The following is a 57,671-nucleotide window of genomic DNA, read 5'->3' on the forward strand; positions in this document are numbered from 1 at the left end:
TTCCGGTTTTCCGGTTTTCCGGTTTTCCGGTTTTCCGGTGAAAAATGCGGCGCCACCTACAAGCGTCAAGACCTTCCTTTGCCTCGTCAGAATGATCCGTAAATCACACCTCGGTCAGAACACCGTTCTCCAGACGCACGACACGATCCATCTTGGCAGCCAGTTCATGGTTATGGGTTGCGATCAATGCGGCCATCCCCGTATCACGCGTGATTTCCATCAGCGTTTCAAACATCCGATCAGCCGTTTCCGGATCAAGGTTTCCCGTCGGTTCATCCGCCAACAGCAACTGCGGCGCATTCGCCATCGCCCGACAGAACGCAACACGCTGCTGTTGCCCACCCGACAACTCGGCAGGACGATGATGCATGCGATCATCAATGCCCACACGTTTCAAAAGCGTCTCTGCCGCTGATTTTGCCTCGCGTTCAGAAATACCATTCACCAGCTGCGGCAACACCACATTCTCAAGCGCGGTAAACTCCGGCAACAAATGATGGAACTGATAGACAAACCCGATCTGCGCCCGGCGTGCAACTGTTCGCTTCCCATCAGATGCTGTACTCAGGGCTTCCCCTTCCAGAAAAACCTCACCACTGGTGGCCTGATCTAGCAATCCCGCCACATGCAAAAGTGTCGATTTTCCCGCCCCGGAAGGCGCGATCAATGCAACCACTTCCCCGCGTTTCAACGTTAGGTCCGCGCCTTTCAGCACCTCTGCTTCATTCACTTTACCCGGGTTATAGGTTTTGCGCACATTGCGCAGTTCAAGCACGTGATCAGTCATTGTGCAAAGCCTCCACTGGGTTCATGCGCGCAGCACGACGGGCCGGAAAAATTGTAATCCCAAAGGACAACGTCAGCGACAAAAGCACGGCTGATAACACGTCCTGCCATTCAAGTTCAGCGGGTAAACGATAGATGCCACGCACCGACGCATCCCAGGCCTGGCCACCAGATGCACCGTTAATAAAGGCCAAAATCGTATCGAAATAGACCGCGAACAGACATCCCAGAACCACCCCCAGCGCCGTTCCAATCAGTCCCACCAAAGATCCACAGATGAAGAACACCCGCATGACCGATCCTTCAGACAAGCCCATCGTGCGCAGGATACCAATGTCGCGTGTCTTGTTTTTGACCAGCATCACCAGACCAGAAATGATATTCAGCGAAGCAATCAGAACCAATACACTCATCAGAACAAACATCACCGTGTCTTCGATCTCCAGCGCATTCAGGAACCCTGAAGAACTGTCCCGCCAAGTCCAGAGCAATGTGCCCTCGCCCCCGGCCGCCATCAATGGTAACATCAAGGCGTCAATGGCTTCCGGATCATCCACGAAAACCTCGATCTCATCCGCAACACCTTCACTGTTAAAAAAGCTCTGCGCCTCGGTGAACGGCATGTAAATCCTTGTTTTATCAATCAGGTAGCGTCCAGATTGAAAGATATGCACAACCTCATAGGTATTGATACGCGGAGAAGTGCCACCAAACGGGCTTTTGATACCGTTTGGCGAAATCAGCTTAATGCGATCTCCAACCAAAAGGTTCAGTTCGCGGGCAACTTGAACGCCAATGGACACGCCTTCATCAAAGCGGGCCAGATCCCCACGCGAGGTTTCCGCATTGGCGATGCGCGGGATCGTCTGAAGATCAACGCCGCGAATGCCATAGACTTCGACGCCCGCGTTATTATCGTTGTTATTCGCCATCACCTGGTTGCGTATAAGAGGTGCCGCGCGGACAACTCCCGGCACCTGACTGATGGCAGCTGCACGTTCATCAAAATCAGGTAACGCGTTGGTCAGAATGCCATTTTCGTTAACTTCGCTTTGCTTATAGACCGTCACATGGGCATTCGCGCCAAGGATCGTATCGACAAATTCGTTGCGGAACCCGGTGCGTACAGCCAGCGTGATAATCAGCGCAGCCACCGCCAACATGATGCCAATCAGCGAAATCCAAGTCATCGTACTGACCCCACCTTCGGCCTTACGTGCTCTCAGGTAACGCCATGCGATAAGCCATTCAAAACGTGAAAACGGGCGGGTTGATCCGGCCATGACTGCTCCTGTCAATGTTAGGGGCAGGCCCCAGATTATCAGGCACATCCGGTGAATTCATCCGATGCCTGACTGGAAACAGGGATGGCGCAAATCATGCCGTTTTACAAGTCCCCGGGTCACCACTCCGGCGGAAACCCACCATTAAAAGCAACACAAGGTAACACCATTCAATTGTGGTGTATTTTTGATCTGGATGGTCGCTCTATCGTAAAGCGGGGAAAGTCTGCATTCTCAGGCTATCCAACCACCAAGTCTTCAACGACCTTCCGGATAGCCAGGAGATGGCTTTGAAGAATATACCACGCCACTCAGCGTACTGCGGCGGGAAGGCGTTGCCCCTTTTTCCTCAGCCGCCAGTTGGTCAAAGATCGCTTGGGCCCGGGGGTTAATTACAGGTTGCAACGGGGCAGCAGGCATATCTTCGTGATGGTTTATCACGGCTTCCGGATGAACAGCTTCCCCGGACACGGAAGGATCAGCCAGTACGGCACCGCTGATCATCATCAAAAAAGCGCCAAAAATAGGGGCGATATGGTATCTGGGAAATTTCATTTGCAAACCTTTTATACACATGCCGGCATCCGCTATCCCAACCTGGGACACTTTTCATTCTGTGCCTTATCTGGATATTTCTCATGGGAAATTCCACCCTGCGCAAATGCACATTTGCGTGTGCCCCCGTGACATGCATATCTGGCATGCACTCAGCACAACACCCGCGCATGAATGCAGGCGAAGAATGCACTTGTATTCTGTCCATTCTTTGTCAAATTCTGAGATATGAAACAGGATATTCTGATTATTGGCGGCGGAGTAGCCGGCCTGTCCGCTGCGGCCCACCTTGCCCCCCATGCAACAATCACTTTGCTGGAGGCCGAAAGCGCAACTGGCTATCATACCTCTGGCCGATCTGCTGCCTTATTCGAGGAACACTATGGTCAAGTCAGCACCATCGCGCTGAACCGCGCCAGCCGCAGTTTTCTTGAAACCCAGGACGGCGGTTTTCTATCGCCACGGGGTTTTATGCTGGTGGGGATGGAAGGCCAGGACAAAGCCTTTGACGATGACATGGCCGTCATGAACCTGGATGAAATTACCGCCGATCAGGCCTGTTCGATCATCCCCGTACTGAACCACGATGTCATCACCCGTTACGGTCACGCCACTGGCGCGCAGGACATCGACACCGACCGACTGATGCAGAGCTATACAAAGATCATGCGCAGCCACGGAGGGCAGATCATCACCAATGCCCGTGTCGAAAGCATGTCGCGTACCGATGATCGCTGGCAGGTCATCGCAGGGGGAAACAGTTACACAGCTGATGTGGTGATCAACGCCGCAGGTGCTTGGGCCAGTCAGATCGCACGCATGGCAGGGGCTCAGGATATCTGCATTCAACCCTACCGCCGGTCCGTGGCTCGCATTCCTGCCCCTCTCGGTCTTGATGTTTCGGGTTGGCCCATTCTGTTTGGCCCCGGTGAAACTTGGTATGCCAAACCCGATGCTGGCGCTTTGATCATCTCGCCTGCCGACGAAGATCCGGTCGAACCTCATGACGCCTGGGCCGAAGATATAACCCTGGCCGAAGGTATCGCCAGTTACCAAGAAGTCGTCACCGAAGACGTCACCCGAGTAACGTCAAACTGGGCAGGCCTGCGCAGTTTTGCACCAGATCGTAATCTGGTGTTGGGGTTTGACAGCCTAGCCCCAGGATTCTTTTGGTGCGCGGGCCAAGGCGGATATGGAATGCAAAGCTCGCCCGCTACGGGACAACTGGTTGCCGACCTGATTATCGGACACCCCCCGGAAATCGATGCGGAAATCATCAGCAGGATTTCCCCTGCTCGCTTCGACTGAAGTGCCTTTAAGCAACATTCTGCAGGCTGACGTGCGGTTCAATCCCCAACGCACGGCAGGTATCACGTGTTAAATTTGGCGTGTTCAACGTATAGAAATGCAGATCGTTCACACCACCATCCAACAAATCTGAACACAGTTCGCTACATTGGGCTAGTGCCAGAAGTTCGTGACAATCATCCCGCGCCGCATTGTCAAAGGCATGGGCAATATCCGCAGGAATAATCGTGCCACAGCCCTGGGCAAATTTACGCGCGCCCTGCCAGTTCTCAATCGGCAAAATGCCGGGGATAATGCGATCGCCATCAATTCCCGCGGCCTGACAGGCATCACGGAACCGGAAAAATGTATCCGCCTCAAAAAAGAACTGGGTGATGGCGCTGGTGGCACCGGCTTCAAACTTGCGTTTCAGCCACGAAATATTCTGTGCCATGTCAACACTTTCAGGATGCGTTTCGGGATAAGCCCCCACCCGGATATTGAATTCCCCTGCGCCAGATAACCCTTCGATCAGCTCAACCGAACTGGCAAAACCATCATCCCGCGCCTCAAAAGCACCGCCCCCCGGCATATCGCCACGCAAAGCAACCAGATCACGTACACCGGCTTTCGCATATGTCCGGGCGATGGCCAGAGTTTCCGCCCGGCTGGCCTCTACACAGGTTAGGTGGGCCGCCACGTCCAGCCCCGTTGTTTTGCCAATGGTCGTCACCGCTTCATGTGTCAGTTTACGGGTTGTGCCCCCCGCACCATAAGTCACAGACACAAAACCGGGATCAAAAGGTGCCAATGCCTGCACGGTATCCCAAAGCCGGAAAGACGCTGCGAGAGATTTCGGCGGGAAGAATTCAAATGAAATATTCGGGCGGGTCATCGTCACGGCATCCTTACGCAGCTTGTTTTCGGTTGGGTCCTGAATTACAGACTTGCTATAATGAAACAATTTCATAATTCTAAAGATCAATATGAGGATCATTTGAATTGCACATCGAACTACGCCATCTGCGCACCATAAAAGCCATTCATGAATCCGGCGGCCTGGCCAGGGCGGCGGGGGTGATGAACATCACCCAAAGCGCGCTTTCCCACCAGATAAAAGGGTTGGAAGATCAGGTGGGAGTTGAACTTTTTGTCAGGCGATCCAAACCTTTACGCCTGTCTTCGGCTGGTTTTCGTCTGCTGCGTCTTGCAGAAAAGATCCTGCCAGAAATTGCCGCTATGGAAGAAGAATTTATGGGGCTGCACACCGGCCGTCACGGGCGTCTGCACATCGCCATTGAATGCCATGCTTGTTTCGAATGGTTGCTTCCGGTTTTGGAAGAATTTCGCAAAGCCTGGCCAGATGTGGACGTTGATATTCGCCCAGGCTTGGCTTTTGACGCCCTCCCTGCCCTGACGCGCGAAGAGGTGGATCTGGTCATTTCGTCCGATCCAGAAAAGATTTCCGGCGTCGAATTTAAGCCTTTGTTTGACTATGAGCCGCTCCTAGTAGCCTCAGCCAATCATCCGCTGGGCGAAAAGCCCTGGGTCGAAGCCACCGATTTGCGCGATGAAACCCTTCTGACCTACCCTGTGGACCGCACCCGCCTGGACATATTCACCGAACTGCTGACCCCGGCCCGGGTCGAACCCAAAGCAACGCGTAAAGTGGAACTGACCGCAGTGATGTTATTGCTGGTTGCGTCCGGGCGCGGCGTCGCTGTGTTGCCGGATTGGGTGTTGCGCGAAATACGTTATGACAGCGATTACATCACCCGTTCCCTGACCGAAACCGGCCTGACCAAACGTCTGTATGCCGCCGTCAGATCCGATGACGCAGCCCAACCTTTTATGGCACATCTGATCCGGTTGGCCCGCACGGAACCCGTAAAATTACAACGCGGCATGGAAGAATAAGCGCCCCGGACACACCGATAGGCCACATCATCCGCGGCTAAAGCGTTCCCGGATTTTGTGGCTGAAATTGGACGCTGCGCAGATAGTATCCGCGGCCAATGGCCCAAAAACACTGCCGTTCCAACACAGATCAAAGGGCGCAAATAATTCATGCCGTTTGCCATTTTCGGCAATGGCCTCTGCAACAACGCGCCCAATGGCTGGCCCCGTATTTAGCCCATGCCCGCCCAGCCCAGTGGCTGCCCAGATATTCGGCTTCACCTGCTGCACATACGGCATTTTATGGCGCGCATAGCCCATCAACCCGGTCCAGGCGACCTCTACGTCAACATCTTCCAGCTGTGGAAAGACCTCCAGCACTCGGTTCTTCATCAGCGCCGCAAGATCTGGCGGCGATTTCGCAAGACCAGACATGCCACCGCCCCACAGCAATTCGCCTGTCGGTGTCACACGAAAATAGTCACAGGACAGGCGCGTGTCCGCCACCGCAGCGGATGTATTCATCAATCCATCCAGACGCCCCCCAAGGTTTTTCGTGCTGATCACATAGGTCGCGATTGGCAATAGGCTGTTGTAAAGCCGACCAAATTCTTTCCCACTGTAACCACTCCCGCACATCACAACATGTTTGGATTTCACGCTGCCTTCGGTGGTTCGGGTAATCTTTTCGGCGCCGTCATGATCCATGAAAATCATCTCAGACATTTCAAACAGCTGCCCACCGTTTTTCACGATATGCTGCGCAAGTCCCTTACAATAGTTCAACGGATGAATATGGTAGCTTTCCGGATCAAAGTAGCCATCAAAAAATCGATCGGAATTCACCAGTTTCCGCAACTCCGCTGTTGGCAGGTATTCCTTTTCATGCCCAAACTGCATGCGCGCCGATCTGACCGTTTCCTGCATCCCTTTCGCATCCGGGTATCGTGACGCAGACACACGCCCAGGCACAGGATCCACCCCGGCAAGCGCCAGGTCACGGGTGTTGTCGATAACGGTTTTCACGCCTTCACGGGACAAATCATAAAGCGCACGCCCGGCGGCCTCTCCGCCGCGAAACAACGTGCTGTCTGGTCCCGCCCAGCCTGCTGACAGAATGCCGCCATTGCGTCCACTTGCGCCCCAAGCAATGCGACTCTTTTCCAGCAGGGCCACGCTAAGTCCGCGCTGCGTCAGCTCCCAGGCGGTGCTGATCCCGGCAATCCCTCCGCCAATAATGCAGACATCTGCCTCGACTTCTCCCTTTAGGGGCGCATAGCCGGATGTGTCTTTCAGACTGCGGGTATAATAACTGTCGATATATCCAGATGTTGTCATGATTTCCCCCCGAATTTCGGGAAGCTTGGCATGAATGACCATGAACTGCATCTGAAATCAGCTCATGAATAGATGCAATTTTCGCCGACAGACCTGCGGTTTTCTCAGGCGACAGCATCTGCATCAAAAGGCCTGCGAAAAATCTTCCCGCAGGCCTTAAGTTTTAGGACGCCGCGTCGCGACTTTCGGCAAGTTTTGTCAGCCAATCCGGGTCCATTTCCGGCACGGATGACAACAGCAGTTCGGTGTATTCAGGATAAGGCGCGGTCATGATTTCGTCCTTTGGCCCTTGTTCCACCACTTCGCCCATATACATCACGACGATCTCGTCCGAGATTGCCTCAACCGTGGCAATGTCATGGGTGATGAACAGATAAGTGATGCCGTGCTTTTCCTGCAGCTTCATCAGCAGTTTCAGGATGCCTTCCTGCACGATTTGGTCCAAGGCTGATGTCACCTCATCGCAGATAATCACTTCTGGTTCGGCGGCCAGTGCGCGCGCAATACAGATGCGTTGTTTCTGGCCCCCGGACATTTCAGACGGCAGACGATCGTAAAAGCTTTCATCAAGCTCGATCATCTCAAGCAATTCCAAAACGCGTGCTTCTTTTTCACGGCCAGACAACCCGTGATAGAACTCTAACGGGCGTCCGATGATTTCACCCACGGTCTGACGCGGGTTCATCGCCGTATCAGCCATCTGATAAATCATCTGAATCTTGCGCAGCTGGTCTTTGGAACGGCCTTTCAATTCAGGCGGCAAAGCTTCGCCGTTGAACATCACCTGCCCAGTCATAGGCGGCAGAAGGCCCGTGATCACACGCGCGGTTGTGGATTTACCGGACCCGGATTCCCCCACAATCGACACCGTCCGCCCACGTGGGACTTTGATGTTCACATCATGCAGAACCTTCAGGCCACGCCCGTAAGCCGCATCAACCCCATCAATGGAAAGCACAATATCATCAGAAGGTTGCGCTTCTTTATGCAAGGCACGCACCGACCAAAGAGACTTGGTGTAATCCTCTTTCGGGGCAGTCAGCATTTCGCGCGCCGGAGATTCTTCTACCTCTTTGCCGTAACGCAGTACTTTGATCGTATCCGCCATCTGCGCCACAACGGCGAGGTCATGGGTGATATAAATCGCAGCTGTGTTGAACTCTTCCACGATCTTGCGCATGGACAGAAGAACTTCGACCTGGGTCGTCACGTCAAGCGCGGTGGTCGGTTCGTCAAAGACGATCAGATCCGGGCGCGGTGACATGGCCATGGCGGTCATCACACGTTGCAGCTGCCCACCGGACACCTGGTGCGGATATCGTTCCCCAATGGTTTCAGGGAAAGGCAGCGTCAGCGCAGAATACAATTCGCGCGCATCATCTTTCGCTGCCGCATCAGCTTGTAAACCATGGGTCACAGTCGCTTCGACCGTCTGATCAATCAGGCGGTGTGCCGGGTTGAAAGACGCCGCCGCAGATTGCGCGACATAGGCCACTCGAGATCCCCAAAGGGCGCGTTTTTCCGTGTCTGACGCCTTCACAAGGTCGATCCCATCAAACATGATGGAACCGCTGGTGATCCGGCAGCCCGGCTGGGTGAACCCCATACCCGACAAGCCAAGTGTTGACTTGCCCGCACCGGATTCCCCAATCAGGCCAAGAACTTCACCCCGGCGAAGGGTCAGATCAACGCCTTTGATGATCGGATTCCATTTTTCGTCTGACCAGCCTTCAATGCGAATGTCACGCATTTCAAGAAGGACATCACCGGCCTTACCGGCGTTTTGCTTGTTATCGTTGCTCATGTTTTGTCCTTCCTCAGTCTTTCAGACCACTGGTCAAATGCAGGAACCAGTCCACGACATAGTTCACAGCCACGGTCAGCAGGGCAATCGCGCCCGCCGGCAGCAGCGGCGTCAGACCAGCTTTCAGATCGAAAGCCACATATTGCATCAAGCCCGCAGAGTCGCGCACCATTGAACCCCAGTCAGCGGTCGGGGGCTGAAGGCCCACACCCAGGAATGACAGGGATGCGATTGTCAGGAAAACAAAGCAGAACCGCAGACCAAATTCCGCAACCAGCGGCGGCATGATATTTGGCAGAACTTCGCGGCGCATCACCCAACCAAGGCCTTCGCCACGCAGACGCGCGGCTTCGACGTAATCCATCACAACCACGTTCACAGCAACGGAACGGGTGATGCGGAACACGCGGGTGCTGTCCAAGATCGCGATGATGATGATCAGGCTCCAGGCGGTCGACCCAAAGACAGACAGCAACATCAGGGCGAAAATCAGGCTTGGGATCGCCATCAGGACATCGACAAAACGCGACAGACCCTGATCAATCCAACCTCGGTCAATTGACGCAACCAGTCCCAGACCGCCACCAATCACAAAGGATAAGATAGTAGTCGCAAAGGCAATGCCCATGGTGTTCTGCGCGCCGTAAATCAGGCGTGAAAAGATATCACGGCCAATCTGATCGGTGCCAAAAACATGGCCATCGCCCCAGGGAAGATACGCCCCGAAAGAACTGTCTGCCTCGCCATAAGGCGCAAGCCACTGGGCGAAAACGGCGACAAAAACGTAAGCCGTAATCACCACCATGCCAAACCATGCGGTTAGGGGCGCTTTTTTCAGGACAATCTTCGTGCGTTCCCAGCGGGTACGACGGGTGATCGTTGTGGCAACCTCTGCGGCCGCCGAATATGTGTTCGTATCGGTCATAGGATGCCTCTTATTTCGGGTGCAGCAGACGGGGATTGGTCACAATGCCAATGATGTCCGCAGTCAGGTTCAACAGGATGTAGGTTGCCGCGAAGATCAACGCACAGCCCTGCACAACAGGAATGTCACGGGAAGACACCGCATCCACCATCAGCTGACCAACGCCGGGATATACAAAGACAACCTCGACAACCACAACACCCACAACCAGATAGGCCAGGTTAAACGCGATCACAGTGGCAATCGGTGCCCAGGCATTCGGCAGTGCATGGCGCAGAATCACACGAATACGGCTTTGACCTTTCAGGCGCGCCATCTCGATATATGGGCTGGCCAGAAGGTTAATAATTGCCGCCCGTGTCATCCGCATCATATGCGCAACAATCACAAGGGTCAGTGTCAGAGATGGCAGCAGCGATTTATACACCTTTTCCCAAAACGGCATGTCCTCGGTGATATTGGCCAGTGTCGGCAGGCCGAACCACAGGGCTGAAAACAAAATCAGGATATAGGCGACAAAGAATTCTGGAAAAGAAATCGATGTCAGCGTCATTGCATTCACCACACGGTCATAGATCGAGTTGCGCCACAAAGCGGCGGTGATCCCAAGAAACAGTGCCAGTGGAACAGCAACCAAAGCAGTGATGCTGGCCAGGAACAATGTATTTTCCAGACGAGGAGCGATGAGTTCAAGCACAGGGCGGGAACGGTCCACGCCGGATGATGCCCGGCCAGAGAAGGATGTGCCAAAATCGCCTGTTGCGACGGCGCCAACCCAATCAAGGTAACGACGCCACGCAGGTTGATCCAAGCCTAACTCACGCCGGAATGCCGCAACGGTTTCTTCCGTTGCCGCCTGTCCCAGCACCGCTTCACCAAAGTCACCCGGCAAAAACTGGATTGCGCTGAAAATCACCAGCGACACGAAAAACAAGGTCACCACCCCAAGCGCCAAGCGCTTTAGAATGGTTTGCAGAATTAGATTCACGATTTCCCCCCTGGCGCGGGACAGCCTTTACCTGATTGGCAGGCCGTTCTCTCGCGCTCATCTGTTTGAGACATGCTATGCAGTGCAAAGGTGATCTGTAAAGGCGCTTTGGGCAGTGACATGTCGTTTTTCTCCCTCAGACACCCCAAGAAATACATTGCACACAAACAAATGCCACACAGCAATGTCGCATTTGAGACAAAAACATCCGAAAATTACACACCCATATTTCGCATTAAAAACACAAAGCGTCGCTTATGAAGTTCAAACTGGTAAAACGGCATTTTGATCCCTGGAAACGCACTATTTTATTTGGAGCACAGGCCCCACGCGTGTAGCCTGCCGACGAGGAATAAACACCACAGGGAGAAAACAAATGCGTTCTCGCAAAGACCTCTATATCCAACAACAGAAACAAAAACTGACGGCTGGCACGATTTCCCGCCGCGGCTTTATGCAATCCATGGTTGCTGCCGGCGTTGTGATTCCGACAGCTCTGGGCTGGGCCAATCAGGCAATGGCTGCAACACCGAAAAAAGGTGGCAAGTTCATTCAGGGTATCGCGGCGGGTTCCACCACCGACGTGCTTGACCCATCCACCTATGAAAACAACTTTATTGGTTCCATCGGGTATCTGTTCGGCAACACGCTGACCGAAGTAAACAACCGCAATGAACTGGTTGGTGAACTGGCAGAAACCTTCGAATCCGAAGATGCTCAGACATGGCGCTTTAACATCCGTCAGGGTGTCGAATTCCACAACGGCAAAACTCTGACCACGGATGATGTGATCGCGTCCATCAACATGCACCGCGGCGAAGATTCGACTTCTGCTGCAAAAGGCATCGTTTCACCGATCAAAGACATCACAGCAGACGGCAACACCGTTGTCTTCACCCTTGATGCACCAAACGCCGACTTCCCCTACATGATGAGTGATTATCACCTGCAGATCCTGCCGCTTTCCGCAGATGGCAGCCTTGATCCGCATTCAGGTATCGGCACCGGCACCTATAAAATCGACGCTTATGATCCCGGTGTACGTGCAACTGCCACACGTTTTGGCAACGCATGGAAAGAAGGCGCAGGCCATTTCGACGAAGTAGAAATCCTGGCTCTGCTTGATCCCACTGCACGTCAAAACGCTTTGCTGTCCGGCGACGTTCACGCGATTGACCGTGTAGATCCAAAAACCGTTGCCTTGCTGGGCCGCGCACCAAACATCAACATCGAAGAAGTCACAGGCACCCTGCACTATGTCTTCCCGATGCGTGGCGATGCGGCACCGTTTGACAACAACGATCTGCGTCTGGCGCTGAAATATTCCATCAAACGTCAAGAACTTGTCGACAAGATCCTGCACGGCCATGGCGCACTGGGCAACGACCACCCGATTTCCACAGCAAACCGCTTCCACGCATCCGACCTGCCACAGCGCGAGTTTGACGCAGACAAAGCGCGTTACCACTATGAGAAATCCGGTCACTCTGGCACCATCGAACTGTCTGCATCTGACGCAGCTTTCGCAGGCGCTGTAGACGCGGCCCAGTTGATCGCAGCATCCGCACAGGAAGTTGGCATTGATGTGCAGGTTGTGCGTGAGCCTTCCGATGGTTACTGGTCCAACGTCTGGAACAAGAAACCTTGGTGTGCATCTTACTGGTCTGGTCGCCCGACCGAAGACTGGATGTTCACATCTGGCTACGTTCAGGAATCAGAATGGAACGACACAGCCTTCCGCGACACGCCAAGTGCAGATCGCTTCAACGCGATCGTCACCGAAGCGCGTTCCGAGCTGGACCAAGACAAACGTCGCGGCATGTATGCTGAGGCACAGCAGCTTCTGGCAGACGACAGTGGTACGACCGTTCCAATGTTTGCAAACTACATCATGGGTGTTTCTAAAGAAATCGCACATGACGAAAACATCGCATCCAACTGGACACTGGACGGCACCAAAGCCGCTGAACGCTGGTGGTTCGCATAAGCTGACCTTCCCATCGGGAAACTCAGTAAAAAACAAAAACGCAGCGGTGGTTTCATCGCTGCGTTTTTTGTTTCGAAAACGACACCATAGGTCGCACACCGCCACAAAATGCATAAAAACGACATAGCTGTTTATTTTGCGACCCCTCTCGCTTAAGGTGGCACCGGAAGGGGCATCAAAAGCCCTGCCAAATACACCAAGGGAGAGACCGAATGCTTTCACGCAAAAATGCTTTTATTGCGTCGCAGAAACAGAAACTGACCAACCAACAAATTTCACGCCGTAGCTTTATGCAGTCCATGGTTGCTGCCGGCGTTGTCGTGCCAACCGCCCTGAGCTGGGCGAACCAAGCGATGGCCGCAACACCGAAATCTGGTGGTAAGTTCATCATGGGCATGGCGCATGGCTCGACCACTGACAGCATCAGCCCTCTTACCTATGAAAACGGTTTTCAGACGGTCATGGGCTTTCTCTGGGGCAACTGTTTGACCGAAGTTGCAGCAAACGGTGATCTTGTTGGCGACATCGCCGAAAGCTTCGAATCTGAGGATGCACAGACCTGGCGTTTTAAAATCCGCGCGGGTGTTGAGTTCCACAATGGCAAATCCGTGACCCCAGAAGATGTCGTTGCATCTATCAACCTGCACCGGGGTGAAGATTCCACTTCTGCAGCAAAAGGCGTTGTCGCCCCGATCCAGGACATGGCGATTGATGGCGATACAGTGGTGTTCACCCTTGCAACACCAAATGCTGACTTTCCATATCTGATGAGCGACTATCACCTCATCATCATGCCATCTGAGAATGGCGATGTAGATGTGACCTCGGGCATTGGCACCGGTGCCTATAAGGTCGATGGTTTTGAACCCGGCGTGCGTCTCAATACCTCCCGGAACGCCAACTACTATAAGCCTGCCTATTTTGACGAAGTCGAAGTTCTGGCCCTGCTCGATCCAACTGCGCGTCAGAATGCTCTGTTATCCGGCGACGTGCATGCCATTGACCGCATCGATCCAAAAACAGTCAATCTCTTGGGCCGTGCGCCGAATGTCGACATTCTTGAGAAAACCGGCACGCTGCATTACACCTTCCCAATGCGTGTAGATGCCGCGCCCTTCGACAATTACGATCTGCGCATGGCGCTGAAACTGTCGATCCCACGTCAAGAACTTGTCGACAAAATCCTGCTGGGTCATGGTGCGCTTGGCAATGATCACCCGATCTCTACAGCCAACCCTTACCATGCATCTGATTTACCACAGCGTGAAGTCGACATCGACAAAGCCCGCCACCACTATGAAAAATCCGGTCATTCCGGTGCCATTCAACTGTCGGCTTCTGATGCAGCCTTTGCCGGTGCCGTAGATGCAGCCCAGCTGATCGCAGCTTCTGCGGCCAAAGCAGGCATCGACATCGAAGTGGTACGTGAACCTTCTGATGGTTACTGGTCCAACGTTTGGAACAAGAAACCTTGGTGTGCGTGCTACTGGGGTGGTCGTCCGACTGAAGACTGGATGTTTGCATCTGCTTATGTCGCTGACACGGAATGGAACGACACGGCTTGGCGCACGACCGATTCTGCTGTGCGCTTCAACGAAGTCGTTCTTGAAGCCCGTGCAGAACTGGATCAGGACAAACGTCGTATGCAATATGCCGAAGCTCAGACCCTTATCCATGATGATGGTGGTGCGATTGTTCCGATGTTTGCAAATTACATCATGGGTCTGTCCAAAGATGTGGCGCATTCTGATGACGTGGCTGCGAACTGGACCATGGATGGTTCCAAAGCGGGCGAACGCTGGTGGTTTGCATAAGCTATTGACTTAGAAACGACAACAACGGCGGGGCGTTCCCCGCCGTTGTTATTTTGATTGCGCCAACAATTTGCGGGCCCTATTTAACGCCACTATGAAGATGATTATTGATACCGATCCGGGCGTAGATGATGCGATCGCCATTGCCCTGGCTCATGCGTTACCAGAAATTAACCTGATCGGCCTGACCACAGTGTTTGGCAACACCCGTGTGGATCAGTCCAGCCGCAATGCGCGTTTCCTGTTGGATATGCTTGGTTCAGATGCCCCCGTGGCCGAAGGCGCGGCAAAGCCTTGGAATGATTATCCGTTTGAACCCTCGGCGTGGGTACATGGTCCGGAAGGTCTCGGAGATCTGGCCGAAGTGCCGCAAATCGGCAAAAATCATCCCCTTCCCGCCGCTGAGTTCCTAGTCGAAATGGCCCGGCAACACAAAGGCGAACTGGTCATCTGCGCGATTGCGCCCCTGACCAACATCGCAGACGCCCTAGCCCTTGATCCCGAATTTGCCGACAATCTGGGCAAGCTTGTGATCATGGGCGGCAATCTGCATTGCCCCGGCAACATCACCGAATATGCCGAAGCCAATATCTATCACGATCCCAATGCGGCAGACGCTGTTTTCGCCAGCAACCTGAAGACGGTGATGGTGGGTCTTGATGTGACCCTGCAAACCTTGCTTGTGCCCGAAGATTTTGCGGCTCTTGCCGCAAGTGCCCCGACAACAGGTGGCTTTATCAATCGGATTTCGGAATTCTACCTGAAGTTCTACAAAGAGGTTGCAAACTTGGACGGCTGTCCGATGCATGATGCGGCTGCCATTCTTGCCTGTTCGGATCCCGATTGGTTCGGGCACGAGACCACTGGCTTAAAGGTCAGCTCAGATGGTGACAATATCGGCGCGACCCTTGCGGACACCAGCCGACCCAATGTGCAAGTGGCAACAAAAATTGACGCAAAGGCCGCATTAAGTAAGCTTAAATCCGCCCTATCCCACTTACACTGACACCAGCCTTCCAGCGCGAAAGGATCCCCAATGGCCGGCATATACGCTGTGATGTATCTAATCGCGTACGTTCTTCCTGTGATTGGGACGCTTTGCATTGCTTGGCTGCTGTGGCGCTTCTGGCTGAAACGATATTCCTTTGTTGGGGGGCTTGTCGCACTCATGGTCAGCTTTGCTGCATCCTGTGTGGTGCCCGCATTTGACCAAGTGAAGCTTCGGCAGAGCATCGCCACATTTGCCCAGGATGAAGTCCTACCGGATCAGTTAAGCCTACCTCCTGGGCGCTTACTGGTGATCGAAGATTCAAGTGGGGCGGGTGTTCAATGCGGCTACCCCTGCCCGATTAAAGACCTGCCATTTGCAACCGAGCTACGTCAGGTATTCGGTACCAATGCCTTGGGGGCACTTGGTGATCGTCCGGTTGGCCGCCATGATTTATGGCATATCATTGACACGCCTGATCGTACGGCGCCCTTCCCTTTTGACTACGCTTGGGTTTCTTTATCTGCGTATAACTTCCACGCCATTCCAGATGATGGCAGCTATAAAATGCCCCATTGGCCCGACACGGCCAAAGGCGTTCACATGCTCTTGCCTATTCCTGACAACGGGATGCTCGATTTTGCCACAGCAGAGGTTCTGTATCGTCGCTTTAATGTTCAGGATGACATTGGGCGTTTCTTCCTATGGGGCCTCACACAAAAAACGGTGCAATCGCCAACCCTTAATGAGATCGTGCAAGACCTGCAGGACAGAATATCCAAATAGGCGCACCAGAACGGCTAATGCCAGTGAGGGAAATTCGGCCAGCCACTCTCATCGAAACTTTGCTCGAAAGAGACCGGAACAAAACCGTGACAAGTCCAGTAAACCAGCAGATCCTGTCTATTCCTCTTATGAAATCAAGCGCGATACAGCATCCTGCCAGCGGGCGTAATCAACATCTGCGCCCCCTGCATCCTGTTGCGCTTCAAACCGACAATCAAGCGCCCAGGCTTTGCTGAACTCTTCAGGCCCCGGACACACACCCGCCTGCATGCCCGCAAGCCATGCCACGCCCAAAGCCGTTGTTTCCGTCACAGTCGGGCGGTCCACTGGTGCCTGAAGCTGATCGGCCAGGGCCTGCATCGTCCAGTCACTGTCGGCCATACCGCCATCCACACGCAACACCGTATCCGCAGCCCCCCCCGGCCAGTCAGCCTCGATCGCACGAACCAGGTCACGGGTCTGAAACGCCACGCTCTGCAAAGCCGCCTGGGCAATCTCGGCGGGGCCAGATCCCCGTGTCAGGCCAAAAATAGCACCCCGACATTGCGCATTCCAATAAGGTGCACCCAGCCCCGTGAAAGCGGGAACAAAAGTCAGGACAGCTTCGGGATCCGCGGACGCGGCAAGCATCTGTGTTTCACCCGCGTCTTTAATCATTTGCAACCCATCACGCAGCCATTGCACCACAGCGCCCGCAATAAAGATTGAGCCCTCCAACGCATAACTGGGTTTACCGTCCAGCTGACAAGCAATGGTTGTCAGCAACCGGTTCTGGGAAAAGACCGGCGTATCGCCCGTGTTCATCAGGGCAAAACAGCCTGTGCCATAGGTGGATTTCATCATGCCGGGGGCAAAACATGCCTGGCCTACAGCGGCGGCTTGCTGGTCCCCCGCAACACCGCGTATGGGCACCGCAGCACCATCAAACACATGGGGTGCAGTTGCGCCAAACTCGGCCGCGCAATCCATGACCTCAGGCATCATGTTGGCGGGAATTTCGAACAGTTGCAACAAATCCTGATCCCAGCAACCTTCCTGGATATTATACAACATCGTGCGCGCCGCATTTGTGGCATCAGTCACATGGGAAATGCCACCGGTCAGGCGCCAGATCAGGAAGGTATCCACCGTACCAAACAACAGATTTCCAGCTTCGGCCCCGGCGCGTGCGCCTTCCACATTCTCCAGAATCCAGCGCAATTTCGTCGCACTGAAATAGGGGTCAGCCAGCAGACCGGTTTTACTTCTGATTTCCAGTTCATGCCCGGCATCGCGCAACCCATCGCAATAATCAGCGGTCCGACGATCCTGCCAGACAATTGCATTATAGACAGGCAGCCCGCTGATTTTGTCCCAGACAATTGTCGTTTCACGCTGGTTGGTGATGCCAATCCCTGCCAGGTCATCCGCCGTAATCCCGGCTTTGGAAAGGGCCTCGTGGCATGTGCGCACAGTCGTTTCCCAAAGATCTTCAGGGTTATGTTCAACCCAGCCTGACGCAGGAAAATACTGTTCGAATTCTTCCTGCGCAGTGGCCATAGGCACGGGCAACCCCTGCGCATCTGTCTGAAAAACAATGGCCCGTGTTGATGTCGTGCCCTGGTCAATCGCGAGAATGAAACCATTCATGTTCTGCTCAGTCCTTTGCTTCTGCAAACGCATCTCTGCGCCCCTGTTGTGTGGGTTGTCACATATGTGACATGCAAGAGCATCAGGATCAAATACCCTTTAGGTAAGATGCAGGTAAATCCGGGGTTGCACCCCGGCGCTATCCATTGCCAATGATACCCGTCAGAATCGGGCAATCAGGACGGTCATCACCGGCACAAGCATCCACCAGATGGGACAAAGTTTCCCGCATGGCCTGCAAATCATTGATCTTGTTATCAATTGCAGACAGATGCTTACGGGTGATTGATTTCACCTCTGCACTGGTGCGCGTGTCATCTTGATACAGGCCCAACAGAATGCGACAGTCTTCGATTGAAAACCCAAGCCTACGTGCCCGGGCCAGAAATGTTAGGTTGTGCAGATCCCGTTCACCAAAAAACCGGTATCCATTGGCGGCACGTGCCGGGCGGATCAAATCGATTTCCTCATAATAGCGAATGGTTTTCACCGGCAGATCCGTATGGTCAGATGCATCTTTGATATTCATGACGTAGCCTTGCCAGCACAACATGCCGCGCCTTTGGTGGGCTTTGTATCAGCCATGACAATTTCCACAGACGTAGGTGATTTTGTATTTGGACCAACGCGCCGCAGACGCAACGCATTGCTGACTACCAGAACACTGGACATTGCCATTGCCCCCGCCCCAAGTGCCGGCGACAATAGCTGTCCCGTAAACGGATAAATCGCGCCCATAGCAATCGGGATCAGCAGGATATTATAGCCAAAGGCCCAAATCAGGTTCTGACGAATATTGCGCATCGTGGCACGTGACAGATCCCGTGCCAGAACAACTGCGGCTGGCCCTCCTGTCAGAACAACATCCCCCGCTTCGGTCGCAATATCGCTGCCTTCCCCCATTGCAATGCCGACGTCCGCCTGTGTCAGCGCAGGCGCGTCGTTAATCCCATCACCAACAAAAGCAACGGGTCCGTTTTCCTGCAGTGCTTTCACCACATCGGCCTTATCGCCTGGCAGGGTTTGCGCATGAACATCTTCAATCCCAAGAAGCCGTGCGATCGCCTCGGCCGCCGGACGGGCATCTCCGGTGATCATCGCAACCCGTAACCCCGCTTTTTTCAATGTCTGAACCGCATCATAACTTTCCGGGCGAAGCTGATCTGCGATCGCCCCAACCGCTGCCGCTTTGCTATCCACCGCGACATACAACACGGATTGCGCTTCGGATGTGAAGCCCCGCGCAGATGCATACAGAGCTGACAGGTCAACGTCTTCAGATGTCATCAGGGCTTCGTTCCCAATCAACACCCGCCGCCCGTCGACAAGGGCGCGAACCCCGGCCCCAGGCAACGCCTGCATATCAAGCATAAGGCCAGCCTCGATCCCACGTTCTTCTGCAGCCCGCAGAACCGCACCCGCCAACGGATGTTCCGAACTGCTTTCGGCCCCGGCCATCAAACGCAACACCGCATCCCGTTCAAACCCCGCAGCAATCGACAGACCGGCCAGTTCTGGACGCCCCATTGTCAGGGTTCCAGTCTTGTCAAAACAAACCGTCTGTACGTTCTCTAGACGCTGAAGTGCATCCCCTTCACGCAGCAAAATCCCAAGTTCCGCCCCCCGGCCACTGGCCACCATGATCGATACAGGCACCGCCAATCCCATCGCACAGGGACAAGCAATAATCAGAACCGATACAGAGACAACCAACGCATGGGACAATGCCGGATCTGGCCCGAAAAACAGCCATGCCAACCCTGCAAGGAATGCAAGGCCCAGCACCACAGGAACGAAAATCCTTGTGATCCGATCAACCAGATTTTCAATTGGCAATTTCGTGCCTTGGGCTTCTTCCACAAGGGTGATGATACGTGCCAACGCTGTGTCACGCCCGACCCGGGTCGCCTGCATCACCAGGGCGGATGTCCCGTTTAACGTGCCGGCGCTTACCGTGTCACCTTCGGTTTTTTCCACTGGCAGGGCTTCGCCTGTCAGCATGCTTTCATCTGCAAACCCACTGCCCTGTGTAACAATCCCGTCCACAGCAAACCGTTCACCCGGTCGCATATGGATCAAATCATCAGGAAGGATTGCATTGACCGGAACCTCCGTTACCTGACCGTCTGTTTCCACACGCGCGGTCTGAGGTTGCAAACGGATCAAGCGTCCAATTGCTTCGCCCGCCTGCCCTTTTGCACGCGCCTCAAGCCAACGCCCCAAAAGGATCAGAACAACAATCACCGCAGCAGATTCAAAATAGACATTTGCGGTGCCCGTGGGCAGCCAGTTCGGGACAAAAGTAGACACGGAGGAATACAAAAACGCCGCGGATGTCCCAAGCGCCACCAGTGAATTCATCTCGGGCATGCCCCGCAGCAGGGCAGGAAATCCCTTGCGAAAGAAATCACGACCCGGCCCAGCCAGAACAGCAAGTGTCAGAAAAAACTGAATGATACGACTGGTGTCATGGCCAAGGGTTCCCCCCAGGAAATGGTGGAATTGCGGAAAGATATGGCCACCCATTTCTAACACGAACACCGGCAGGGTCAGGATGGCGGCAAGGATAAATCGCGCACGCAACGGCGCGGCTTCATCGGGCATTTGCGCCTTCTCAGAACCATCCCGGCGCAGCGTTGCGGGATAACCCGCCCGGGTGATCAGATCAGCGACAGCATCAGCATTCGCCCCCACAGCCAAATTGACCACCGCAGTGTGCGTGGCCAGGCTGACGCGGCCGGATGCAATCAGGTCAGATCCATCCATTGCGCGCTGAACACGCCCCGCGCAGCTGGCGCAGGACAGACCAGACACGTCCAAAATGGCAATGGAGGGTGTCTCGTGTTTTGCTTCGCTAAAATCACTCATCCTGCACCTTTGGATCTGGGGTTTGTTGGGCATATAGGCCTTCCAGTAACAGGAAGGTCAAGCGGAAAACCGCCCGACACCCATAAGTTGAACCAAAGAAAAAGGCACCCGAACCGGGTGCCCTCGATGACAAGATAAAGCTGTCGCTGTTCTTAGTCGCTTTCGTTCATGTCCACGCCAAGCGCCTTCGCCACGGTGAAGATATCCTTATCGCCACGGCCACACATGTTCATGACAATGATGTGGTCTTTTGGCAGGGTCGGCGCCATTTTCATCACATGCGCAAGGGCATGGGAGGGTTCGAGCGCGGGAATGATACCTTCCTGGGTACAGCAGAACTGGAAAGCTTCCAGCGCTTCGGTATCTGTGATGGATACATATTGCGCGCGCCCAATGTCATGCAGCCAAGAATGTTCTGGCCCGATCCCAGGATAATCCAGACCCGCTGAGATCGAGAAGCCTTCAAGGATCTGCCCGTCGTCATCTTGCAACAGGTATGTCCGGTTGCCATGCAAAACACCAGGACGGCCACCTGTCAGGGACGCACAGTGTTCCATCTTTTCATTCACGCCTTTACCGCCGGCCTCAACACCAACGATGTTCACGCTATCATCATCCAGGAACGGGAAGAACAAGCCCATCGCATTGGACCCGCCGCCAATTGCCGCAATGATCGTATCAGGCAAACGGCCTTCGCCTTCATGTTCGGGCAGCTGTTCGCGCACTTCTTTACCAATGATCGCTTGGAAATCACGCACCATCGCAGGGTATGGGTGCGGGCCAGCCACGGTGCCGATGCAGTAGAACGTGTCGCGCACATTGGTCACCCAATCACGCAATGCATCGTTCATCGCATCTTTCAGCGTGCCACGACCAGACGTCACGGGTACAACTTTTGCACCCAGCAGTTTCATGCGGAAGACGTTGGGTGCCTGACGTTCAACGTCATGGGCGCCCATGTAAACGATGCATTCCAGACCAAAACGCGCACAGACGGTCGCGGTTGCAACACCGTGTTGCCCAGCACCGGTTTCCGCGATGATCCGGGTCTTGCCCATGCGACGTGCCAGCAAGATCTGCCCCAGCACATTGTTGATCTTATGCGCGCCGGTGTGGTTCAGCTCGTCACGTTTCAGGTAAATCTTTGCCCCGCCCAGATGCTTCGTCAGCCCTTCGGCAAAATACAGCGGGCTTGGACGGCCGACGTAATGCTTCCACAGGTCATCCATTTCCGCATGGAATTCCGGGTCAACCTTGGCTTTTTCGTATTCGTCCTGCAGATCCAGGATCAGCGGCATCAGGGTTTCTGACACAAACCGCCCACCAAAATCGCCAAAGCGACCGTTTTCATCCGGTCCGTTCATAAAGCTGTTGAACAGATCATCCATAGTTATTCCCCTCAGAAACGTGGCACGGGATTTGTCGCCGCAGTGACGAAATCCGCTATCTTAACTGCATTCTTTACGCCGGGCGCGCTCTCAACACCAGAGGAAACGTCAACCTGTGTCGCCCCCGTCAGATGAATGGCCTCGGCGACATTATCCGGGGTCAGTCCCCCGGCCAGCATCCACGGCGTGGCCCAGCGACGTCCGGCCAACAACCGCCAATCAAAAGCAAGACCGTTGCCCCCAGGCAGGTCCGCATTCTTCGGGGGTTTGGCATCAATCAGCAACTGATCCGCAACACGTGTATAGGTGCTGATCTGGATCAGATCATCCGCATCTGCAATCCCGATGGCTTTCATCACCGGCAAGCCATATCGCGCGCGGATTTCTTGCACCCGTTCCGGGCTTTCCCCACCATGAAGTTGTATCATATCCAACGGAACATCCGCGACAATCGCATCTAACGTGGCATCATCTGCATTCACAGTTAGCGCAACTTTCGCCACCCCTTCCGGGATGGCAAGGGCCAGAACACGCGCTTGTTCAATCTCAAGATGTCGGGGTGACTTCGCAAAAAAGACGAGGCCCGCATAACGGGCCCCGGCAGCGGCAACTGTGGCCGCATCTTCTACGGTTTTGAGACCGCAAATTTTAACGCTGATGGTCATGGGGTGTCCTGCCTTTTGGCAGCAACTTAAGCTTTGCTTTCCAGAAGTGCCAGCACATCATCTGCCTGGCCCCCTTTTTCTGCCGGTGTCGCTGCCCGCAGTTGATCCACTTCCTTTTGCAGTTTGGCAGCTTTGCTGGCCGTACCACGGAATTTCATTTCCCGCAGCCATTCCCAAATAAAGCCGATCACAAGCCCGGCAACGATACCGCCAACCACAATTACAAACAAAGGCAATTGCAGAGGTTCTGTTGACAGGCCAAGAACTTCAGACAGTTCCTGTGGCAAAAGGTGAAGTGAAACCAAAGCACGATTTGCCAGTGCTACTGTGATCAGCAACACGGCCAGAACGGCGAGGAACACATACTTAATATACCGCATAATTTACTTTCTGATCAGCCGGCCTTGCCGTTCAACCGGTCTCGTAGCAGCTTACCTGTTTTAAAGAAGGGCACATATTTGGCCGCGACTTCCACAGATTCACCCGTACGTGGGTTGCGCCCAATTCGGGCTTCGCGTTTCTTCACTGAGAATGCTCCAAAACCACGCAACTCGACCCGGTCGCCACGGGACATTGCATTGGTGATTTCTTCAAAAACAGTGTTTACGATGCGTTCAACATCGCGTTGATAAAGGTGTGGATTTTCATCGGCAATCGCCTGAACTAGCTCCGAACGGATCATTCCTATTATTCCCCTGGCTGGATGTGGCGCCTGTTTATGCGCTCTCTTTTGGAAGTCGTCTCGTGACACTCACATATTCGCGCCTGAAACTGAAAATCGCAACGATAAACCTTGCTAAACTCTGCAGTTCATACCTTTGATTGATGAAAAAAGTGACATTTACGTCAAAAAATTCATCTTTTTCAGGATTTCTGAAGCTGTGGTGTCTTAATATTTCTTTTGATCATGCGAATCGCAAAACAAAACGGCCCCGTCGAATGACAGGGCCGTTTCTATTGTTTCCGTTGCGTGATCAGTCGTCAGACTTCAGAGCTGCGCCCAGGATATCACCCAAAGATGCGCCAGAGTCAGAAGAACCATACTGTTCTACTGCTTCTTTCTCTTCCGCGATCTCACGTGCTTTGATGGACAGACCCAGACGACGTGTTTTCGCGTCTACGTTGGTCACACGAACGTCCAGTTTGTCACCAACCTGGAAACGCTCTGGGCGTTGCTCGGCACGGTCACGGGACAGGTCAGAACGACGGATGAAGGATTTCATGCCTTCATAGTCAACTTCAACGCCACCTTCTTCGATCGCAGTCACTTCAACTGTGATGATAGAACCGCGCTTCACGCCGTCAGCAACTTCAGCGAACGGATCGCCGCCCAGTGCTTTCACGGAGAGAGAGATGCGCTCTTTCTCGATGTCCACTTCGGTGACAACGGCCTGAACCATTTCGCCTTTGTGGTAATCGCCGATCACGTCTTCGCCACGGCCTTCCCATGTCAGATCTGACAGGTGAACCATGCCGTCGATTTCGTTGTCGAGACCGATGAACAGACCGAATTCAGTGATGTTCTTCACTTCACCTTCAACTTCGGTGCCAACTGGGTTGTTCTCAGCGAACACTTCCCATGGGTTGCGCATGGTCTGTTTCAGACCAAGGGATACGCGACGCTTGGAACCATCGATTTCCAGAACCATGACTTCGACTTCTTGAGACGTAGACACGATTTTGCCTGGGTGTACGTTCTTCTTAGTCCAGGACATTTCAGAAACATGTACGAGGCCTTCAACACCAGCTTCGAGTTCAACAAATGCACCGTAATCAGTGATGTTGGTGACGCGACCCTTGTGGACAGAATCCAGTGGGTATTTCGCAGCAACAGCATCCCATGGATCGTCCTGCAGCTGTTTCATGCCGAGGGAGATACGGTGGGTCTCTTTGTTGATCTTGATCACCTGAACCTTGATGGTCTCACCGATTGTGAGGATCTCGGATGGGTGGTTCACACGACGCCAAGCCATGTCGGTAACGTGCAGCAAGCCGTCAACGCCACCGAGGTCAACGAATGCACCGTATTCAGTGATGTTCTTAACAACACCGTCAACAGCCTGACCTTCAGTAAGGTTGCCGATAACTTCAGCGCGCTGTTCCGCACGTGATTCTTCAAGGATAGCACGACGAGAAACAACGATGTTGCCACGACGACGGTCCATTTTCAGAATTTGGAACGGCTGCTTCAGACCCATCAATGGGCCCGCGTCACGCACTGGACGTACGTCAACTTGGGAACCTGGCAGGAACGCAACAGCGCCGCCGAGGTCAACAGTGAAGCCGCCTTTAACGCGACCAAAGATAGCACCGTCAACGCGCTCTTCGTCAGCATATGCTTTCTCGAGGCGATCCCATGCTTCTTCACGACGCGCCATTTCACGGGAAATAACAGCTTCGCCACGGGCGTTTTCAGCTGCGCGCAGGAATACTTCTACAGTGTCGCCAACAGCGATTTCAGCTTCTTCACCTGGGTTTGCGAATTCTTTAAGGTCAACGCGGCCTTCCATTTTGTAGCCTACGTCGATGATGGCCTGGCCCGCTTCGATTGCGATAACCTTGCCTTTGACAACAGAACCTTCTTCAGGTGTGTCAATTTCGAAGCTTTCCTGCAGGAGTGCTTCGAATTCTTCCATTGAGATGTTTTGAGCCATGTGGTCTCAGAGTCCTTTTCAATCGTTTTTCTGGCCGTGCGGTTGTCTCCGCCGGTCTTGGTTTCAGTTGGTCAACAGGCAGCCTGAAACAAACAGACCAAACACAAACAAAGAGGGCCGGTATGCGCCGACCCTGCCCGTCATTTTTGTTTTTATGGCTTAAACGCCTTATTGACCCGCGCTCTATAGCCTTAATTTCTGGCAAACACAAGCCTCCATCGCCCACGAAACAAGGCCTTCCTCTTGCCATTCAGGACCAACAACGGGCTAATCACGTCATAGCCCGGAAGGTCACAAAATGATTCGCACAATCAGCATCGATTTGGCCCTGCCTCTGCGCCAGACCGTTCTCTGGCAGGGGCATCCACCTTCACATGCGATGGTACCCGGAGATGACACGGCCCAACATTTTGGACTGTTTCACGACAACACCCTCGTCTCCGTCGCGTCGTTGTTTCCAGATGACCATTCCGGCATTCAGCTGCGTAAATTCGCCACCCTGCCCCACATGCAAAGCAAAGGGTTTGGTCGCCGAATGCTAGATCACCTTCGGATACAGGCGCAAAACGCCGGCGCAACATGCTTGTGGTGTGATGCACGGCTGTCCGCCCGCGGGTTCTATGCCAAATCCGGATTTCAGGAAAAAGGCGAAATCTTTGAACGAAAAGGCCGCCCCTATATCGTCATGTCCCATACACTGAACAAAGCAACGCGCGCACCATCTGACAGTTCTTAACCATCCTGCGCGATAAGTTCTCCGTTGTGCAACACCGGGATCCCCCGGACCCAATGTCGGATGAGAGGCTCTGGCGAAAGCAGAAAGGGCGGATCATAGCTTACCTGTCAGGATGTAACGATCCCTGGCACTCAGACCCTATCCGCAAGGGCGGCGCCGCCATCTTTTCTGGTCACACACTCTGATGACTCTGACCAACCCGTGATGACGTGCTTACCTAAACAGAAATTCAGAAACCGCCGGCCCCCGCCGCGCGGATCAAAAGCATGCGTTGAAACATTCAGCCCGCGTTCCGGGCGGCGTTCACCGCTGCCACACATTGCGCGACCGCATCTTCAATCGACAACTCAGACGTATCCAAAAGCAAGGCATCATTCGCAGCCTTCAAAGGGGCAGTCGCACGTTCCCGATCACGCTTGTCCCGTGCTTTCAGATCATCCAACACCCCTTCAGGGGTTACATCCTGGCCCTTGGCAGACAATTCCAGATATCGTCGTTCCGCACGCACCTCATCTGAAGCCGTGATATACAATTTCACCTCAGCCTCAGGGCAGATCACTGTACCAATGTCGCGTCCATCCAGAACTGCGCCCCCGGCCCGACGGGCAAAGGCACGTTGAAAATCAAGCAGGGCTTGCCGTACTTCCGGAATTGCTGCCACTTTGGATGCGGCCTGGGCCACTGCTGAATTGCGCAACGCATCTGCATCGATGTCTTCTGCCCGCAAAGCTTTTGCTGCCTCCAGCGGGTCCGCCCCCTGCAACAACTGCGCGCCAACGGCACGATACAAAAGCCCTGTATCCAAATGCGCAAAAGAAAAATGCGCGGCAAGCGCTTTGGAAATTGTTCCTTTGCCCGATGCTGCCGGACCATCAACTGCAACTGTAAGTGTCATTCGCGCCTCCATACTCAGGAGGTATCCTCAGGCAGTCAGACTGTCAAACATACTAAGAAGAAAGCAGCCGCCTGACAATTCAACGCACGTCTTCCGGCCTTGTTTCACCCCTAGTTCTGGGCCCTACTCAACAACATCCGCCAATTCATCCGTCAGGTTGATTTTTCGTTGTGCCAAGTGTTTCAAATAAGCCACCCCCGCAAGACCACATAACAATACCAGTGCCGACCCTGACGATACTGTTTTGATCACGGTCCACTGGTTGGCCTGATCCACCAACACGCCAGATGGCGGCAGGGGCGCTATCAGTAAGCGTGCGATTGCCATATTCTCAAAATAGTCCGCGATCGCCCCCATCAAAGCAAGCCCTGCACCAAAAAATGCCCCAGGTCCCGCCTGCAACCTGTTAAAAATCAGGCATAATGTCAGGGCCATCGCCCCAGGAAAAATACGATCCAAAAACTGCTGTGGGCCAAGGTAAATATCACGTCCCTCTGGGCTCAAGGCTGATAAAAATGCATGCGCTTCAGTATAAGAATATCCAAACAACCGCAGATCAAACGGCGTCATCCCATCCGCCGCCGCAGTAATCGCAGGCAGGGTCCACAAAGCCATCGCGCCGTAAATCAACGCAGTCACAGAAAACAAGCTGAAAAACAGCATGGTAAAACGCATTGGTTCCTCCTGCCGGTAGTTTGGCAAAAAACCTTTCATCGAAGGTTAACACGGCAGAAAAATCACCACAAATACGGGACAACCGACAAATCTTGCGCAGCAAGATATCAATCTTGCGAATCTGCGCCCGCGCCCTTTGCAACCCCTTCCCCCAGCGCCATATCGGACATCAGAAAGGAATTGCTATGACAATCTGGTTTTATGCGGGCATCGCCCTGACACTATGGGTGCTTTACGATCTTCTGATGGGATACACATATCTGTGGGAACCCATCGTACGGGCTGAAAACCCTTGGGGATACTGGGGCACGCTTTCAATCTGGAGCATCGCTGCCATCAGCTGTTTTATGGTGGCTTAAACGGCCCATATGGGCCGTCCCTGGTATTGTTCGGGAAATCCTGCGAGGGTCCGGTTGCCCGGCCCTCGGCCGAATAATCACCCGTTGTTGCGCTTAATCTGTGCGCCAAGATCTTTCATCAGGTCTTCGAACACTGGAAAGGATGTGGCGATTGGTGTGCCATCATCCACAGACACAGGGTTTTGCGCCGCCATGCCCAATACCATAAATGACATAGCAATCCGGTGATCAAGGAAGCTTTCGCAGGTCGCACCGCCCGGCACACCGCCCGGCCCCATACCGTGTACGATCATCGTGTCATCATCTTCCTCAACCGTGACGCCACAGGCCCGCAGTCCCCGTGCCATAGCATCAATGCGATCACATTCCTTCACGCGCAGCTCTTTCACGCCGCGCATCACGGTTTTGCCCGAGGACAGCGCCGCCACAACGGACAGCACAGGATATTCATCAATCATAGAAGCGGCCCGCGCAGGTGGCACTTCAATGCCATGGGTTTCTGCGTAGCGCACACGCAGGTCAGCAACCGGTTCACCGCCTTCAAGACGTTCATTTTCAAAGGTGATATCCGCGCCCATTTCCGTCAGCGTCGTGTAGATCCCGTTGCGGGTCAGGTTTTGGGACACGCCAGGCACGAAGACTTCGGATCCTGGCACGATGGTTGCCGCACAGGTTGGAAAGGCCGCCGAACTTGGATCACGGGGCACAGAAATCACCTGAGGTTTCAGTTCAGGCTGGCCGGTCAACGTAATGCGACGCCCCGCATCCGTATCTTCAACTGTGATCTCGGCACCAAAGCCTTCTAGCATACGTTCAGTATGATCCCGCGTTGCTTCTTTCTCGATCACCACAGTCTGGCCCGGTGCATTCAGCCCCGCCAAAAGCACCGCAGATTTCACCTGCGCGGAGGGCATCGGCACGGTGTATTCCACCGGCACAGGTTCCGTCGCGCCAACAATTGTCATCGGCAGACGACCACCGGAACGACCATAAGATTGCGCGCCAAACAACGCCACAGGATCGGTCACCCGGCCCATCGGCCGTTTGTTCAGGCTGGCATCCCCGGTGAATGTCGCATTGATCCCCTGGGTCGCCATGACCCCCATGATCAGACGCACGCCGGTACCGGAATTGCCGCAGTCAATTACATTATCAGGTTCGGAAAAACCGCCCACGCCCACACCATTTACAGACCATTCACCTGGCCCGTGTTGTGTCACAGTCGCCCCAAAGGCGCGCATGGCTTTGGCCGTGTCCAGAACATCTTCGCCTTCCAGCAGCCCTGTGACTTTGGTCTCACCGACCGCCAATGCGCCAAAAATCAGCGCACGGTGCGAAATGGATTTATCCCCTGGAACAGCAGCTTCGCCTTGCAGCGGGCCGCATTTATGAGAGGTCATTGGGATCGGGGTGCCATGGCCGGACATTTGCGCTTCCTTCAGTCAGTGTTACGAACTGATAGCGCAAGCACAAAGGGGCGTAAATCCATCACGTGATCCACGCCCCCCTGTTTCGCATTTAATCAGGCCTCGACAAAGCGTTTCCCACGGAAAATGCGATGGGCATTGCCACGTTCCAACTGGTGATGCAGCAGATTGGCATCTTTTGCATGTATCGCCTGTCGTTGATCTGCCTGCAGGGCTTTCAGTGTTGCAAGCCGTTCAATTGCCAACGCCTTGTTGCGATGTTGGGAACGCCCATCGCGCACCACCACCGACAAACCGCTTTGCTGACAGGTTGCCCGCACAGCACTGTCTGTCGTGTTCTGATGCTGCCCCCCAGGCCCACCAGCACGAAAGGTCTCAAACCGAATGCCTTCCGTGCCCTGCACCTTTGCAGACAAGTCCGGAAGGCGTATCACCCCCGCGAACCAGTTCTGGCGTTTATAGCCCTTGCGCAGATCACTTTTGCAAATCCAGCGGATCGAGCCACACCAGGCCAACGCGAACCGATCTGCAAGCGGGCCATGCACCACAACCACGGCAGATTTCATACCGTGATCCGACGGCGTGCCACTGATATCAAGATCCGCCCCCATTTCATCAGCTTCGGCCTGCATGCGCTGCAAAATATGGGCAACGGCCTGACAGCATTCTTCCGGCCCATTGCCGCTTGTCACCAGCAATGTCATTTGCTCACTCATGACCGGTCTCCTTTCAGATCCGCATTTTTAAATGTCAGCACCGGCATGACTTTGGCCACCACATGCGTGACATTAAAATCCGTCAGATCCTGTGCGACCTGGCCGGCAGATTTATAGGCCTGAGGCGCCTCTTCGATCAGCATGGATTTGTCATCACAAATCACCCGCGCAGACGGCGTCGGCTGGCGCATGGCCTCCAGCACAGATTTCTGACGCGCCACACGCCCATGCATGGACGCACGATCATATTTGCGCCCCGCGCCATGCGCGCAGGAATTCAGGGCATTCACATCCGGAGCAGCCGGACGCAGCACATAGCCCGCACTGGCCCGCGTGCCCGCAAGTGGTACAAGGTTTTGCAGACGTGCGGCCCCCTTACGGTGCAACCACCCACCACAATCCTGTGTGACCAGATTATGCGGGCAATCACTGATCAGCCGCAGATCACAGCGCAGCGCCTTTGCCGCACGTTCCGCAATGATCCGGCGATTCAAAGCCGCCCATGTCACCGCCTGATCATGATGTGCCAGCCAGTCCCGGCCCTGTTCTGAAGCGGGGTCAAACGCCACAAGCCCATCAGCCAGCACCTTGTGTAACAGCGCATGCCCAAGACCACGTGATCCTGAATGCACCAGCAGGCACAATTGATCTTTGTGCAAGCCATCCACATCGCTGTGAGTAATGCGCTGCACTTCGCAAAAATGATTGCCACCACCAATGCTGCCCAGAGAATTCGCGAACAAATCACCAGGTAAGTTAACCGCCTCTAGACGCCCGGTCACATCTTCCGCAGGTGAGAACGCCAGCCCGCGCAAACGCTGCGCAGCCTTTTCCAACTTCAATTTACGCAGAGGCAGATCCAACGCAAACATCGTCATACCGCAGCCGATGTCGCTGCCCACGAGCTGTGGATGCAGTTTGTCTGACAGCACCGCACAGCCCACAGGACCATATTTTCCGGGGTGCAAATCAGGGAAGGCCGCAACCGCCCGCACCCCATCCAGTCGCGCAACATCACGCAACTGATCTTCGGCACGCCCTTCAATCCAGGCATTTTCATTGTAATACAGATGGATCGCAGCCCTGCCCTTTTCAGCAGACAGCACACGACCCGAGGCAAAATTGCCCATGGTATATTCCAGTATTTTGATTTTTTCGGGCGCTGTCACCAGCGCGCCTATACAAAGTTGCCGGCTGTCGTAGCCTTAAACTTTGCGAACCTCACAAAGGGCGAATTTGGATGTTGTCATTGTATTCTCCCTTTTAGTTAGCTGGTAAGTTAAGCCTTAGTTACAATCGAGCGCCTAAAAAATGAAGACCCGATTTTAATTTGCAATAGCATGTTACGCCAACGACACAGATATGCACATCCAAACCATACATCATCAAAGAGCGTGAGCCCCATCACAGCACGCCATGTGTCAATTTACATACTGGATTTCCGGAAATCTAACACGCCACCCCCTGCACAACCCGACCAAGTGTATTTGCATGGCCTTGACCCATCGTACGAGTCAGAAACTTGTGAACGCTCACCTGCGTCACATCGCAGGGGTCCACAATACACTTAAAGTTCAGAAGTGATCCAGAGAGATGTCTCGCACGGGCCGTATAAGCAAAGGGTACTGGCTCTTTGGGGGACCTAAGATGTCCATTGTGACCAAACATAACCCATGGCAGAGAAATATTGGTAAAAGCCTCTAGGTCATTCAAAGTGTCTGGGATGGATCCACCCTTTTGGGGCACAAGATATTCATCCGTATCAATAAATGACATCCAACGAAACTTCGCCCCATAATTCAAAATTGCATGGCAGTAACACATGACTTGCTGTTGAAGGGCGATTCCTGGCTTGGCGACCGATGTATTATAGGCCCAAGGAGTTACCGTAATATCGCACCCCTGAAAGTCCCGAGCGATCTCTCCAGTTTTATCGGTTGATCCGTTGTCATAAATAAATATGTGCCGCACCCCAGCGGCGGCATGAAATATTAACCAATCCTGTAAATAGTCTGCTTCATCTTTGACAATCAAAACGATTGCAAGTCCATGCCGATCAGCGTTTGCTTCTGGCGGTGTAATATCAATGCGCGAAGCGAGTGGTTTTTTCTTTAGAACAGTCCCACAACTATCATCCTTCTCAGTGACGATTATTTACGCGTCACACCAAAAAGTTTCAGTCGGCCTGATAACAGCGACCAAATAGTCAAAGTACTGATGACAACATATATCAGAGACCTTATCCCTCAATACAATCATCAAACTTTTCTTTCCCCGATCGTTAGATACCACTTATCATGATAAGCACGCATCGATAAAAATATGCAGGTCCCGTTATGTACGGCGGAAGGTCATATAATGAGGAGTGCGGCCTTCGCGCAGGGCTTTTTGCTCATAACGCGTGGAAATCCAGTCATCCCAGGAATTGCGCCAGTCGTCAGGCCCTTCTGCCAACCATTCAAACCCAGCCTTTGGAACTTCTTCCATGGTTTGGCGCACGTAATCTTCAATATCCGTTGCCACCCGAAAAATCGCGCCGGGTTTCAGGGTTTTGGCCAGGGGTACCAGGTGTTCCTGCGTCACAAATCGCCTGCGGTGATGGCGTTTTTTTGGCCATGGATCCGGGTACAGCAGAAAGGCTTTGTCGACGGATGCCTCAGGCAACACATCAAACATGTCACGCGCATCACCGGGATGGATCGCAACATTTTCAACACCCGCCTTGCGGATTTTCCCCAACAGCATCGCCACACCATTGATGTAGGGTTCACAACCAATGATGCCAACATCCGGATAGGTCGCGGCCTGATGCACCATGTGTTCACCGCCGCCAAAGCCAACCTCCAACCAGACAGGTTTGTCACCAAACAGGGCCTTCAGATCCAGATGTGTGCGATCCGGATTGTCTTCCCAGCTGACCTTACCGGGTGACAGTTTCGCAAGATCTTCATCCAGATAAGCTTCCTGGCTTTTGCGAAGGCCCTTGCCTTTCAAACGACCATAGAAATTACGCCAGGGCGCGCCGGACTGGTGTTTTCCCTCAGGGGTGTTCTGATCAGACATGGTTCGCTCCGGTGGTCAGGCAAAAAGAAAGGCAGGCAAATTGCCCGCCTTCCCTAAACTTTCAGCCTTCAAAGTGCAATGCACCCTGTGGTTTGTCTTAGACCGCTTTCTTAAGTGCCTCAGCCAGATCGGTGCGTTCCCAAGAGAAGCCGCCGTCATCTGTAGGAGTGCGCCCAAAGTGACCATACGCAGCCGTGCGCTGATACACAGGTTTGTTCAGACCAAGATGGGTCCGGATGCCCTGTGGTGTCAGATCCATGCAGGCTGCAACCGCTTTTTCGATCTCGCTTTCATGCACCTGGCCCGTGCCATGTGTGTCCGCATAGATTGACAAAGGTTTCGCCACACCAATCGCATAAGACAGCTGCAATGTGCAACGTTCTGCCATGCCTGCTGCAACGATGTTTTTCGCCAAATAGCGCGCCGCATAGGCCGCAGAACGGTCAACTTTTGTCGGATCTTTACCCGAGAATGCGCCGCCACCATGTGGGGCTGCACCGCCGTAGGTATCCACGATGATCTTACGACCGGTCAAACCAGCATCCCCATCAGGGCCGCCAATGACAAATTTCCCAGTTGGGTTTACGTGCCATTCAGTCGCCGCTGTCACCCAGCCTTCGGGCAGAGTTTCACGGATATACGGTTCGACCAATGCGCGTACATCATCAGATGTCAGGGCTTCGTCTAGGTGTTGTGTCGATAGAACGATGGATGACACACCAACAGGTTTGCCACCTTCATAAACCACAGACAGCTGACTTTTCGCATCCGGACCCAAAGCAGGCTCAGTGCCATTTTTGCGTACTTCGGCAAGGCGGCGCAGGATCGCGTGGGAATACTGGATCGGGGCCGGCATAAGGGCTTCGGTTTCATTCACCGCATAGCCAAACATAATGCCCTGATCACCCGCGCCTTCGTCTTTGTCCGCGCTGGCATCCACACCTTGGGCAATATGTGCAGATTGTTCGTGCAGCAGGTTAGTGACCTCAACGGTCTTCCAGTGGAATTTATCCTGCTCATAACCGATGCCTTTGATGCAATCACGCACGATACCATCGGTTTTTTCGAGATATTCTTTAAGTTTCGCCTGATCAGACAGACCAACTTCGCCGCCAATGACAACACGATTGGTTGTGGCAAAGGTTTCACAAGCGACCCGCGCTTCGGGTTCTTCGGTCAGAAAGGCATCAAGGATGGCATCAGAAATCTGATCACAGACTTTATCAGGATGCCCTTCGGAAACGGATTCCGAAGTGAACGTATAGTTTTCACGAGTCATTTGAAGTGCTCCAGTACAAAATGAACCATCACTTCAGGAAGCCGTTGTGATGATCGATAGGTTGCCCCTATATGTGTAAGAATTCTACGTCAACAGCGATTACCAGAGCGATCTCTCGAAAGGGTTAATACGCCGCAGAAAAACAACAGAATAAGGAACACGGGCCAATCTCCGGTCCTGCGATACAGCGTTTCACCACCTGCAGGTGGCAGTCGGACATCAAGGTATCCTTCGGTCCCAAACGGCAATTGCGCGCGTATGTCCCCTCTGGCACCGATCAACGCCGTCACACCAGTATTGGCCACACGCACAAGTGGCTTTCCCTGTTCAACAGCGCGAAAACGGGCCTGTGCCAAATGTTGCCAAGGCCCTGAAATCGTTCCAAACCACGCATCATTGGTGATCTGTAAAATCCAGTCGGCGCCGTCGGGGGCAGCGTTCAGATCCTGTGGGAAAACGGCTTCGTAACAGATCAAAGGCATCGCTTTCCCCAAGGGACCTAGATCAAGCAGTTGCGCCCCATCCCCGGGGGTAAACCCATAGCCCTGTGTTGCCGCCAACCCATAAATCCCAAAGCGCGCCATCAGATCGCTAAAGGGCACATATTCACCAAAGGGCACCAGATGCATCTTGTCATAGGTTTGGGTCAAAGCCCCCGCATCATCCATCACCGCCATGGAATTGAAATAGCCATCGCCACGCCCATGACCAATACCAAAGACCACGGGGACACCATTGGCCGCATCGCGGATCAAGGTGATCGCATAGTCATCCGCACTTAAACGGGCGGGCACCGATGTTTCCGGCCAAATGATCAAGTCCGGACGACCGTGGTCACCCGGATCTGCGGTGAACTCAAGATTGCGGTCAAAAAACACCGGGATCCAGTCGGGATCCCATTTCAGATGCTGTGGAGCATTGGGTTGTAGCAGACGTAAAAGCGGCTGTTCTGCGTCTGAAACAGGTGGGTGCAGTGCGGTAAACAACACAAAAAGCGGCGAAAGCCCCCATGACACGATACCGAACATGATCGCTGCCGGACGGTGAAAGCCGCTCAGACTCCAGACACCAGCGGTCATCAACAAGGTCAGAACATTCACCCCATGAGATCCGATCAGCGCCGCCAGCTGCATCGGCGCAAGCCCCACCCAGATATAAGCGGGCATACCCCAAGGGAAACCAGTAAACACATAGGCCCGTGCCAATTCGACAAAAGGCAAAGTCACCACAAGCGCAAGCCCGGCATAGCGCCCCTGCCCCATCCATCGGGCCAAACCAAATGCCGCCCCCCAGAACAGAGCCAGACCGCCCGCCATCAGAAACAGCGCAAAAGGTGCCATCCATCCGTGACGTGCGATATCCACAAGGAAAGGCTCTACAATCCAGCTAAGGGTCACGGCAAAATACCCGCAGCCAACCGCCCAGCCGGTGAAGGATGCTTTGCGTGTTGATGTTGCGGCTTCCAGCAAGATGGTAACAAGCACAAACCCGATCAGCGTCAGGGGCCACAGCCCCCAAGGCGCCTGCCCCAGCGCCATAACAGCGCCGATCAGAAAGGCCACAAGCATGGTTTTGCGCAAAGACAGGCCTTGCAGTGACCTATTCAGCCGCCTCATAATTCAGCCGCCCGTTTTTGTCGGAAGATGCACGCGGATCCGTTTGATTTTTCGTGGATCCGCATCAAGCACTTCAAAATCAGGCCCTGCGGGGTGTCGGATCATTTCACCGCGTCCGGGCACATGGCCCAGCAGAACAAAAACCAAGCCACCAAGTGTGTCGATTTCATCGTCGTCCAGACCGTCACGCAGATTCAGACCAATTTCTTCTTCAAAGTCCTCAAGCGGCGTACGGGCTTCGGCAACGAAACATCCTGGCTTTTCTTCAAACCAAAGCTGTCCCTCAACGGCGTCATGTTCATCTTCGATCTCGCCAATAACCTGTTCGATCAGATCTTCGATGGTCACAAGCCCATCGACACCGCCATATTCGTCAATCATCAGTGCCATGTGAATGCGTTCAGACTGCATTTTCTGCAACAAAACCGCCGCAGGCATGGAAGGCGGGGCGAACAACAAAGGGCGCATCAGTTTGCACACGTCAAAATCGCCATTGCCGCTTTCGCCGTTAAAACCGTATTTCAGCGAAAAATCTTTCAGATGCACCATGCCTGTCGGATGATCCAGCGTGCCATCAAACACCGGCAAGCGTGACAGCCCGCTTTCGCGAAACACCTCGACCAGTTCATCACGGCTGATGTCATCTGCAACGGCCGTGATTTCGACCCGGGGAATGGCCACGTCTTCAAGGCGCATACGGCGTAGATTCAACATCCCCTGTGCGGGATTTGCATCTTTTTGCATCACATGCTGCGTGTCTTCAGCAGGCTCTGACTCATCTGTCGGGGAAAAATGTGCAAGGAACCTGCGGAAAAATCCACTCGATCCTGGCTCGTCGTCTTCCTGCGCGCGTTGCGCCGCAGCAGAAGATCCTTCAATTGTATCGCCCATTGGTCCTTTCCGGGTCACTCAAATGACGCAAAACGCGCGCCTAAGCTATATATGGGTCAGCAATGCCAAGATTGCCAAGTATTTCTGTCTCGAGTCCCTCCATAAGGGCTGCATCTTTTTCGTCAATGTGATCATAACCCAACAGATGTAAGATTCCATGAACAACTAAGTGGGTCACGTGATCGGCGAATTTCTTCCCAGCGTCCTGCGCTTCACGCAGGCAAGTGTCAAAAGAAATCGCGATATCACCCAGTTCAGGATCAGGACCAACGGGTGCCAGAGGCTGCCCCCCTGCTTCCTCTGATGCGCGCTCTTCAGAGGGCCAAGACAGCACATTGGTTGCTTTGTCCTTCTCACGGAAATCCGCGTTCAACACCGCAATACGCGCGTCATCGCAGCCCATGACAACCACCTCCCAGTCGCCCGTCAGATTCAGACGCGCAAACACGGCCTGCGCTGCGGTTTCCGACACAGCCTCAAGCCCCGCGTCTTCCCAACGGGGATCTTCGCAAATCACATCGGTGATCATTTTTCAGCCTTTTTCGCTTCGCGTTTGATGAATGCCTTTTGATCAGCTTCGTCATAGGCTTCGATGATTTTGGCAACCAACGGATGGCGCACCACATCTTTCGCGGTGAAGTAATTGAACGAAATGCTGTCGATATGTTTCAGCAGACGTTCCGCATCATGCAAACCAGAGGTCACGCCGCGCGGCAAATCCACCTGTGAACGGTCCCCCGTGATCACCATGCGCGAGCCTTCGCCAAGGCGGGTCAGGAACATTTTCATCTGCATGGTGGTCGCGTTCTGGGCTTCGTCCAACACCACAAAGGCATTCGCCAATGTACGCCCGCGCATAAAGGCAAGCGGCGCGATCTCAATGCGTTTTTCTTCGATCAGCTTTGTAACCTGTTTCCCCGGAAGGAAATCGCCCAACGCATCATACAGCGGCTGCATGAAGGGGTCGACTTTGTCTTTCATATCACCAGGCAGATAACCCAGCTTTTCACCGGCCTCCACCGCGGGACGTGAGAGGATGATTTTATCGACCAAGCCATCCACAAACATCGACACGCCGGCAGCCACAGCAAGATAGGTTTTGCCGGTGCCCGCAGGGCCAATGCCAAAGGCCAGTTCATTTTCAAACAACGCACGCACATAGGTTTTCTGCGCTTCAGTACGGGGTTCAACGGTTTTCTTGCGGGTGCGAATTTCGACACGACCGCCCGTGAACATTTCCATCTGATCCGGCGCATTTTCATGGCCGCCATTGTCGCCACCCATACGGATTTCAGCGGCGATATCACCGGTTTCCACGGGGCGACCAGCCTCAAGCCGTTCATACAACGCGTTCAGAACATCCACCGCCTTGGCGCGTTCATAATCCTTGCCATGCAGCACAAGCTGATTGCCACGGCGGATAATCTGCACACCAAGCGTGCTTTCGATTTGGGTCAGGTTTTTGTCAAATTCACCGCAAAGCTCAATCAGCAGGCGGTTGTCAGGATATTCCAGAGAGGTTTCTGCGGGCGTAACAGCCGCATCGGCTTCCATGTGCAGGTCTTCAGTTCCCAAAGTGGCTCCGTTCTGTGTTCAATCCTGTTGGGACCGGAACGAATCCGGCATTTGATCCCATGGTTGCAATTTGAAAGCCCCCGCGCAAGGCAGGGGCTGACAAATTGGCGAAAACTTCACGAAATTGCCACATGGTTTATGGCAAAATTTCCCCGGTCAGCGAATTGGTTTCTGTCGCGACGATCTTCACATCACGAATGTCACCCACCTGAACACCTTCCGCAGGTGCATGCACCGCATGTAGATAACCGGATTTACCAATCATCTGGCCTTCAATCCGACCAGCCTTTTCAAACATCACGCTGACGGTGCGTCCGATCATGCTTTCCTGGGTTTGCATTTGTTGTTGCGTCAACAAGGCCTGCATCTGGTGCAGACGTTCTTTCGCAACCAACGGATCCACCAACGCACGTTCCGCAGCAGGGGTGCCTGGACGGGATGAATAGCAGAAAGAATAGGCCTGGCCGTAATGCACTTCGCGGATCAGATCCATTGTGTCCTGGAAATCCTGATCGGTCTCTTCTGGAAAGCCGACGATAAAGTCACCGGACAGCAGAATGTCAGGGCGCGCTTCGCGGAACCGTTCAATCACCCGCAAATAGCTTTCGGCGGTGTGGTTGCGGTTCATCCGTTTCAGGATTTTATCGCTGCCAGATTGCACCGGCAGATGCAGATAAGGCATCAGTTTTGCAAAGGTGCCATGCGCTTCGATCAGGGCATCTTCCATGTCGTTGGGGTGGGATGTTGTATAGCGAATGCGTTCCAGCCCGTCGACTTTGTCGAGTTCAGCAATCAGTCCGGCCAACCCCATCGTGCCTTTGGGCCCCTGCCCGTGATAGGCGTTCACGTTCTGACCAAGCAAGGTGATTTCGCGCACGCCACGTTCCACCAGTTCGTTGGCCTCGCGGATAATGCGTTCCACCGGGCGAGAGACTTCCGCACCGCGGGTATAGGGCACCACACAGAAGGCGCAGAATTTATCGCAGCCTTCCTGCACTGTCAGAAACGCAGCCGGTGCGCGTTTCGCCTTAGGGCGCAGTTTTAGGTGTTCGAATTTGTCTTCTTCCGGGAAATCCGTATCCAGCGCACGTTTGCCACTGTTCACGGTTTCCATCATTTTTGGCAGGCGGTGATAGGTCTGCGGACCAACCACAAGATCAACCATCGGCTGGCGACGAATGATTTCTTCGCCCTCGGCTTGGGCCACACAGCCAGCCACACCGATTTTCAAATCGGGATTCTCTGCTTTCAGCCCTTTAAACCGACCCAGTTCAGAATAAATTTTTTCTGCGGCTTTTTCACGGATGTGACAGGTGTTCAACAGAATCATATCTGCCTCTTCCACCTTCTCAGTTGCCTCATATCCTTCGTGCCCAAGGCTTTCGGCCATGCGCTCGCTGTCATAGACATTCATCTGGCAGCCCCAGGTTTTAATGAAGAGTTTTTTCTTTTCTGACATCAGAAAGGTCCCGCGTTTGATCACCGCTGTTTACATGTGCAGAGAGAGGCTTGCAATATACCTGATTTTATCCGATTTTCACGTCTGAGTTCGGGCAAGTGAGGCCATATGATTTACGACAGTTTAGACAGTTTCCTGCAAACCGGAAATTCCGCGATCGCAAAAGGTCCTGTAGCGATGATTTTCGTTGAGGATCTGACAGAGGTGGAAGGCACAATCCGCCATCACCTAAAGATCGGCTTTGCCAGCATTCTGGTGCTGTCGCCTGTTCACCCTGAACTGCCCGAAGATCTGATGGAGATCATCCACCTGATCACATGGAATACGCTGGCCGATGGGGCGCTGGAAGCCGCCGTGAATTCAATTTCTGTTGCCGCACCACAGGGCACATGGATGTATTACTGCTATAACGCAGAATATCTGATGTACCCCTTCATGGAGACCCGTAGCGTCGGGGAACTATTGGCCTTTCACACAGAAGAACGCCGCAGCGCGATGCTGACTTATGTGATTGATCTTTATGCCCGTGATCTGAACGAATATCCTTCTGCAGTTGCGCCTCAGGACGCCTGGTTTGACAAGACAGGCTATTACGCCTTGGCCCGTGAAGATGCATCTGACGAATATCGTGCCAAAGACCGGCAACTTGATTTTTATGGCGGATTGCGTTGGCGTTTTGAAGAACACGTGCCTTATCTGAAACGCTCTATCGACCGGATTTCCCTGTTCGTCGCATCACCCGATGTAAAAATGTTGCCCCGCCATGTCTTTAGTGACGAGGAATACAATACATATTCCTGTGAATGGCACCACAACCTGACCGCCTCTGTGGCCTCTTTCCGGGCGGCGAAGGCTCTGCGCGCAAACCCAGGAAGCCGCCAGGAGATCCACAATTTTGCTTGGCATAATTCAGTGAAATTTCACTGGAACAGTCAGCAACTTCTGGATCTGGGCCTGATGGAACCGGGGCAATGGTTCTGATCTGGCGCAAACACCGACCTTTCAAAACGTCTTAACATATTAATTTACGGATCATTCCCGCCCCTTGCAGATCCTCCCTGCGAGGGGCGGGATCCGAACTTATTCAGGCGTTGCGATCTGCTGCTCCAGAAACCTTTGTGGGCTGTCAATTTCTTCCAGTGTTCCGCCATTGATCAGCCAGAACCGGTTTCCAACATTCTGCAGAAACCTTCTGTCGTGACTGACAACAAGGCTGGCTGCATCGTTTGAAATCAATTCCGCTTCCAGTGCTTCCTGACCTTCAATATCCAGATGATTGGTCGGTTCATCCAGCAGATAAAAGTTCGGAGACTTGAGGCGCAACAACAGCATTGAAAGCCGGGCTTTCTGGCCGCCCGACAGGCGCAGGATTGCCACATCCTGCATCTGAAAGGTAATACCCGCCCCCGCAAGCAGCCCCCGTGCCCGTTGATCCCCGATGTCACACGTTTCGGTCAGCAGGGCCATCGGAGTGCTGTCTGGATTCAATTGGCTGAGATGTTGATCCGAAAAACCGGGTGCAATAGATGCGGCATATTTCACATCCGTGTCTGCCCCATTCAGTGCCGCGTGGATCAATGTCACCAGACAGGTTTTCCCAGTGCCATTCGCCCCCAAAAGCACAACCCTTTCGCCCGGTGAAATCCATTTCCGCCCTGTCCGATACAACACGCGTCCATCCGGCGCGCACACAGGAATATCATCCAGCGTAATCAGTGCCTTGACATGTGTGCCGCTGTTGCCAAGGCGGATATCTCCTGCGGTTTGTTCCCGATATGCGGGACGTGCCGCTGCTTCCAGCTTCCCGGCCCGATCCGTCAGTTGTTTTGTTTTCGTCAACAACAGATCTGAACCAGAATTGATGCCAACATTTTTCAGCTTTGCTGCCTGTTTGCGCAATTGACGGGCCTTGTTCAGATCATTTACGAACCGGCGCTCGTCCGCAGCATCGGAAGCCTGTAGGGCAGCGCGGGCCTGGCTGAACGGCAACGGAAAAACCCGCGCATGTTCTTCACGCAGAAACAGCGTCCTGTTGGTCACCGCATCCAAGAAGGCCCGATCATGGGATGTAACCACCACTGGCAAGTCACGGGGCAACCCCATCAGCCAATCCTGCAGCAGACCAATATGATGCAGATCCAAGTGATTGGTCGGTTCATCCAGCAACAAAACGTCAGGTTCAGTGATCCAGGCCCGGGCCAACATGGCCATACGTTGCCAGCCACCACTGAGCGCCTCTAGGCGTTTTTGTTGGAAATCATACGGCACCCGCAGATCGTTCAGAACAACATCCACGCGCCAGCTGTCATAGTCTGCCTGTTCCGGCGGCAATGCGGAAAGAACCCAATCATACATTGTATGGCCAAAAGCAGCATCCGGCATATTTTGCAGCACAGTGGCAACGCGTGTGCCCTGCGCCCGTGTGACATCGCCGGTTGTGGGGGTTACACTTCCATCGAGGCAACCCAGAAGCGTCGATTTCCCACGCCCATTCGCGGCGACAAGACCTATCCGGTCGCCTTTGGCGATATTCAGGTTGAGATCAGAAAATAAGGGTTCACTAAAGGTGATGCCCAAAGCATTGGTGGTCATGATAGTCATAAGAATTCAGCTCAATAAGGGATGGCCGCAAAGCGGCTATGGGCAGACCAATGAGACAGATGTTTCATGACCAACCCTGCAAACGGATTTACAGGGCGAAACGGGGACCATGCCAAAGTACGTAATTCCAGCGCATTTTAGCTTTCGTCCTCCCGTTGTAAAAATTGAACCGACGATCTCAGTTTAGGCCTGACATTGGCCCGTTGCAAGAGCGATCCCATCAGGTCAAACATTACACTCTTGCGCTAAAGGGGGCTTGAGGTTTTATCAACACTCCCGGAATACGAATCACGGGAGTACGGATCATGACCATGACAGCAGCCCCTCAAAACGAACATGTCGCCTGGAGCGAGATCCTAACACGCAAAGCAGCTGTGCCTTTGGCGCTTGTCTCGCTTGGGGTTTGGCTACATGCGGCGGATAGCCTCCTGCTGGCGACAATGATCCCGCAAATTCTTGCGGATATCGGCGGTGACCGCTTTGTGGCGTGGACGATTGCCACCTATGAAATCGGATCAATTGTCGCTGGGGCTTGCGCCGCCATCGCCACCATGCGCGTGGGCATTCGCAATGTTATGGCCAGCTGCGCCATGATCTTCGCCCTTGGATGTGCGGCCTCAATGGTCGCGACCAATATGCCTGTGCTTCTGGCTGGGCGCGTGTTGCAAGGGCTGGGTGGTGGCGGTTTAACCGCGATGACATTCATTGCCATTGGCATCTTGTTTTCCACCCGCCATCAGGCGCGGGTTTTGGCCGTGATTTCAGCGCTCTGGGGGGCATCCGCCTTTCTTGGCCCGCTGATCGGTGCGTTCTTTGTAGAATATTTCACCTGGCGCTGGGGCTTTGGTTTTTTCCTGCTACAAGCGCTAATCTTGGCCCTATGGATATATTTCACCCCGGGGATCAGCCTGGGGCGCGACATGAACAATGCGCCCTCTCTGCCTGTGAAACGTCTGATCCTGTTGGTCACGGGCACCACGATGATCGCCTCTGCTGGGATCGAGGTCAGTCTTCCACAAACGCCCCTTCTGATCATGGGGGCCTTCACCCTGCTATTGCTTTTCCTGCGCCAAGATGCACGGTCACGCGACAATCGCATGTTGCCAGAAAATGCGTTTCGCTTGCGGGATTCGTCAGGTGCGGCCCTGTTGATGTGGTTCAGCATGTCTGCCGGTGTCATGGGGCTGATGAGCTATGGTCCGGTTCTGCTGGCCAGCCTGCATGGTGTCAGCCCGATCACTGTCGGCTATATCTTGGCCGGTGGTTCTTTCGGATGGAGCGCGGCTGCGATTGTTGTCTCTGGTTCGCCCGAACGACTGGATCCTTTTTGGATCACCCTTGGCCTCGCCCTTGTGGCTTGCTCTGTCATTGGCATGTTTTTCGCCACCCCTGCAGGTCCTGTCTGGGTGATTGCCGCCCTGACTTGGCTGGAAGGTATTGGTTTTGGGGCCGCCTATACCTTCATTCAGCGCCGTCTCATCGCGATCACACCCGAGAAAGAACAGGCCCGCGTCACCGGCGCCATGCCCACAGTTGCACGGTTTGGCTACGCAGTGGGTGCGGCGATTTGTGGGATTCTGGCCAATGCAGCAGGCTTCTCACTGGAGGCCACGCCGGAAACCCTGCAAACCGTTGCACGTTATGTCTTCGCGGGCAGCCTGCCGTTTATTGCTTTGGGGCTTTTGGCCATGCGACGCTTTTTGTGCCGACAGCCGATCAGATCTATGTCGTCTCAGCCCCCAAGCTGAGGCCGCATCGCCTGATAAATCACGGCGGTCGCCACATTGGCAAGGTTCAAGGATTTTACCACCGGGTTGCGCATGGGCAGGCTGAACAGGCGATCATTCATACCTTCGAGGATTTCCTGAGGGATGCCACTTGATTCACAGCCAAACACCAAATAGCCATCCAGCTTGTAATCTGGGTCATAAATCGTCTGTTCGCCGTTTTCTTCAAAGAAATACAGGCTGTCACGATCCGGTTTGCGTGCGTCGAGAAAGCTTTGCCAATCGTCATATTCCGTCAGCTGAACATGCTTCCAATAACTCGCGCCCGCCCGTTTCACGGTTCTCTCATCCAAGGAAAACCCGAGCGGCTTAATCAGGATCAACTCCAGCCCCAAGGCCACACAGGTCCGCCCAATCGCCCCGGTGTTATAGGGAATTTCCGGCGTCACAATGACAACTTTCATTTGGGGATTCGGCATTGGGTGTGGCTTTCGCTTTGCTGGGGTAGTGAGCACCTAGTCACGCGCAGTTACTCTATTCAGAAGAGGCCTTACATGGCAAGCTCGACTAAGCAAAGACTTAAAAATCAGTGCGACAAACCGATTAAGCGCGTTACACATCCAACAGCGCACGCGTGACGCCCTTCACGGCACTCAAACTGAGTCCCAACTGAAATATAGCGCCGGTGAAAATCTACGCTTGGTTCAAAGAGGATAAACATAAAGGCACGATATGTTCCTTCAAGTGCTTCACCTTTTTCTAACGGCTCTCCGGATTCATCTAAAAAATAGGGGTGGATGCAATAGATACAATCGTGATCAGTGGAATCGAGATAAGCGAAGTCCCACCTAATTCCGTTTCCCGGTTTACTACGTCGCGGGCTCTTGTCCAAAGAAGGGACTGTTATCAACCCTTCGAAATCTGGATCACGACCGTATAGTTGAAACACACAGTGCCTTACTTCCCGCGCAGGCGGATCACGACGTCTACTTTGGAGATTTCCATGCCTTCGGGTGCGTCTGGAACGCTGGCCAAAACCAACTGATCTGCCGGGGCGTCAGACAGGCGGCCTTCGTCTTCCCAATAGAAATGTGGGTGATCGGTCAGGTTTGTGTCAAAATACGACTTTGACCCATCCACCGTGATTTCGCGCAAAACGCCCGCATCACAAAACGCTTTCAACGTGTTGTACACCGTCGCCAAAGACACGGGATCAGCGGAAGATCGGGATGCATCATACAGGCTTTCGGCCGTCACGTGACGGTCCTGCCCGTCCCCCACCAGCAGCGTCGCCAAATTCACCCGCTGACGGGTGGGACGCAGACCAGCCTGGGACAACCAAGTGGTGCTGATATCAATGGCGCTTTGTCTTGCTTCAGGCGGGATTTGCGCTGTCATGGTCATAATCTTCTTTGCGAGTTATTCTCATATAGCGCGAAAGCGGCGGGGAATTCAAACATAATCACCGCATATGTGCCGTAACGGCACCAGTACACTTGCCCTGCCAGGGGCGGCTCTGCTAAATGGGCTTAACCAACAGTGAATACAAAGGACCGCCATCAATGGCCCAATACCCGAGTAGCTTTGACAAAGACGACCTTCTGAAATGTTCCCGTGGCGAACTATTTGGCCCCGGCAATGCCCAGCTGCCCGCGCCGCCCATGCTGATGATGGATCGCATCACCGAGATTTCCGGTGACGGTGGGGCACATGGCAAAGGTCATGTTCTGGCGGAATTCGACATCACACCTGATCTGTGGTTCTTTGATTGTCACTTCCCCGGCAACCCAATCATGCCCGGCTGTCTTGGCCTGGATGGTCTGTGGCAGCTGACCGGTTTCAACCTTGGCTGGCGTGGCTGGTTGGGTCGCGGATATGCGCTTGGCGTTGGCGAAGTGAAGCTGACCGGCATGGTGCGTCCTGACCGTAAGAAACTGACATATAAGATTGATTTCACCAAAGCGATCCAGACCCGCCGCCTGACCATGGGTGTTGCAGATGGTATCGTTGAGGCCGACGGCGAAGTGATCTACCAAGTTAAAGACATGAAAGTTGCCCTTTCGGAAAGCTAAGCTTTTCGGAAATCCACCCTATATATGACGTGACTGGGCTGTGAGGCCCGGTCATCGTTTTTGAAGAAGGAGAGCGCCCATGCGCCGAGTAGTCATCACCGGGATGGGCGTTGTGTCCTCCATCGGGAACAACATTTCAGAAGTCACCGACGCCCTGCGCAGCGGGAAATCTGGCATTGTGAAAGCCGAAGAATACACCGAAAACGGTTTCCGCAGCCAGATCCACGGCATGCCACAGATCGACGTATCTGAACATATCGACAAGCGTCAGCTGCGTTTTATGGGCCCCGGTGCGGCCTATAACTATATCGCGATGGAAGAAGCGATTAAGGATTCGGGCCTTGAGGAGAAAGACATCTCCAACGAGCGCACCGGTCTGGTGATGGGCTCTGGTGGTCCGTCTACGTCGAACTTCTTTGCAGCCCATAACATCGTGAAAGAAAAAGGCGCACCAAAGCGGATGGGCCCTTTCATGGTGACCCGCTGCATGTCTTCCACGAACTCTGCCTGCCTTGCGACACCGTTTAAAATCAAGGGCGTGAACTATTCTATCACATCCGCCTGCACCACTTCTCTGCACTGCATGGGCAACGGTGTTGAGCAGATCCAATTCGGCAAGCAAGACATCGTCTTTGCCGGTGGCGGTGAAGAACTGGACTGGACCCTGTCTTGCCTGTTCGACGCCATGGGTGCCATGTCTTCCAAATATAACGACACGCCTGAAAAAGCTTCCCGTGCCTTTGACGCGAACCGCGATGGTTTCGTGATTGCTGGCGGCGGCGGCGTTGTGGTTCTGGAAGAACTGAACCACGCCCTCGCACGTGGCGCAAAAATCTACGCAGAAGTCACCGGTTACGGCGCGACATCTGACGGCCACGATATGGTTGCCCCATCTGGTGAAGGCGGAGAGCGTTCCATGCGTCTGGCCATGTCCACCATTGGCGATCGCAAAGTTGGCTATATCAACGCCCACGGCACATCTACGCCCGCGGGTGACGTGACCGAAGTTGAAGCCGTGCGTCGTGTGTTTGGCGAAGGCAATGTGCCTCCGATCACCTCTACCAAATCTGTCACTGGACACTGCCTTGGCGGCGCTGGTGTGCAGGAAGCGATCTATTCCCTCATCATGATGGAAAATAAATTCATCGCACCTTCCGCGAACATTGAAGAACTCGACCCGGCGATCCGCCCCGACGAGATCGCAACCGAGTTCGTGGAAAACGCAGAAATTGATACGGTGATTTCCAACAGCTTCGGCTTTGGCGGCACCAATGGCACTGTCGCCATGAGTAAGTACCACGGGTAAATTGATATGTCTGAATTGCTAAAAGGAAAACGCGGCCTGATTATGGGTGTCGCGAACGAACGCTCTATCGCCTGGGGCATTGCCCGCGAAATGGCAGCACAAGGCGCGGAACTGGCGTTTTCCTATCAGGGCGACGCCTTTGGTAAACGGGTTCAACCGCTTGCTGAAAGTGTTGGGTCTGATATCATGGTTGACGTTGACGTAAATGATGATGCGTCTATGGATGCAGCATTTGCTGTTCTTAAAGAAAAATGGGGCAAGATCGATTTTCTCGTGCATGCCATCGCCTATTCCGACAAGAACGAACTGACGGGCCGTTTCATTGATACATCGCGTGAGAATTTCAAAAACTCTATGTGTATCAGTTGCTTCTCTCTGATCGAGGTGGCAAAGCGCGCTGCCCCAATGATGACAGACGGCGGCACGATCCTGACCATGACCTACCAAGGGTCCAACCGCGTGACGCCATTCTACAACGTCATGGGTGTTGCCAAAGCAGCGTTGGAAAGCTCTGTACGCTACTTGGCAAACGACCTTGGTCCTGAAGGCATTCGCGTCAACGCGATTTCACCTGGTCCGATGAAAACCCTTGCTGGGGCTGCCATTGGTGGTGCGCGCAAGACCTTCCGCCAAACCGAAGCCAACGCCCCAATGCGTGCGAACGCAACACTGGAAAGCATCGGCGGCACAGCTGTCTATCTGGCATCTGATTACGGCAAATGCACCTCTGGTGAGATCATCACCGTCGATGGCGGCTATCACGTGCTGGGCATGCCCCAAAGTGAAAACCTGTAAAAAAGCAGGCCCGGGAACCTCTCTGGTTTCCGGGCCGCTTCTGCAAGATGATGATTTCTTATGCTTGCATATGGTCATGTAAGGATGCGTCTGAACGTTCCCGCATCGCCTGCTGAATGATCTGAAAAGCTGAAGACAGAAACAGACCGGCCATAATTCCAGCAACAATCAGATCAGGCCACCCTGTCGCCGTCCCCCATACCCCGAAGGCTGCAAACATGACCGCAACGTTGCCGATTGCGTCATTGCGTGAACACAACCAGACTGACCGCACATTTGCATCGCCATCTTTATAACGCACGAGGATCAAGACGCTGGCCAGATTGGCAGTTAACGCCAGAAACCCAACCACGCCCATAATTTCCGCTGCAGGCACACCGACATAGAACACACGATACAGGGTTGATCCGAACACCCAGATCCCCATCGCCAGCAGGCTAACCCCTTTGGCAAGTGCTGCATTCCCCCGCACCCGCAAGGATGTTCCAATGACGGCCAGCGAAATACCATAGGTCAGGGAATCCCCGAGAAAATCTAGCGCATCGGCCTGCAATGCCTGTGATTTTGCCAAATGCCCTGCGATCACCTCTACAAAGAACATCACTGCGTTTATCGCAATAACGATCCAAAGCCGTCGTTTATAATCGTTTGAGACACCGTCAAACTTTGCTTCATGTCCACAGCAACCAGCCATGCGAATCTCCTTTAGACTTCATGGCATCTGATATAGAACCTCTAGTAACTATAGGTTCAAGAGGTTTTATATGTATTCGATCGGCATGTTATCAACGCGGACAAATGTGAAGGTCCCGACCATTCGCTATTATGAACAAGTTGGCCTGTTGGAAGAGGCCGGGCGCACCGAAGGAAATCAGCGACGGTATGGCCCAGCCGAACTGGAACGCTTGACGTTCATCAAACATGCCCGCGACCTGGGGTTTCCAATTGGCGCAATCTCAGCTCTCATTTCATTGCAAAACCATCCTGACAGATCCTGTGCCGAAGCCAACGCGATTGCACACCAACAGTTGGCCGATGTTCGGGAAAAGATCGCTGGCCTGAAACGCCTAGAACAAGAGCTTTCAAGGATAGCAACGGGATGCACCAGTGATGGTCAGGCCGGTGAATGTTACGTTTTGGCCTCTCTTTCTGATCACTCTCGGTGTGAGCATGGCCATTAGGCCTATTTGTGCCAGACCATAACGATCCCCCTTCCCCCGGAAACCGGTCTTTCCCTTCCGGCCACTCTGTGCCACCTTCCACGTGAAGGGAAATCACGATGCCAATCACCACCTGTATCTTTGACGCCTACGGAACCCTCTTTGATGTCAACGCGGCGGCGCGGGCCGCAGCACAGGAACCCGGAAATGAAACCCTGGCCCGATGCTGGCAGCAGCTGGCTGCGGACTGGCGGGCAAAGCAGCTAGAATACACCTGGCTGCGGGCCCTGGCCGATACCCATGACGATTTCTGGAAAGTGACACAGGACGGGTTGGACTGGGCGATGGAGAAACATGGGCTGAAGGGGGATGGGTTGCGTGCGCGCCTGATGCAACTTTATGCAGAGCTTTCCGCATATCCAGAAGTTCAGGAAATGTTAAAAACCTTAAAGAACGCCGGATATAAACTTGCCATTCTTTCAAATGGCGAACCGAAAATGCTGCAAAGCGCGATGGACAGCGCCGGGATCTCTGATCTGTTGGATGACTGCCTGTCTGTTGAAAATGTCGGCGTTTATAAACCTCATGCGCGGGTCTATGATATGGTTGGTGATCGCTTTGGCTGCGACAATGATCAGGTGCTGTTTGTGTCCTCTAACGGGTGGGACGCGGCCTGTGCCACAGGCTATGGGTTTCAGACGGCCTGGGTCAATCGCATGGGCCTGCCGGTGGATCGCATGCCTTGGACTCCGAAACACATCCTGAATGACCTAAAAACAATCCCTGAATTGGCGAAATCCCTGTGAATACACATTACTACACAACATCCGACGGCATTCAGGTTGGTTATTCAGATGAAGGCGAAGGCGCGCCTTTGCTTCTGCTTTCGGGACTGACACGCAATGCAAAAGACTTTAACCATCTGGTGCCACATCTGACAGGTTATCGCGTGATCCGGCCTGATTATCGGGGGCGCGGACGGTCAGATCATGCCCCTTATCAGACTTACACAGTCGAGATCGAAGCCCGTGATCAGCTCGAACTTCTGGATCATCTGGGTTTGGATCAGGTGGCGATCATCGGAACTTCCCGTGGCGGGCTGATTGCCATGCTTTTGGCCGCAATTGCAAAACATAGACTGACCGGCGTTTGCCTAAATGACATTGGCCCGGAAATCGCGGCAAGCGGGCGCAAATACATCATGACCTATCTGGGCCGTCGGCCACCGCAGAAATCTTATGAAGATGCGGCCAAGGTCCGTGCCGAGCATTTCATCGACTTCCCCAATGTACCCATGTCACGCTGGCTGGAAGAGGTGCAAAACCAATTTACCCTGTCTGATCGCGGCCTTGAAATTATGTATGACCGCAAACTAAGAGATGCGGTTGGCAAAGGGTTGAAAACAACGGAACAGCCGGATCTGTGGCCACTATTTGACGCGTTAGATAGCCTGCCTCTGGCCCTGTTGCGGGGGGCAAATTCTAACTTATTGTCGGAAGAATGTGCACAGGGCATGCAACGCCGCCGCCCGGATATGCTTTTCGCAAATATACCGGATCGGGGCCATGTTCCGTTTCTAGATGAGGCTGAAAGCCTTGATGTAATTCACCAATTTCTAAGGATGATCTGATGGTCACTTACGCTGATATCAAAGCTGCACAACAACGTCTGATGGGCCAATCCCGCCACACGCCCCTGCTGTCATCCCCCTTTCTGGATGAAATCGCCGGACGCAGGATCTTTGTGAAACCGGAATGTTTGCAACATACTGGCTCGTTCAAATTTCGTGGGGCTTGGTCTGCGGTTTCTGCCCTTCCAGAAGAACAACGCAAAAACGGCGTCATCGCTTTTTCATCCGGCAACCACGCCCAAGGCGTGGCGCTGGCCGCTGCGCGCCATGGTATCCCGTCTGTGATCATCATGCCGAAAAACGCCCCTGCCCTGAAGATCGCCAACACCCGCGCCCTGGGGGCGGAAGTTGTGTTGTATGACCGCGCGACAGAAGCACGCGAAGAAATCGGTGATCGTCTATCCTCCGAACGCGGCCTGACCCTGATCAAACCCTATGATGAACCCATGGTCATTGCGGGCCAAGGCACCACGGGCCTTGAGATCGCCGCTGATTGTGAAGCACGTGATGCTGAGGTCCTGGTGCCTTGCGGTGGTGGCGGGCTGACCTCTGGTATCTCTCTGGCCCTTGCGCAGGAAGCCCCCAACATGCGGGTGCGCCCTTGCGAACCGGAAGGGTTTGACGACACCGCACGGTCGCTGGCATCCGGCCAGATTGAACAGAATGCGAAACCGGAAGGGTCCATTTGTGACGCGATTGTCACCCCTGCCCCCGGCGAAATCACCTTCCCGATTATGCAAAAAAACTGTGGCGCTGGGATTGTGGTCACGGATGAGGAATGCCTGCGTGCCATGGCGCTTGCCTTTCTGCGCCTGAAAATTGTGATTGAACCCGGCGGCGCAACTTCCCTTGCAGCCGCCCTGTTTCACGGCGATAAATTAACCAAAGATACTGCCGTTTGTGTGGCTTCGGGTGGCAATGTCGACCCAGCCATGTTTGCCCGCGCCTTAGATACACTGGAGAGCTGATATGCCCCGATTTACGATTGCTTCTTTTAACGTCAAAAACCTGATTGGTGCTGATCAGGAATATTATCGTTTCGAAAAATACACCCCCGAAGAACACGCCTGGAAGGAAGACTGGTTGGCGGATCAGGTTCTGTCTCTGGACGCGGATGTGGTTGGCTTTCAAGAAATTTTCGAAGAAGACGCCCTGCGCGCGGTGATTGCCGAGGCTGATAAACGCGGCGAAGCATCCAACGAAAGTGCGATCCCGGATCGTTCCAAACGGTATGCAAAGAAGGCGATCTTTCGAAAGCTGGCCTATGCGCCCTACGGTAAAAATGCGGCCTTGGCTTTTGCGGCGAACGTGAATGACGGCGCACCCGGTGAACGCCGCCCTGGCGTTGCTGTGCTATCGCGCATGGGTTTTGTTGGGGACCCCGAGGTGATCCAGCAACTGCCGGAACCGCTGGATATTGAATTTGGCGGTCTGGCAGATGGGGATGGTGGATCTTTCCGCATTTCCCGTCTGTCGCGCCCTGTGTTGAAGGTCCGTATTCCTGTTGGAGATCAGGTTGTGACAGTGTTCAATTGTCACCTGAAATCCAAGCTGGGCGAATTTAAACGGCCCGAAGGCGCGGATTTCGCGCCCGAAGCAGATCTTCTGTCCTATGATGCCGCCGGGCGTGCCCTTGGGGCCCTGCGTGCGGGCCTGCGCCGTATGGCAGAGGCCTGGGTTTTGCGCAACGAGATCGTGCAAGAACTGACTGCAGGCAATCCGGTGATGGTTCTGGGCGATTTCAACGACAGTGAACATGCGGTCAGCAGTGAAATCATCTCGGGCGAGGCCCCGTTCAAGAATTATTCTTGGATGCGCCGCCATGATGCCGACCGGGCAAATGAACGCTATTCCCGCGATCAGAATGAGCAAATCCAAAAAGCGATTACATCCATGCGCCTGCATTCTGCTGAAAAGCTGTTTGTGCGCAAATCTCTGCGTGACATGGTGTATACCTCTGCCTTTGGCGGGGTGTTTGAAAGCATCGACCAAATTTTGATGAGCCACCATTTCCTGCCTGAAAACCCGGGTGCCATTGGCGAGATGGAATATTTCTCGGTCCTCAATGATCATCTGACCGATGGTTCACATGCGGAAGCCCCTTACAACAAGCTGGCCTCTGACCACGGGCAGATCATGGCACATATGCAGATCGGCGAGGACTGATGCCTTTTGCAGAGGTGAATGGCATCCGTTTGCATTATCTTGATGAGGGCCCACGAGATGGCGCACCACTGGTGATGCTGCATGCGCTGGGTACGAACTTGCATCTCTGGGATGCGGTCATGACGCATTTGCCAGCAGGATTGCGGGTGGTGCGCATTGATTTGCGTGGCCATGGGCAAAGTGATGCCCCACCTGCCCCCTATTCCATGGGGGCTATGGTGCGTGATGTGGAAGCGATCTTAGATCATCTGGATCTGCGTGACGTGATGATATGCGGCTTATCCTTGGGCGGAATGATTGCCCAGGGTCTGGCCGTGAAACGCCTTGATCAGATACGTGCAGTGGTTCTGGCCGGGACTGCCGCTAAAATAGGCATGCCAAAGCTTTGGGAAGATCGCAGTGAAGCCGTGCGAAAACACGGGCTAGATGCATTGGCCGAAGAAATCGCCAAACACTGGTTCCTGCGTAAGGGCCAAGATTTCCTTCCGCCTAAAGGACTTGCGCAGTGGCGCGACATGCTGGTGAACACGCCGATCGAAGGGTATTGCGGTGCGATTGCAGCCGTGTCCGGAACAGATTTCTTCACCCCGACATCCGGCCTGCGCCTGCCTGCACTGGGCCTGTGTGGCGTTGATGACCGCGCGACACCGCCCGACCTGATGCGCGAAACCCTAGACCTGATCCCAGGCAGTGATTTCAAAATCATCCGCCGCGCGGGACATCTGTGCTGTGCCGAGCAGCCAGAAGAGTTTGCACGACATTTGTCCGATTTCATGCAACGTACCGGGCATCAGAGCATGCCGAACACCACCCCAACACTGAAGGAACAGAACGGGTGTTGCAGCGGACGCAGCTGACCTGTGACCTATTTCACAAGACGCACATAGGCATCCGGCCCACGGGGGTCACAGATAAAATAGTCAGCCCTATCTGTCAGGTATTTCCGCCATGTCTTTTCCGGAAGTGTGCTGATTTTGACATTATGGACCCTGTTCATGTGAACACTCAGATCCTGTATTTTTACACCTTTTTTCTGATTCAACGTTTGAATGAAATTTTGGATTTTCTCGATAATTTGATCCTTGGGCAGTATTTTGTCCAAGACAGGCAATGGCACCAGGGTTTTAAAGCAAGTGCAAGACTTCCTCATATTCAATGGGGTCTTTTCTTCACCAATCCCCAGTACCCATGCCCCATTTTCGCGCAGATAGGTGGCAAGATGGGAAAAATCACCGTCAGAACTTGCCAGCACGAATTTTCGAATACCCTGCCTGTGGAACAGATCCAACGCCTCCACCGTCATCAGTATGTCGGAGCTGTTTTTCCCGCTGCCACTGTGAACCAGATGATAGCCTGGCGCGCCATCCCACCCCGGAAGCTTTGCAGTATTTCCGTATACACGCTTTATGCGTAGCGCCCCAATTGCCGCGCTGTCTGTAATCAATCGCCCTGCGTGTTTTGATGAAAGATTATCACCATCTACAAGAAGCGCCAGTTCCTCATATCTTTGCGGATCAAAAGGCATTTTGGTCAATCTGCTCTCTGTTAAATGCTGTTTCCCTAAGCCCCGGCTATGTCAAAACTATGGCATGCTTGATTTCTGAACTGACCCGTTTAGATGTAGGGAACTTATTCAGGAGCGCCCAATGTCCAGGAAATCTACACGGTTGCAGGTGATCTTTGTTCTGATCACCCTGGTAATTGATGCCATGGGTATTGGTCTGATCATGCCGGTCATGCCCGACCTGATCCGCGAAATCGAAGGCGCAAGTCTTGCCGATGCCGCGATCTGGGGCGGCTATCTGTCTTTTTCCTTTGCAATCATGCAATTCCTGTTCGGCCCAACCGTTGGCAATCTATCTGACCGTTATGGACGCCGCCCGGTTCTGCTGATTTCCCTATTTATCATGGCTGTAGATTACGCGGTTATGGCCCTTGCGGACACCATGTGGCTGCTTCTTCTGGGGCGTATTGTTGGCGGGATTACGGCAGCAACGCATTCCACTGCGGCTGCCTTTATTGCGGATATTTCCAGTGATGAGGAACGTTCACAAAACTTTGGCCTGGTCTCTGCCGCGTTCGGCGTTGGTTTTGTGCTGGGGCCGGTGATTGGTGGGCTGCTTGCCAGTTTTGGTCCACGTGCGCCCTTTGTCGCAGCGGCAATCTTTGCGGGCAGTAATTTCGTCTTCGGCTACTTTGTCTTCCCCGAAACGGTCACCGATGAAATCCGCCGTCCCTTTAACTGGAAACGCGCCAACCCCTTTGGCGCGCTGATGAATATCGGGCGCTTGCCCGGGATACGTCCGTTGTTGGTTGTGTATTTCCTCTATCAGGTCGCATTCTACGTTTACCCGGCGATCTGGTCCTATTTCACACAGGAACGCTTCGGCTGGTCACCTGCCATGGTCGGCTGGTCGCTTGCGGTGTTTGGAATTTCCATGGCGATTTCGCAAGGGCTGCTTATTCGTAAGATCATTCCTTGGATTGGTGAACGTAAAACCGTGATCCTTGGTTTTGTTATCGATATTGTTGTCTTTTTCTTCACCGCGATCCTGACCAATGGCTGGATCGTTCTGGGCCTGACACCCTTGTCTGCCCTTGGTGGGATGGCGACCCCTGCAATGCAGGGATTGATGAGCCGCGCTGCGGGGCCAGATCAGCAGGGCGAATTACAGGGACTTTTGACCAGTATCGGGGCGCTTGGGATGATTCTATCGCCGCTGATCATGACACGTACATTCGCCATATTCAGTGAGGACGGGGCGGCATACTACCTTCCTGGCGCGCCCTTCCTTTTGTCGATGGTCCTCATGGCCCTTGGTTTGGGTATTTATCTGGCAGGTTGGCGAAAATTACGCCCATCCGATGAAAAAACCTGACGCAAAATCGCTATTTTGTCGCGAACGTAGCTTGCAGTGCCGTTAAGGATTTCGCAGGCTCTCCTTTAATTGATCTGAGGAGAGAACCCATGGCCCGTATCCGCGCAGCTGTCGCCCGTGAATTTGGCGCCCCCTTGGTGATTGAAGACGTTGAGCTGCGCGCACCAGAAGCAGGCGAAGTCGAAGTCACCTTGGATGCCTGCGCAATCTGCCATTCCGACATTTCCTTTATGGATGGTGGCTGGGGAGGCGAGCTTCCTGCGATTTATGGGCACGAGGCCGCCGGCACGATCACCGCGATGGGCGCGGGTGTCAAAGGTTATGCGATGGGCGATAAGGTTCTGGTCACCCTGATCCGGTCCTGCGGGGATTGCGCGCCCTGTTCGTCCGGTGCGCCCGTGGCCTGCGATGGTGATATTTCCATGGACGGTCCGATCACCCTGCCCGATGGCACAGCGGTGACCCAGGGCATGGCATGTGGCGCATTTGCGGAAAAGGTTGTGGTACAACCACGTCAGCTTGCGAAACTGCCCGATGATATAGCAATGGATGTGGCATCCCTTCTCGCCTGTGGTGTGATCACAGGTGTTGGCGCCGTCGTGAATTCCGCCGCACTGCGCCCGGGGCAAACCGCCGTTATTATTGGGGCTGGTGGCGTGGGTCTAAACGCCATTCAAGGCGCGCGCATTGCAGGTGCCGCCAAAATCATCGCGATTGATATGGTTCCAGAGAAGCTTGAAATCGCAAAAGAATTCGGTGCAACACATGGTGTATTGGCGTCCGATGGTAAGCCGTGGAAAGAAGTTGCAAAGATCACTGGTGGTGCAATGGCAGACGCTGTTTTCATCACCGTTGGCGCCATCCCTGCCTATGAGCAGGCGTTGCGTTATATTGGCCCAAAAGGAAAAATGGTCATGGTTGGCATGCCGCATTCCGGTGCAAAAGCTGACTATGAACCCGTAATTGTTGCCGCGCTGGGGCAACAAATGATTGGCTCGAAAAT

The 57,671-nt window shown here is 53.8% G+C and carries 55 protein-coding genes and 1 riboswitch (1 of these 56 running past the window's edge); of the genes, 21 read left to right on the forward strand and 34 right to left on the reverse strand.

The features are described 5' to 3' along the window. Positions 1-103: 103 nt before the first annotated feature. The 3 genes from ACPGUT_RS03325 to ACPGUT_RS03335 all read right to left on the reverse strand — a co-directional run bounded on the left by ACPGUT_RS03325 (position 104) and on the right by ACPGUT_RS03335 (position 2,624). Complete coding sequence (locus ACPGUT_RS03325; RefSeq protein WP_423988829.1) at positions 104-787, reverse strand: ABC transporter ATP-binding protein; 684 nt, start codon at positions 785-787, stop codon at positions 104-106. Beyond that, positions 780-2,069, reverse strand: coding sequence for a lipoprotein-releasing ABC transporter permease subunit (locus ACPGUT_RS03330; RefSeq protein WP_423988830.1), 1,290 nt, complete (start codon positions 2,067-2,069; stop codon positions 780-782). Before ACPGUT_RS03330 ends, ACPGUT_RS03325 begins: the two co-directional genes overlap by 8 nt. Positions 2,070-2,327: 258 nt before the next feature. Next, on the reverse strand, positions 2,328-2,624 hold the full coding sequence (locus ACPGUT_RS03335) for a hypothetical protein (RefSeq protein ID WP_423988831.1): 297 nt from the start codon (positions 2,622-2,624) through the stop codon (positions 2,328-2,330). Between the two features lie 228 nt (positions 2,625-2,852). Here ACPGUT_RS03335 and ACPGUT_RS03340 point away from each other — a divergent pair, with 228 nt between their 5' ends. Then, positions 2,853-3,932: an NAD(P)/FAD-dependent oxidoreductase gene (locus ACPGUT_RS03340; RefSeq protein ID WP_423988832.1), complete on the forward strand. Its 1,080-nt coding sequence runs from the start codon at positions 2,853-2,855 to the stop codon at positions 3,930-3,932. Positions 3,933-3,939: 7 nt separating this feature from the next. Here ACPGUT_RS03340 and ACPGUT_RS03345 read toward each other — a convergent pair whose 3' ends face one another. Further along, positions 3,940-4,806, reverse strand: a complete 867-nt coding sequence (locus ACPGUT_RS03345) for a methylenetetrahydrofolate reductase (RefSeq protein ID WP_423988833.1) — start codon at positions 4,804-4,806, stop codon at positions 3,940-3,942. A gap of 107 nt (positions 4,807-4,913) precedes the next feature. Between ACPGUT_RS03345 and ACPGUT_RS03350 the strand changes: the two genes are divergently transcribed. Continuing rightward, complete coding sequence (locus ACPGUT_RS03350) at positions 4,914-5,828, forward strand: LysR family transcriptional regulator (protein WP_423988834.1); 915 nt, start codon at positions 4,914-4,916, stop codon at positions 5,826-5,828. Positions 5,829-5,855: 27 nt separating this feature from the next. Here ACPGUT_RS03350 and ACPGUT_RS03355 read toward each other — a convergent pair whose 3' ends face one another. The 4 genes from ACPGUT_RS03355 to ACPGUT_RS03370 form a co-directional block, all read right to left on the reverse strand. Next, positions 5,856-7,145 carry an NAD(P)/FAD-dependent oxidoreductase gene (locus ACPGUT_RS03355; RefSeq protein ID WP_423988835.1) on the reverse strand — a complete coding sequence of 430 codons (1,290 nt, stop codon included), beginning with the start codon at positions 7,143-7,145 and terminating at the stop codon, positions 5,856-5,858. 163 nt (positions 7,146-7,308) lie between these two features. Next, the gene (locus ACPGUT_RS03360) at positions 7,309-8,949 is read right to left on the reverse strand and encodes an ABC transporter ATP-binding protein (RefSeq protein WP_423988836.1); all 1,641 of its coding nucleotides are present in this window, start codon (positions 8,947-8,949) and stop codon (positions 7,309-7,311) included. A 13-nt stretch (positions 8,950-8,962) separates the two neighbouring features. Beyond that, positions 8,963-9,874, reverse strand: a complete 912-nt coding sequence (locus ACPGUT_RS03365; RefSeq protein WP_423988837.1) for an ABC transporter permease — start codon at positions 9,872-9,874, stop codon at positions 8,963-8,965. Between the two features lie 10 nt (positions 9,875-9,884). Then, complete coding sequence (locus ACPGUT_RS03370; RefSeq protein ID WP_423988838.1) at positions 9,885-10,862, reverse strand: ABC transporter permease; 978 nt, start codon at positions 10,860-10,862, stop codon at positions 9,885-9,887. Positions 10,863-11,238: 376 nt separating this feature from the next. Here ACPGUT_RS03370 and ACPGUT_RS03375 point away from each other — a divergent pair, with 376 nt between their 5' ends. The 4 genes from ACPGUT_RS03375 (at position 11,239) to ACPGUT_RS03390 (ending at position 16,437) form a co-directional block, all read left to right on the forward strand. Continuing rightward, the gene (locus ACPGUT_RS03375) at positions 11,239-12,849 is read left to right on the forward strand and encodes an ABC transporter substrate-binding protein (RefSeq protein ID WP_423988839.1); all 1,611 of its coding nucleotides are present in this window, start codon (positions 11,239-11,241) and stop codon (positions 12,847-12,849) included. A gap of 212 nt (positions 12,850-13,061) precedes the next feature. After that, positions 13,062-14,663, forward strand: coding sequence for an ABC transporter substrate-binding protein (locus ACPGUT_RS03380; protein WP_423988840.1), 1,602 nt, complete (start codon positions 13,062-13,064; stop codon positions 14,661-14,663). A gap of 94 nt (positions 14,664-14,757) precedes the next feature. After that, positions 14,758-15,669, forward strand: a complete 912-nt coding sequence (locus tag ACPGUT_RS03385) for a nucleoside hydrolase (protein ID WP_423988841.1) — start codon at positions 14,758-14,760, stop codon at positions 15,667-15,669. Positions 15,670-15,699: 30 nt separating this feature from the next. After that, the gene (locus tag ACPGUT_RS03390; protein WP_423988842.1) at positions 15,700-16,437 is read left to right on the forward strand and encodes a hypothetical protein; all 738 of its coding nucleotides are present in this window, start codon (positions 15,700-15,702) and stop codon (positions 16,435-16,437) included. 126 nt (positions 16,438-16,563) lie between these two features. Here the strand turns inward: ACPGUT_RS03390 and glpK are convergent, their stop codons facing one another. The 8 genes from glpK to rpsA all read right to left on the reverse strand — a co-directional run bounded on the left by glpK (position 16,564) and on the right by rpsA (position 25,641). Next, on the reverse strand, positions 16,564-18,066 hold the full coding sequence (gene glpK / locus ACPGUT_RS03395; RefSeq protein ID WP_423988843.1) for a glycerol kinase GlpK: 1,503 nt from the start codon (positions 18,064-18,066) through the stop codon (positions 16,564-16,566). A gap of 139 nt (positions 18,067-18,205) precedes the next feature. Further along, complete coding sequence (locus tag ACPGUT_RS03400) at positions 18,206-18,595, reverse strand: Cu(I)-responsive transcriptional regulator (RefSeq protein WP_423988844.1); 390 nt, start codon at positions 18,593-18,595, stop codon at positions 18,206-18,208. Further along, positions 18,592-20,934: a heavy metal translocating P-type ATPase gene (locus ACPGUT_RS03405; protein WP_423988845.1), complete on the reverse strand. Its 2,343-nt coding sequence runs from the start codon at positions 20,932-20,934 to the stop codon at positions 18,592-18,594. Before ACPGUT_RS03405 ends, ACPGUT_RS03400 begins: the two co-directional genes overlap by 4 nt. Positions 20,935-21,086: 152 nt before the next feature. Further along, positions 21,087-22,322, reverse strand: a complete 1,236-nt coding sequence (trpB, locus tag ACPGUT_RS03410; protein WP_423988846.1) for a tryptophan synthase subunit beta — start codon at positions 22,320-22,322, stop codon at positions 21,087-21,089. Positions 22,323-22,333: 11 nt separating this feature from the next. Beyond that, complete coding sequence (locus ACPGUT_RS03415) at positions 22,334-22,987, reverse strand: phosphoribosylanthranilate isomerase (RefSeq protein ID WP_423988847.1); 654 nt, start codon at positions 22,985-22,987, stop codon at positions 22,334-22,336. A gap of 26 nt (positions 22,988-23,013) precedes the next feature. After that, the gene (locus ACPGUT_RS03420) at positions 23,014-23,367 is read right to left on the reverse strand and encodes a DUF1049 domain-containing protein (RefSeq protein ID WP_423988848.1); all 354 of its coding nucleotides are present in this window, start codon (positions 23,365-23,367) and stop codon (positions 23,014-23,016) included. Between the two features lie 14 nt (positions 23,368-23,381). Next, on the reverse strand, positions 23,382-23,669 hold the full coding sequence (gene ihfB, locus ACPGUT_RS03425) for an integration host factor subunit beta (protein ID WP_423988849.1): 288 nt from the start codon (positions 23,667-23,669) through the stop codon (positions 23,382-23,384). A gap of 292 nt (positions 23,670-23,961) precedes the next feature. After that, on the reverse strand, positions 23,962-25,641 hold the full coding sequence (gene rpsA / locus ACPGUT_RS03430; RefSeq protein ID WP_423988850.1) for a 30S ribosomal protein S1: 1,680 nt from the start codon (positions 25,639-25,641) through the stop codon (positions 23,962-23,964). A 298-nt stretch (positions 25,642-25,939) separates the two neighbouring features. Between rpsA and ACPGUT_RS03435 the strand changes: the two genes are divergently transcribed. Beyond that, entirely contained in the window at positions 25,940-26,377 is a 438-nt protein-coding gene (locus ACPGUT_RS03435; RefSeq protein WP_423988851.1) for a GNAT family N-acetyltransferase, read from the forward strand. A 280-nt stretch (positions 26,378-26,657) separates the two neighbouring features. Here the strand turns inward: ACPGUT_RS03435 and cmk are convergent, their stop codons facing one another. Continuing rightward, complete coding sequence (gene cmk, locus ACPGUT_RS03440) at positions 26,658-27,272, reverse strand: (d)CMP kinase (RefSeq protein WP_423988852.1); 615 nt, start codon at positions 27,270-27,272, stop codon at positions 26,658-26,660. A gap of 123 nt (positions 27,273-27,395) precedes the next feature. Beyond that, positions 27,396-27,947, reverse strand: coding sequence for a hypothetical protein (locus ACPGUT_RS03445; RefSeq protein WP_423988853.1), 552 nt, complete (start codon positions 27,945-27,947; stop codon positions 27,396-27,398). 185 nt (positions 27,948-28,132) lie between these two features. Here ACPGUT_RS03445 and ACPGUT_RS03450 point away from each other — a divergent pair, with 185 nt between their 5' ends. After that, positions 28,133-28,306 carry a hypothetical protein gene (locus ACPGUT_RS03450; RefSeq protein ID WP_423988854.1) on the forward strand — a complete coding sequence of 58 codons (174 nt, stop codon included), beginning with the start codon at positions 28,133-28,135 and terminating at the stop codon, positions 28,304-28,306. A 77-nt stretch (positions 28,307-28,383) separates the two neighbouring features. Here ACPGUT_RS03450 and aroA read toward each other — a convergent pair whose 3' ends face one another. From aroA to miaB, 11 genes are all read right to left on the reverse strand, one after another. Beyond that, complete coding sequence (aroA, locus tag ACPGUT_RS03455; protein WP_423988855.1) at positions 28,384-29,733, reverse strand: 3-phosphoshikimate 1-carboxyvinyltransferase; 1,350 nt, start codon at positions 29,731-29,733, stop codon at positions 28,384-28,386. A 95-nt stretch (positions 29,734-29,828) separates the two neighbouring features. Beyond that, positions 29,829-30,449 carry a peptide chain release factor H gene (prfH, locus tag ACPGUT_RS03460; RefSeq protein ID WP_423988857.1) on the reverse strand — a complete coding sequence of 207 codons (621 nt, stop codon included), beginning with the start codon at positions 30,447-30,449 and terminating at the stop codon, positions 29,829-29,831. Next, positions 30,446-31,618 (reverse strand): RNA ligase RtcB family protein, encoded by a 1,173-nt coding sequence (locus ACPGUT_RS03465; protein WP_423988859.1) that lies wholly within the window; start codon positions 31,616-31,618, stop codon positions 30,446-30,448. The genes prfH and ACPGUT_RS03465 overlap by 4 nt, the downstream gene beginning before the upstream one ends. Before the next feature lie 280 nt (positions 31,619-31,898). Next, positions 31,899-32,483: a glycosyltransferase family 92 protein gene (locus ACPGUT_RS03470; protein WP_423988861.1), complete on the reverse strand. Its 585-nt coding sequence runs from the start codon at positions 32,481-32,483 to the stop codon at positions 31,899-31,901. Positions 32,484-32,783: 300 nt separating this feature from the next. Beyond that, on the reverse strand, positions 32,784-33,512 hold the full coding sequence (gene trmB, locus ACPGUT_RS03475; protein WP_423988862.1) for a tRNA (guanine(46)-N(7))-methyltransferase TrmB: 729 nt from the start codon (positions 33,510-33,512) through the stop codon (positions 32,784-32,786). Between the two features lie 97 nt (positions 33,513-33,609). Next, entirely contained in the window at positions 33,610-34,791 is a 1,182-nt protein-coding gene (gene metK / locus ACPGUT_RS03480; RefSeq protein ID WP_423988864.1) for a methionine adenosyltransferase, read from the reverse strand. A 6-nt stretch (positions 34,792-34,797) separates the two neighbouring features. Continuing rightward, positions 34,798-34,847: riboswitch (SAM-SAH riboswitch) on the reverse strand. A 33-nt stretch (positions 34,848-34,880) separates the two neighbouring features. Beyond that, the gene (gene lnt, locus ACPGUT_RS03485) at positions 34,881-36,407 is read right to left on the reverse strand and encodes an apolipoprotein N-acyltransferase (RefSeq protein WP_423988866.1); all 1,527 of its coding nucleotides are present in this window, start codon (positions 36,405-36,407) and stop codon (positions 34,881-34,883) included. A 3-nt stretch (positions 36,408-36,410) separates the two neighbouring features. Continuing rightward, positions 36,411-37,298, reverse strand: coding sequence for a hemolysin family protein (locus ACPGUT_RS03490; protein ID WP_423988867.1), 888 nt, complete (start codon positions 37,296-37,298; stop codon positions 36,411-36,413). A gap of 40 nt (positions 37,299-37,338) precedes the next feature. Continuing rightward, a complete protein-coding gene (ybeY, locus tag ACPGUT_RS03495; protein ID WP_423988869.1) occupies positions 37,339-37,827 on the reverse strand; it encodes an rRNA maturation RNase YbeY in 489 nt (162 codons plus the stop codon). Next, a complete protein-coding gene (locus ACPGUT_RS03500; RefSeq protein WP_423988950.1) occupies positions 37,824-38,852 on the reverse strand; it encodes a PhoH family protein in 1,029 nt (342 codons plus the stop codon). Before ACPGUT_RS03500 ends, ybeY begins: the two co-directional genes overlap by 4 nt. 157 nt (positions 38,853-39,009) lie before the next feature. Next, positions 39,010-40,332: a tRNA (N6-isopentenyl adenosine(37)-C2)-methylthiotransferase MiaB gene (gene miaB, locus ACPGUT_RS03505; protein WP_423988871.1), complete on the reverse strand. Its 1,323-nt coding sequence runs from the start codon at positions 40,330-40,332 to the stop codon at positions 39,010-39,012. Between the two features lie 108 nt (positions 40,333-40,440). Between miaB and ACPGUT_RS03510 the strand changes: the two genes are divergently transcribed. Then, positions 40,441-41,313: a hypothetical protein gene (locus tag ACPGUT_RS03510; RefSeq protein ID WP_423988872.1), complete on the forward strand. Its 873-nt coding sequence runs from the start codon at positions 40,441-40,443 to the stop codon at positions 41,311-41,313. A 99-nt stretch (positions 41,314-41,412) separates the two neighbouring features. On the opposite strand, the gene ACPGUT_RS03515 is transcribed toward ACPGUT_RS03510, so the two are convergent. Next, positions 41,413-42,933 (reverse strand): ABC-F family ATP-binding cassette domain-containing protein, encoded by a 1,521-nt coding sequence (locus ACPGUT_RS03515; protein ID WP_423988874.1) that lies wholly within the window; start codon positions 42,931-42,933, stop codon positions 41,413-41,415. Between the two features lie 305 nt (positions 42,934-43,238). On the opposite strand from ACPGUT_RS03515, the gene ACPGUT_RS03520 reads away from it, so the two are divergent. Beyond that, the gene (locus tag ACPGUT_RS03520) at positions 43,239-44,681 is read left to right on the forward strand and encodes an MFS transporter (RefSeq protein WP_423988876.1); all 1,443 of its coding nucleotides are present in this window, start codon (positions 43,239-43,241) and stop codon (positions 44,679-44,681) included. Here ACPGUT_RS03520 and ACPGUT_RS03525 read toward each other — a convergent pair. Together ACPGUT_RS03525 and irrA are read right to left on the reverse strand one after the other, a co-directional pair. Then, complete coding sequence (locus tag ACPGUT_RS03525) at positions 44,666-45,124, reverse strand: tRNA (cytidine(34)-2'-O)-methyltransferase (RefSeq protein WP_423988877.1); 459 nt, start codon at positions 45,122-45,124, stop codon at positions 44,666-44,668. The two genes, ACPGUT_RS03520 and ACPGUT_RS03525, sit on opposite strands and share 16 nt — an antisense overlap. Positions 45,125-45,617: 493 nt before the next feature. Further along, a complete protein-coding gene (gene irrA / locus ACPGUT_RS03530; RefSeq protein ID WP_423988879.1) occupies positions 45,618-46,058 on the reverse strand; it encodes an iron response transcriptional regulator IrrA in 441 nt (146 codons plus the stop codon). 164 nt (positions 46,059-46,222) lie between these two features. Here irrA and fabA point away from each other — a divergent pair, with 164 nt between their 5' ends. The 3 genes from fabA to ACPGUT_RS03545 all read left to right on the forward strand — a co-directional run bounded on the left by fabA (position 46,223) and on the right by ACPGUT_RS03545 (position 48,833). Next, the gene (gene fabA / locus ACPGUT_RS03535) at positions 46,223-46,732 is read left to right on the forward strand and encodes a bifunctional 3-hydroxydecanoyl-ACP dehydratase/trans-2-decenoyl-ACP isomerase (protein WP_423988881.1); all 510 of its coding nucleotides are present in this window, start codon (positions 46,223-46,225) and stop codon (positions 46,730-46,732) included. 79 nt (positions 46,733-46,811) lie between these two features. After that, positions 46,812-48,038: a beta-ketoacyl-ACP synthase I gene (fabB, locus tag ACPGUT_RS03540; protein ID WP_423988882.1), complete on the forward strand. Its 1,227-nt coding sequence runs from the start codon at positions 46,812-46,814 to the stop codon at positions 48,036-48,038. A 6-nt stretch (positions 48,039-48,044) separates the two neighbouring features. Continuing rightward, positions 48,045-48,833 carry an enoyl-ACP reductase FabI gene (locus tag ACPGUT_RS03545; protein WP_423988883.1) on the forward strand — a complete coding sequence of 263 codons (789 nt, stop codon included), beginning with the start codon at positions 48,045-48,047 and terminating at the stop codon, positions 48,831-48,833. A gap of 58 nt (positions 48,834-48,891) precedes the next feature. On the opposite strand, the gene ACPGUT_RS03550 is transcribed toward ACPGUT_RS03545, so the two are convergent. After that, positions 48,892-49,527 carry a cation transporter gene (locus tag ACPGUT_RS03550; protein WP_423988885.1) on the reverse strand — a complete coding sequence of 212 codons (636 nt, stop codon included), beginning with the start codon at positions 49,525-49,527 and terminating at the stop codon, positions 48,892-48,894. Between the two features lie 70 nt (positions 49,528-49,597). Here ACPGUT_RS03550 and ACPGUT_RS03555 point away from each other — a divergent pair, with 70 nt between their 5' ends. The 6 genes from ACPGUT_RS03555 to pcaD all read left to right on the forward strand — a co-directional run bounded on the left by ACPGUT_RS03555 (position 49,598) and on the right by pcaD (position 54,646). Next, complete coding sequence (locus ACPGUT_RS03555; RefSeq protein WP_423988887.1) at positions 49,598-50,014, forward strand: MerR family transcriptional regulator; 417 nt, start codon at positions 49,598-49,600, stop codon at positions 50,012-50,014. A 98-nt stretch (positions 50,015-50,112) separates the two neighbouring features. Continuing rightward, positions 50,113-50,799 (forward strand): haloacid dehalogenase type II, encoded by a 687-nt coding sequence (locus tag ACPGUT_RS03560; RefSeq protein ID WP_423988889.1) that lies wholly within the window; start codon positions 50,113-50,115, stop codon positions 50,797-50,799. After that, the gene (locus ACPGUT_RS03565; RefSeq protein ID WP_423988891.1) at positions 50,796-51,623 is read left to right on the forward strand and encodes an alpha/beta fold hydrolase; all 828 of its coding nucleotides are present in this window, start codon (positions 50,796-50,798) and stop codon (positions 51,621-51,623) included. Before ACPGUT_RS03560 ends, ACPGUT_RS03565 begins: the two co-directional genes overlap by 4 nt. Further along, entirely contained in the window at positions 51,623-52,591 is a 969-nt protein-coding gene (locus tag ACPGUT_RS03570; RefSeq protein ID WP_423988893.1) for a threonine ammonia-lyase, read from the forward strand. Before ACPGUT_RS03565 ends, ACPGUT_RS03570 begins: the two co-directional genes overlap by 1 nt. A 1-nt stretch (position 52,592) precedes the next feature. Next, positions 52,593-53,789 carry an endonuclease/exonuclease/phosphatase family protein gene (locus ACPGUT_RS03575; protein ID WP_423988895.1) on the forward strand — a complete coding sequence of 399 codons (1,197 nt, stop codon included), beginning with the start codon at positions 52,593-52,595 and terminating at the stop codon, positions 53,787-53,789. Next, positions 53,789-54,646, forward strand: a complete 858-nt coding sequence (gene pcaD / locus ACPGUT_RS03580) for a 3-oxoadipate enol-lactonase (protein WP_423988897.1) — start codon at positions 53,789-53,791, stop codon at positions 54,644-54,646. The genes ACPGUT_RS03575 and pcaD overlap by 1 nt, the downstream gene beginning before the upstream one ends. An 8-nt stretch (positions 54,647-54,654) precedes the next feature. Here pcaD and ACPGUT_RS03585 read toward each other — a convergent pair whose 3' ends face one another. Next, a complete protein-coding gene (locus tag ACPGUT_RS03585; protein WP_423988952.1) occupies positions 54,655-55,314 on the reverse strand; it encodes an NYN domain-containing protein in 660 nt (219 codons plus the stop codon). 121 nt (positions 55,315-55,435) lie between these two features. On the opposite strand from ACPGUT_RS03585, the gene ACPGUT_RS03590 reads away from it, so the two are divergent. Then, a complete protein-coding gene (locus tag ACPGUT_RS03590; protein WP_423988899.1) occupies positions 55,436-56,668 on the forward strand; it encodes a TCR/Tet family MFS transporter in 1,233 nt (410 codons plus the stop codon). Between the two features lie 89 nt (positions 56,669-56,757). Further along, a protein-coding gene (locus ACPGUT_RS03595; protein ID WP_423988900.1) for a Zn-dependent alcohol dehydrogenase crosses the window boundary here: on the forward strand, positions 56,758-57,671 show its 5' portion. 172 nt of this gene lie beyond the right edge of the window; only the first 914 of its 1,086 coding nucleotides appear in the window; its start codon is at positions 56,758-56,760; its stop codon lies beyond the right edge, outside the window.

Source organism: Halocynthiibacter sp., from assembly GCF_049608145.1.
Taxonomy (GTDB): domain Bacteria; phylum Pseudomonadota; class Alphaproteobacteria; order Rhodobacterales; family Rhodobacteraceae; genus Halocynthiibacter.

Bases quoted from the DNA above. Each gene is read 5' to 3' on its own strand.
- ACPGUT_RS03325 (WP_423988829.1), bottom strand. From the start codon at position 787: ATGACTGATCACGTGCTTGAACTGCGCAATGTGCGCAAAACCTATAAC.
- ACPGUT_RS03330 (WP_423988830.1), bottom strand. From the start codon at position 2,069: ATGGCCGGATCAACCCGCCCGTTTTCACGTTTTGAATGGCTTATCGCA.
- ACPGUT_RS03335 (WP_423988831.1), bottom strand. From the start codon at position 2,624: ATGAAATTTCCCAGATACCATATCGCCCCTATTTTTGGCGCTTTTTTG.
- ACPGUT_RS03340 (WP_423988832.1), top strand. From the start codon at position 2,853: ATGAAACAGGATATTCTGATTATTGGCGGCGGAGTAGCCGGCCTGTCC.
- ACPGUT_RS03345 (WP_423988833.1), bottom strand. From the start codon at position 4,806: ATGACCCGCCCGAATATTTCATTTGAATTCTTCCCGCCGAAATCTCTC.
- ACPGUT_RS03355 (WP_423988835.1), bottom strand. From the start codon at position 7,145: ATGACAACATCTGGATATATCGACAGTTATTATACCCGCAGTCTGAAA.
- ACPGUT_RS03360 (WP_423988836.1), bottom strand. From the start codon at position 8,949: ATGAGCAACGATAACAAGCAAAACGCCGGTAAGGCCGGTGATGTCCTT.
- ACPGUT_RS03365 (WP_423988837.1), bottom strand. From the start codon at position 9,874: ATGACCGATACGAACACATATTCGGCGGCCGCAGAGGTTGCCACAACG.
- ACPGUT_RS03375 (WP_423988839.1), top strand. From the start codon at position 11,239: ATGCGTTCTCGCAAAGACCTCTATATCCAACAACAGAAACAAAAACTG.
- ACPGUT_RS03380 (WP_423988840.1), top strand. From the start codon at position 13,062: ATGCTTTCACGCAAAAATGCTTTTATTGCGTCGCAGAAACAGAAACTG.
- ACPGUT_RS03385 (WP_423988841.1), top strand. From the start codon at position 14,758: ATGAAGATGATTATTGATACCGATCCGGGCGTAGATGATGCGATCGCC.
- ACPGUT_RS03390 (WP_423988842.1), top strand. From the start codon at position 15,700: ATGGCCGGCATATACGCTGTGATGTATCTAATCGCGTACGTTCTTCCT.
- glpK (WP_423988843.1), bottom strand. From the start codon at position 18,066: ATGAATGGTTTCATTCTCGCGATTGACCAGGGCACGACATCAACACGG.
- ACPGUT_RS03400 (WP_423988844.1), bottom strand. From the start codon at position 18,595: ATGAATATCAAAGATGCATCTGACCATACGGATCTGCCGGTGAAAACC.
- ACPGUT_RS03405 (WP_423988845.1), bottom strand. From the start codon at position 20,934: ATGAGTGATTTTAGCGAAGCAAAACACGAGACACCCTCCATTGCCATT.
- trpB (WP_423988846.1), bottom strand. From the start codon at position 22,322: ATGGATGATCTGTTCAACAGCTTTATGAACGGACCGGATGAAAACGGT.
- ACPGUT_RS03415 (WP_423988847.1), bottom strand. From the start codon at position 22,987: ATGACCATCAGCGTTAAAATTTGCGGTCTCAAAACCGTAGAAGATGCG.
- ACPGUT_RS03420 (WP_423988848.1), bottom strand. From the start codon at position 23,367: ATGCGGTATATTAAGTATGTGTTCCTCGCCGTTCTGGCCGTGTTGCTG.
- ihfB (WP_423988849.1), bottom strand. From the start codon at position 23,669: ATGATCCGTTCGGAGCTAGTTCAGGCGATTGCCGATGAAAATCCACAC.
- rpsA (WP_423988850.1), bottom strand. From the start codon at position 25,641: ATGGCTCAAAACATCTCAATGGAAGAATTCGAAGCACTCCTGCAGGAA.
- ACPGUT_RS03435 (WP_423988851.1), top strand. From the start codon at position 25,940: ATGATTCGCACAATCAGCATCGATTTGGCCCTGCCTCTGCGCCAGACC.
- cmk (WP_423988852.1), bottom strand. From the start codon at position 27,272: ATGACACTTACAGTTGCAGTTGATGGTCCGGCAGCATCGGGCAAAGGA.
- ACPGUT_RS03445 (WP_423988853.1), bottom strand. From the start codon at position 27,947: ATGCGTTTTACCATGCTGTTTTTCAGCTTGTTTTCTGTGACTGCGTTG.
- ACPGUT_RS03450 (WP_423988854.1), top strand. From the start codon at position 28,133: ATGACAATCTGGTTTTATGCGGGCATCGCCCTGACACTATGGGTGCTT.
- aroA (WP_423988855.1), bottom strand. From the start codon at position 29,733: ATGTCCGGCCATGGCACCCCGATCCCAATGACCTCTCATAAATGCGGC.
- prfH (WP_423988857.1), bottom strand. From the start codon at position 30,449: ATGAGTGAGCAAATGACATTGCTGGTGACAAGCGGCAATGGGCCGGAA.
- trmB (WP_423988862.1), bottom strand. From the start codon at position 33,512: ATGTCTGATCAGAACACCCCTGAGGGAAAACACCAGTCCGGCGCGCCC.
- metK (WP_423988864.1), bottom strand. From the start codon at position 34,791: ATGACTCGTGAAAACTATACGTTCACTTCGGAATCCGTTTCCGAAGGG.
- lnt (WP_423988866.1), bottom strand. From the start codon at position 36,407: ATGAGGCGGCTGAATAGGTCACTGCAAGGCCTGTCTTTGCGCAAAACC.
- ACPGUT_RS03490 (WP_423988867.1), bottom strand. From the start codon at position 37,298: ATGGGCGATACAATTGAAGGATCTTCTGCTGCGGCGCAACGCGCGCAG.
- ybeY (WP_423988869.1), bottom strand. From the start codon at position 37,827: ATGATCACCGATGTGATTTGCGAAGATCCCCGTTGGGAAGACGCGGGG.
- ACPGUT_RS03500 (WP_423988950.1), bottom strand. From the start codon at position 38,852: ATGGAAGCCGATGCGGCTGTTACGCCCGCAGAAACCTCTCTGGAATAT.
- miaB (WP_423988871.1), bottom strand. From the start codon at position 40,332: ATGTCAGAAAAGAAAAAACTCTTCATTAAAACCTGGGGCTGCCAGATG.
- ACPGUT_RS03510 (WP_423988872.1), top strand. From the start codon at position 40,441: ATGATTTACGACAGTTTAGACAGTTTCCTGCAAACCGGAAATTCCGCG.
- ACPGUT_RS03515 (WP_423988874.1), bottom strand. From the start codon at position 42,933: ATGACTATCATGACCACCAATGCTTTGGGCATCACCTTTAGTGAACCC.
- ACPGUT_RS03520 (WP_423988876.1), top strand. From the start codon at position 43,239: ATGACCATGACAGCAGCCCCTCAAAACGAACATGTCGCCTGGAGCGAG.
- ACPGUT_RS03525 (WP_423988877.1), bottom strand. From the start codon at position 45,124: ATGAAAGTTGTCATTGTGACGCCGGAAATTCCCTATAACACCGGGGCG.
- irrA (WP_423988879.1), bottom strand. From the start codon at position 46,058: ATGACAGCGCAAATCCCGCCTGAAGCAAGACAAAGCGCCATTGATATC.
- fabA (WP_423988881.1), top strand. From the start codon at position 46,223: ATGGCCCAATACCCGAGTAGCTTTGACAAAGACGACCTTCTGAAATGT.
- fabB (WP_423988882.1), top strand. From the start codon at position 46,812: ATGCGCCGAGTAGTCATCACCGGGATGGGCGTTGTGTCCTCCATCGGG.
- ACPGUT_RS03545 (WP_423988883.1), top strand. From the start codon at position 48,045: ATGTCTGAATTGCTAAAAGGAAAACGCGGCCTGATTATGGGTGTCGCG.
- ACPGUT_RS03550 (WP_423988885.1), bottom strand. From the start codon at position 49,527: ATGGCTGGTTGCTGTGGACATGAAGCAAAGTTTGACGGTGTCTCAAAC.
- ACPGUT_RS03555 (WP_423988887.1), top strand. From the start codon at position 49,598: ATGTATTCGATCGGCATGTTATCAACGCGGACAAATGTGAAGGTCCCG.
- ACPGUT_RS03560 (WP_423988889.1), top strand. From the start codon at position 50,113: ATGCCAATCACCACCTGTATCTTTGACGCCTACGGAACCCTCTTTGAT.
- ACPGUT_RS03570 (WP_423988893.1), top strand. From the start codon at position 51,623: ATGGTCACTTACGCTGATATCAAAGCTGCACAACAACGTCTGATGGGC.
- ACPGUT_RS03575 (WP_423988895.1), top strand. From the start codon at position 52,593: ATGCCCCGATTTACGATTGCTTCTTTTAACGTCAAAAACCTGATTGGT.
- pcaD (WP_423988897.1), top strand. From the start codon at position 53,789: ATGCCTTTTGCAGAGGTGAATGGCATCCGTTTGCATTATCTTGATGAG.
- ACPGUT_RS03585 (WP_423988952.1), bottom strand. From the start codon at position 55,314: ATGCCTTTTGATCCGCAAAGATATGAGGAACTGGCGCTTCTTGTAGAT.
- ACPGUT_RS03590 (WP_423988899.1), top strand. From the start codon at position 55,436: ATGTCCAGGAAATCTACACGGTTGCAGGTGATCTTTGTTCTGATCACC.